Raw genomic sequence first — 46,593 nt, forward strand, 5'->3', positions numbered from 1 at the left:
GCGCGCTGTACGCCCCGCCGCCCTTCAGCCCCGCCTCCGCCTATCCGGACGGGGTCAACGTCGAGTTCGTCGTGGACCGAGGCCCGCGGCACGTCGCCCTGCGGGTGCACGAGCGCGGGTCCGGCGAGACCCGCTCGTGCGGCACGGGCGCGTGTGCCGTCGCCGTGGCGGCCGCGCGCCGGGACGGCGTCGACCCGGCGGTCACCGGGACGCCCGCCACGTACACCGTGGACGTGCCCGGCGGCCGCCTGGTGATCACCGAGCGGCCCGACGGCGAGATCGAGATGACCGGGCCCGCAGTGATCGTGGCCACAGGTGAGATCGATTCCGAGTGGCTGGAAACAGCCGCTCGCTGACGCGGCCACGGCTTGGCATCGGAGGCCTCGACGGCCCGACAGCGCACAGGAGCAGCCCCGGAGGACGGTCGCGGGTTCGAATCGACGACCGACTCCAGGTCAGGCGGCTCGAAACTGTAAACCCCTGATCCTTCGCTCGAATGGGTGATCCGTTTCACGCTCGGCGAGAGGCGGTCAGTCGGGCGTGATGGGCTCGGTAGCATCAAGCACCGGCCCGGACGGGGGACCGTTGACCAGTCCCCTGAGCCGTGTCCGCCCTGGGACACCCCGTCCGCCGGTCCACGCAGCCGGAGGTGCCCATGAGTGCGGAGGCCACGAACCCTGCGACCCCAGGCCCGGTAGTGCCTGCAGTGCCTGCAGCCCCCCGCAGGCGCAGTCGCCCCCGGATCGACCTGCGCCGCCTGGGCCGGGCCGCGTTGCTCGGCCCGGCCTCCCGCGGCCGGCTGCCCGACGCGATCGGCCATGTGGTCGAGGCCCACCGCGCCCACTACCCCGACGCCGACCTGCAACCGCTGCACCGCGCCTACGTGCTCGCCGAGTCCTCGCACCGCGGCCAGATGCGCAAGAGCGGCGAGCCCTACATCACCCACCCGCTCGCCGTGACGCTGATCCTCGCCGAACTCGGCGCAGAGACCACGACCTTGACGGCGTCTCTGCTCCACGACACCGTCGAGGACACCGATGTGACCCTCGATCAGGTCGGCGAGCAGTTCGGCGCCGAGGTGCGCTATATCGTCGACGGCGTCACGAAGTTGGAGAAGGTCGACTACGGGGCGGCCGCCGAACCCGAGACCTTCCGCAAGATGCTCGTCGCCACCGGCAACGACGTCCGCGTGATGTCGATCAAACTCGCCGACCGGCTGCACAACATGCGCACCCTCGGCGTGATGCGCCCCGAGAAGCAGGAACGCATCGCCAAGGTGACCCGGGACGTCCTCATCCCGCTCGCCGAACGCCTCGGCGTCCAGGCCCTCAAGACCGAACTGGAAGACCTCGTCTTCGCGATCCTGCACCCCGAGGAGTACGAGCACACGCGCGAGCTGATCGTCGACAACGCCTCCCGCGCGGACGACCCCCTCGCCGAGTTCTCCGACGCGATGCGCGTCGTCCTGCGCGACGCCGACATCCAGGCCGAAGTCCTCATCCGGCCACGGCACTTCGTCTCCGTGCACCGCGTCTCGCGCAAGCGCGGCCGGATGCGGGGCGCGGACTTCGGCCGCCTGCTGGTGCTCGTGAACGAGGACGCCGACTGTTACGCCGTCCTGGGCGAACTGCACACCTGTATGACGCCGGTGGTCTCGGAGTTCAAGGACTTCATCGCCGTCCCCAAGTTCAACCTGTACCAGTCGCTGCACACCGCCGTCGCCCGCGAGGACGGCCAGGTCGCCGAAGTCCTCATCCGCACGCACCAGATGCACAAGGTCGCCGAGGCCGGCGTCGTCGCACTGGGCAACCCGTACACGGGGACCGCGGAGGAGCAGAACCGACAGAGAGTCCCGGCCGACGAGGAACGCGTCGACCCCACCCGGCCCGGCTGGCTCTCCCGCCTGCTGGACTGGCAGGAAGGCGCTCCCGACCCCGACACCTTCTGGTCCACCCTGCGCGAGGACCTCGCCCAGGACCGCGAGATCACCGTCTTCCGCCCCGACGGCGGCACCCTCGGCCTGCCCGAGGGCGCCACCTGCGTGGACGCCGCCTACGAGCAGTACGGCGAGGACGCCCACGCCTGCATGGGCGCCCGCGTCAACGGCCGCCTGGCGACCCTCAGCACCGTCCTGCGGGACGGCGACACCGTTCAGCTCCTCATGGGCCAGGACCCCGCCTCGGAGCCCTCCAGGGAGTGGCTGGAGCACGCCCACACCCCCGCCGCCCGGATCGCCATCCAGCGATGGCTGGCGACGCACCCGACCCCGGCCGAGCCCGAGGGCTCCGCACCGGCGGCCGACCCCGCGGCCTCCGGTACCGCCAAGGCCGCCGAGACGACCGCACGGTCCGCTGCCGACGCGACCACGGCCGACGAGCCCGCCCCGCGGCCCGGCGCCGCGATCACCGTCGTCGACCGGCCCGAGGCGAGCGTCCGGCTCGCCGGATGCTGCACGCCCGTACCCCTCGACGAGGTCACCGGCTTCGCGGTGCGCGGGGGAGTGGTGACCGTGCACCGCGCCGAGTGCGCCGCCGTGGCGCGCATGGTGGACGCGGGGCGCGAGGAAGTCGAGGTGAGCTGGGGCGACACCACGGGATGCCGGGTCACCCTGGTCGCCGAATCGTTCGGCCGCCCCCATCTGCTCGCCGACCTCACCGAGGCCATGGCGCTGGAAGGCGCGGAGATCGTCTCCGCGACCGTCGAGCCCCCGACCCAGCAGCGGGTGCGCCACACGTACACCGTCCGGCTCCCCGACGCCGCCCACCTGCCCACCCTCATCCGGGCCATGCGGAACGTGCCCGGGGTCTACGACGTCGGCCGCGCGCAGCATCACGCGCCGGCCTCCACGGGGCCGGTCTAGGCCGGCCACACGCGTGTGCCCGAGCCGCGCAGGCGTCCCGCCCGGGCGTCACGCACACGCGCGTGAGCAACCCGTTCGGGTGGGCCGGTCGCGCGTCGCCCACGCGGCACATGCGCGCGCTGGTAGCGGTGGTGCATGCTGCTCACCCCCCACGTCCGGCTGAAGTCCGCGCTGCTCGCCTCGGCCGTCTCCGTCTGCCTCGTCGCGGCGAGCGCACCGGCGGTGCCGCTCGGCGTCGGCGACCGCCTCTTCCCGCATCTGGGCAACCCCGGGTACGACGTCGCGTCGTACGACCTGTCCTTCACCTATCCCGGCTCCAACAGCAAGCCCCTCCAGGCGGTCACCACCGTCAACGCCTGGACCACCACGGCCCTGGAGCGGATCAACCTGGACTTCGCCCACGGCAAGGTCGACTCCGTCGAGGTCGACGGCGAGCCCGCCGTCTTCACCAGCGCGGGCGACGATCTGGTGGTCACCCCGGAGGACTCGCTCACCCCGGGCAGCTGGGTGCGGATCACCGTGCGGCACACCAGCGATCCCGTGAGCACCGCCGACCGCGACGGCGGCTGGGTCAGGACCGCGGACGGTCTCGCCATGGCCAACCAGGCGGACGCCGCCCACCTGGTCTTTCCGTGCAACGACCATCCGTCCGACAAGGCGATGTTCACCATCCGGATCACCGCGCCCAACGACTACACGGCCGTCGCCAACGGGCTGCCGGCCGGCGTCGAACGGGTCGGCGACGCCACCACGTGGACGTACCGCACCCAGCACCCCATGGCCACCGAGCTCGCCCAGGTGTCCGTCGGCCGTTCCACCGTCGTGCACCGTGAAGGGCCGCACGCACTGCCCGTCCGGGACGTCGTGCCCACCAAGGACCGTGAACTCCTCGAACCGTGGCTGAAGAAGACCCCCGACCAGATCGCCTGGATGGAGGGCAAGGTCGGCCCCTACCCCTTCGAGACGTACGGCGTGCTCATGGCAGAGGCGTCCACCGGGTTCGAACTCGAGACGCAGACCCTCTCTCTCTTCGAGAGAGACCTCTTCACCGAGCCCGGCTACCCCAAGTGGTACGTCGAGTCGATCATGGTCCATGAGCTGGCCCACCAGTGGTTCGGCGACAGCGTCAGCCCGCGCACCTGGTCCGACCTGTGGCTCAACGAGGGACACGCCACCTGGTACGAGGCGCTCTATGCGGAGGAGAAGGCGGGCCGCACCCTGGAGGCGCGTATGAAGGCGGCGTACGGCGCCTCCGACCGCTGGCGCGCCGCGGGAGGCCCGCCGGCGCAGCCCAAGGCGCCCGCCCCCGGCCAGAAGATCAGCATCTTCCGGCCCAACGTCTACGACGGCGCGGCCCTCGTTCTGTACGCCCTGCGCGAGAAGATCGGCCGGCGAGCGTTCCAGCACCTGGAGCGGGCATGGGTGCACAACCACCGCGACTCCACGGCGTCCACGGCCGACTTCCAGAGCCTCGCCGAGGAGATCTCCGGCCGCGACCTGTCCGGGTTCCTCAAGGACTGGCTGTACGCCGAGAAGACCCCGCCCATGCCCGGTCACCCGGACTGGAAGTCGGTGGCGCCGACAGCCGGGAAGGGGCCCCAAGCCACCCCCCAGGCCGCGCCGCACACCGGACCGCACACCACGTCACACGCCGCGCCCAAGGCCCCGCCGGCCGCGAAATAAGACCGTGACGAGACGGGCCGTACCGTGCGACCATCGTGACGTCGGCGCGGCACGGGCCGCGGGAATCTCCCGGGGTGCTCGTGCGTTCTCCCTCATGAAGACAGCCGTGTCGGCATGCCCAACGACGTAAGGACCCAATGACCTCCTCTTCTTCCCCTTCCCAGGACACCAAGCGCATGGCGCACGCCTACCCCGAAGGTCTTCGGGCCGATGCCCTGATGGAAGAGGACGTCGCCTGGAGCCACGAGATCGACGGAGACCGGGACGGCGACCAGTTCGACCGCTCCGAGCGCGCGGCCCTGCGCCGCGTGGCCGGCCTCTCCACCGAACTCGAGGACGTCACCGAGGTCGAGTACCGCCAGCTCCGCCTGGAGCGGGTCGTGCTCGTCGGCGTCTGGACCACGGGGACCGCACAGGACGCGGACAACTCCCTCGCGGAGCTGGCCGCCCTCGCGGAGACCGCGGGCGCGCTCGTGCTCGACGGCGTCATCCAGCGCCGTGACAAGCCGGACGCGGCCACCTACATCGGCTCCGGCAAGGCCCTGGAGCTGCGGGACATCGTCGTCGAATCGGGCGCGGACACCGTCATCTGTGACGGTGAGCTCAGCCCCGGCCAGCTGATCCAGCTGGAGGACGTCGTCAAGGTCAAGGTCATCGACCGTACGGCCCTGATCCTCGACATCTTCGCCCAGCACGCCAAGTCCCGGGAGGGCAAGGCGCAGGTCGCGCTCGCGCAGATGCAGTACATGCTGCCGAGGCTGCGCGGCTGGGGTCAGTCGCTGTCCCGTCAGATGGGCGGCGGCAAGGGCGGCGGCCTCGCCACCCGTGGCCCCGGTGAGACCAAGATCGAGACGGACCGGCGACGGATCCGCGAGAAGATGGCGAAGATGCGCCGGGAGATCGCGGAGATGAAGACCGGCCGCGAGATCAAGCGCCAGGAGCGCAAGCGCCACAAGGTGCCGTCCGTCGCCATCGCGGGCTACACCAACGCCGGCAAGTCCTCGCTGCTCAACCGACTCACGGGCGCGGGCGTCCTGGTCGAGAACGCCCTGTTCGCGACCCTCGACCCGACCGTGCGCCGAGCGGAGACGCCCAGCGGCCGCCTGTACACGCTGGCGGACACCGTCGGCTTCGTCCGGCACCTGCCGCACCACCTGGTCGAGGCGTTCCGTTCCACCATGGAAGAGGTCGGCGAGTCCGACCTGATCCTGCACGTGGTGGACGGCTCGCACCCGAACCCGGAGGAGCAGCTGGCCGCCGTGCGCGAGGTGATCCGGGACGTCGGCGCCACCAAGGTGCCCGAGATCGTCGTGATCAACAAGGCGGACGCGGCCGACCCGCTGACGCTCCAGCGGCTGATGCGGATCGAGAAGCGCTCCATCGCGATCTCGGCCCGTACCGGCCTGGGCATCGAGGAACTGCTGGCGCTCATCGACGACGAGCTGCCGCGGCCCTCGGTCGAGATCGAGGCGCTCGTGCCGTACACCCACGGCAAGCTGGTCGCCCGTGCCCACTCCGACGGCGAGGTGATCTCCGAGGAGCACACCCCGGAGGGCACCCTGCTCAAGGCACGGGTGCACGAGGAGCTGGCGGCGGACCTCGCGCCGTACGTACCGGCACCGGCCGCCTAGGACCTGTCCGTCCTGGTCGTCCCGGCCCGCTGAACGCCCGAAGGCCCGCCCCTGCTTGCCGCAGGGGCGGGCCTTCGGCGTGTCCGGTTCACTGCCCGCCGTAGGTCTTGCTCATGTTCTGGTAGAGCGCCTCGGCCTCCTGGCCGAGCTGCGGCCCTGCCAGCCAGGTGTTGTCGACCGGGCCGATGGAGGTGTTGGAGACCAGCTTGGTCTCGCCGTCCACCACCCGGAACCAGCCGCCTCCGGAGGAACCGCCGGTCATCGTGCAGCCGATCCGGTACATCGTGGGCAGCGACGTGCTCAGCGAGAGCCGCCCCGGCCGGTCGATGCACTTGAACATCTTCAGCCCGTTGTAGGGCGCCGCCGCGGGGTAGCCCCAGGCGCCCATCGCGTCGACCTCGGTCGCGGACGGCGCGGAGAAGTCCACGTCCAGAGCTCCGCCGACCGTCTCCTCCAGCGACTTGGAGCCCGCTTCCGGCGTCACATGCAGCACGGCGTAGTCGTACGCGGCGCCCGCTCCGCCCGTCTCCGAGCCGCCGGCGATCCACTCCTTCGAGGTCGACGCCCAGTCGGCCCACCAGTTGCCGTAGGGGGCGATCTCCGACGCCTTGGCGTCGCCGAGCTGTGCCTCGGACTTGCCGAGGTCGTTGTAGGCCGGGACGAAGACGAGGTTGCGGTACCAGCCGCCGTCGCCACCGGCGTGCACACAATGGCCGGCCGTCCAGACGAGGTTGGACTTGCCGGGGTGGTTCACGTCCGTGACGACCGTTCCGGAGCAGACCATCGTGCCCTCGGGCGAGTCGAAGAAGACCTTGCCGACCGAGGCGGCGTTCTCATGGTACGGCGTCTTCTCGGCCGCCGCCTCGACGGGCGTCGGCTCCGGGTCGCTGACGCCCTGGTCGACGGCGGCGTCCTTCGTCGTGACCGTCTTGTCGGCCTCCTTCGCGGACTGCATCCGCTCCGGCTTCCACAGCCCCTCGATCACGGGGTTGACGAAGTCCTTGGCTTCACTGAGCCACTTGTCCTTGTCCCAGTCCTGCCAGCCGCCGTCGGCCCACTTGTCCACGTCGATGCCGTGCTTCTTGAGCTTGTCGGCGATCTCGGCAGGGACCTGGGCCTTGCCGTCACCGGAGGCGGTCGCGGACCGGGAGGCGGCGGCAGCCGCCGTGTCGTCGTCGGAGCCGTTGCAGGCGGTCGCCGTCAGGGCCAGGGCGGTGGCGAGCCCGGCCGCGAGCAGAGCGCGTGCGACGGGCGTACGTGTGGAACGCATGGTGCGATGTCCCCCGTTGGAGCGTGTGGATCGGTGGAGCGTGGGCACAGGCCATGACCTGGCAGGGGTCATGACCCGGGAATTCGGCCATGACCCCTGAATGTCATGCGCCTGACAGGCGAACCGTCGGGTTCGCGCGTTGATCGCCCACAGACAACACCCCACTATGCCCGTGGAATTCGGGACGAACGGCGGTGGGACGGTGAAGGTTCCCGTCAGACGTCCCACCGCGCGTACGCGGCCCAGATCCGGCTACTGACCGGCGAACTTGTCGCTCACCGAGTCGTAGACGCCCTTGGCCACCTCACCCAGCCGCGGTCCCGCCAGCCAGCCCGCATCCGCCGGGCCGATCGAGGTGTTGGACACCAGCGCCGGCTTTCCGTCCGACCCGTCGGCGACCCAGCCGCCGCCCGACGAACCGCCGGTCATCGTGCAGCCGATGCGGTACATCGTCGGGTCCGCGGAGCTCAGCGAGAACCGCCCCGGCCTGTCCTGGCACTGGTACAGCTTCTGGCCGTCGTACGGAGCCGCCGCCGGGTAGCCCGTCGCGGTGATGCTGCTCACCTTCGGCACCGCCGGGGCGTTGAAGTCCACCGGCAGCGCGGAACCGACCGTCTCCTCCAGAGATTTGCCCGAGCCGCCCTCCTCCGGCGTCACATGGATGACGGCGTAGTCGTACGAGGCGCCGGCGCCGCCGGTCGGCCCGCCCTGCGCGATCCACTGGTCCGAGGTCCGCGTCCAGTCGCCCCACCACACGCCGTACGGAGCCGCTTCCTCCTTGGTGGCGGTCTCCAGCTCCGCGGACGTCTTCCCGGAGTCGTTGTACGACGGCACGAACGCGATGTTGCGGTACCAGCCGCCGTTCTTGCCGGCGTGCACGCAGTGGCCCGCCGTCCACACCAGGTTGGACTTTCCGGGGTGGGCCGGGTCCTGGACGACCGTCGCCGAGCAGACCATCGTGCCCTCGGGGGCGTCGAAGAACACCTTGCCCGCCTCGGGGACGTTGGCGTGGTACGAGGGCGAGACCGCCTTCGCGTCCACCGCCTGCGGCGTCGCGTCGGTCACGCCCTGGTCACCGGAGAGGTCGTTCTCGTCGACCGCCCGGTCCGGGTCCTCGGCCTCCCGCATCCGGTCCGGGTCCCACAGGCCCTTGATGATCGGGTTGATGTAGTCCTGCGCCTCGCGCAGCCAGTCGTCCTTGTCCCAGTTCTTCCAGGCGCCGTTCTTCCACTTGTCGAGATCGATCCCGTGCTCTTTGAGCTTGTCCTTGATGTCGTCCGGGATCGTGATCGTGTTGTCGCCGGTCGATGCCGAGGCGCTGACCTGGCTGTCCGCGTTGGTGTCGCCCGAGTCACAGGCGGTCGCGGTGAGCGCGAGCACCGAGGCGAGGGCCACGACGCCCAGCACAGGGGAGGTTCTGCGGCGCGCGTTCCTCCCCCGTCGAGCGGTGAACGACGGCCGTATGGATCGCATGGTCTGACTCCCCCTGCTGTCAACGAACTTGAAACACCGGCCGTTCCCCAGAGCGGAACTCATGGTGATCTCATTCCGAGTTCAAGCGGGTCTCACGGCCATGTGCGATGCCACCACACGATATGCGGTCGCTGTGGGGGACTCCCGACGGAATGGCAACTGTTCGGTCACAGCAAGGATCTTGAAGCAACCCGTAACCAGGAAGGCCGTCCGGGGTTGATAGCGGTGGGGGGCCTGCTGTCTGCGCTCGGCCCCCTGAACTGCGGGAGGACAGGGAGCCGTGGCCGTCACCGAGCCAGTGCCCGAGGGCATCCTGAGACGTCAGTCGGCACGCGAGTCGGCGGCGCGCACCTATGCGCGCGCCCTGCCGATCGTCCCGGTACGGGCACGCGGGCTGACCATCGAGGGCGCGGACGGACGCCGCTATCTCGACTGTCTCTCGGGCGCCGGCACCCTTGCGCTCGGCCACAACCACCCCGTCGTGCTGGAGGCCATCCGCGGGGTTCTCGACTCGGGCGCGCCCCTGCACGTCCTCGATCTCGCGACCCCCGTCAAGGACGCCTTCATCACCGAGCTGTTCCGGACCCTGCCGCCCCGTCTCGCCGACCACGCGCGCGTGCAGTTCTGCGGACCGGCCGGCACGGACGCCGTGGAGGCCGCGCTCAAACTGGTCCGGGCCGCCACCGGCCGCACGGGCGTCCTGGCCTTCACCGGCGCCTACCACGGGATGACCGCCGGATCCCTCGAAGCCTCCGGGGGCGCCTACGACGTACGGGTGGCGCGCCTGCCCTATCCGCAGGACTACCGCTGTCCGTTCGGCGTCGGCGGGGCACGCGGCGCCGAACTCGCCGCCCGCTGGACCGAGTCCGTCCTCGACGACCCCAAGTCGGGCGTACGGCAACCCGCAGGAATGATCCTCGAACCCGTCCAGGGCGAGGGCGGTGTGATTCCCGCCCCTGACGCCTGGATGCGCCGCATGCGACAGATCACCGCGGACCGGTCGATCCCGCTGATCGCCGACGAGGTCCAGACGGGCGTCGGACGGACCGGCGCCTTCTGGGCGGTGGAGCACAGCGGGGTCACCCCGGACGTGATGGTCCTGTCCAAGGCCATCGGCGGCAGCCTGCCGCTCGCCGTCGTCGTCTACCGCGAAGACCTCGACGTCTGGCAACCCGGCGCCCACGCGGGCACGTTTCGCGGCAACCAGCTCGCCATGGCCGCCGGCACGGCCACCCTCGCCTACGTCCGCGAGCACCGCCTCGCCGAACGCGCGGCCGTCCTCGGAGCCCGCATGCTGGGCCGACTCCGGGACCTGGCCCGGGACTTCCCGTGCATCGGAGACGTGCGGGGGCGTGGGTTGATGATCGGGGTCGAGATGGTGGACCCCGAGGGGGCATGCGGGGCCGGCGAGACCGGCGGGATGGATGCCCCGCTGGTCGACGCCCACACCGATGCCGGACTCGATGCGACCGCCGACGATGACGACGATGACGGTGTCGCCGTCGGTGCCCGTGCCCGTGCCGCCAAGCACCGCACGGAGCCGCAGTCGGCCCCGGTGACCGCACCCTGCCCCGCCGCCCCCGCCCTGGCCGTCGCCGTCCAGCGAGAGTGCCTGCGGCGCGGCCTGATCGTCGAACTCGGCGGACGGCACGCCAGCGTCGTACGACTGCTTCCGCCCCTGACCATCACCGACGAGCAGGCCGCCGCAGTACTGGACCGACTGGCGGACGCCGTGGCGGCCGCGGCCGGCAACCACGTCCGCGGTCAGGGGCGCAGGGATCACCCCCGGCCGAACCCCCTGAACGAGCCGAGCAGGCCGGGCCGCCCGCCCGGGCGGGTTCCGCGGCAGGGCGGCCGCGCCGAACGGACGGGGTAGCGCGGGCAGCCGATGCCGCACCAGCACGACCACAGACCCGGTCGGCCCCACCACTTCACGAGGAACGACCTTGACCACCTCCCAGCAGCCCGCCGACACCGACACTGTTGCCCCCGCGTCCGTCGCAGCTCCCGCGTCGGCGTCCATCCCGGGTACGCCCGTGATCCAGGTTCCCGTGCCGCGTGGGCGAGCAGACGCCCCCGCCGCCGACCTCCTCGACCACCCCGATCCGCACACGGCCGCTCAGGCAGCGGCCGTGGAGAACCTGCTGCGCTGCTGGGTGCGCGAGGCCGGTCTGCCTGCACCGGGCGACGGCATCCTGCGCGTGCCGCTGCCCGCGAGCGGTGTCACTCTCCTCGCCCCCGTCCACTACTGGTCCTCGACGGGCTGGCATCGCTTCGGCCTCCCGCGCCTGGCCGACGCACCCCAGCAGTCCCCGCCCGCGGACGCCGTCACGGTCGCGGCCCTGCTGGCCCGTGAGACGCTCACCGCTGTCGACCCGGCATCCTGTCCCGCCCCCACCAGCGGCGAAGGCGGCGAAAGCGTCGACCTCGTCGCGCGCGTCGCGGACTCCGTCCGCCGGACCGCGGCCTTCATCAGCGAGCGCCGAGAGCACCCCGCCCCCGACGAACCCGACCTGTTCCTCGCCGCTGAGCAGGCACTCGTCCTCGGGCATCCGCTGCACCCGACCCCGAAGAGCCGCGAAGGACTCTCGGACGGCGAAGCCCGCCTGTACTCACCCGAGTCCCGTGGCTCCTTCCTCCTTCGCTGGCTCGCTGTCGCTCCTTCCGCGCTCGCCACCGACTCCGCCTGGACCGAACGCGGCCGTCCCGTGCCCGCCGCCCGGCTGACGGCCCGTCTCGCCGGGGACGGACTGCCACTGCCCGACGGTTTCACCGCCCTGCCGGTGCATCCCTGGCAACTGCGCGAGGCGCGGCACCGGCCCGAGGTCGAGGCGCTGTTCGACGCCGGACTGCTCCAGGACCTCGGAGCCCACGGCCCTCGGTGGCATCCCACCTCCTCCGTACGCACCGTCCACCGCTCCGCCGCCCCCGCGATGCTGAAACTGTCGCTGGGGCTGCGCATCACCAACTCCCGTCGCGAGAACCTCCGCAAGGAACTCCACCGGGGCGTCGAGGTACACCGCCTCCTGCGCGCGGGCCTGTCCAAGCGGTGGCAGGCAGCCCACCCCGGCTTCGACATCGTCCGGGATCCGGCCTGGCTCGCGGTCGACGGACCGGACGGCCTCCCGCTGCCGGGCCTCGACGTGATGATCCGGCACAACCCGTTCACCCCGGCGGACGACGTCTGCTGCATCGCCGGACTCGTGGCACCCCGGCCGCATGCCCGAGGGACCTCGGGCTCGGACGCCCCGACACCCTCGGCACACCCCTCAGCCGCGGACTCGGCACCCCCCGCCGCCCCGGACTCGGCGCCCGCGCACCGCTCCCGGCTGGCCTCGATCGTCGCGCGACTCGCCGTACGGACAGGCCGGCCGCTGGGGGCGGTCGCCGCCGAGTGGTTCCTGCGCTACCTGGAGCAGGTCGTCCGTCCCGTCCTGTGGCTCGACAGCGAGGCAGGGATCGCCCTGGAGGCGCACCAGCAGAACACGCTCGTCCTCCTGGACCCCGACGGCTGGCCCATGGGCGGCCGCTACCGCGACAACCAGGGCTACTACTTCCGCGAGTCCCGCCACGCGGAACTCCAGGCCCAGCTGCCGGGCATCGGCGAGCGGAGCGACACCTTCGTCTCCGACGAGGTCACCGACGAGCGCTTCGCCTACTACCTGGGGATCAACAACGTGCTCGGACTCATCGGCGTGTTCGGTTCCCAGCGGCTCGCCGACGAGCAACTGCTGCTCGCCGCCTTCCGTCGCTTTCTCGCCGACGCCGCCTCCGGCCCGGACCGGCTGCGCAGTTCGCTGCCCTCCCGCCTGCTCGACTCACCCGTCCTGCGCTGCAAGGCCAATCTGCTGACCCGGTTGCACGGCCTCGACGAACTCGTCGGCCCGGTGGACACACAGTCCGTCTATGTCACCATTCCCAACCCCCTTCGCCTCTGAGTCACCTGTCCCACCCGATCTGCCGAGAGGAGCCTGCCGTGCCTCCCGTCGAGGCTGACGCCGACACCCGTACGCCTACGCCCAGTGCCGTCCCCGGCCTGCTCGACCGCATCGGTGACTGGGGGCCCATCGCCACCTCGGCAGGCGCGTTCCGGCTCGTGCCCGTACGGATCGACAGGGATCTCCCGCTCGTCGGCCGGTGGATGAACGACCCGGCCGTCGCGGCGTTCTGGGAGCTGTCAGGACCCGAGCCGGTGACCGAGCGACACCTGCGCCGCAAACTGGCCGACGGGCGCAGCATTCCGTTCCTCGGCCTGCTGGAGGGCCGGCCCATGAGCTACTGGGAGGTCTACCGGGCGGACCTCGACCCGCTGGCACGCCACTATCCGGCCCGGCCGCACGACACCGGGATCCATCTCCTCATCGGTGGTGTCGCCGACCGTGGGCGAGGGCTCGGCGGGCCGCTGCTCAGAGGAGTCACCGAACTTCTCCTCGACAGAAGATCCGCGTGTGCCCGCGTCGTCGCCGAACCCGACCTTTGCAACATCCCGTCCATCGCCACCTTTCTGAGCGCCGGATTCCGGTTCTCCGCAGAACTCGCCCTGCCGGCCAAGCGGGCCGCCCTCATGGTCAGAGACCGAGTCCTGTCCGATATGTCGTGACGTCACGCAGTGGTGCCGTCACTTTTCGTAACGTCCGGCGTGCCGAGCCGGTTCCCGTTCGTGCCCTGCTCCACCACCCGACCGAGAAACCCCGCCGTCTTGATCCCTTCCCTCCCGTCAGCCTCGACCACCCGATTGTCAGTGCCGCGCCGTAGGGTGGTCGCGCTATGACGAAGCCCTCACTCCCTGAACTCCTGCACGCCGCCGTCACCGCCGTCGGCGGCACGGAGCGCCCCGGCCAGGTGACCATGGCCGAAGCCGTCGCCGAGGCGATCGACGACGGATCCCATCTGCTGGTCCAGGCCGGCACCGGCACCGGCAAGTCACTCGGCTACCTCGTGCCCGCGCTCGCGCACGGGGAGCGCGTCGTGGTGGCGACCGCCACGCTGGCCCTGCAGCGCCAGCTCGTCGAGCGGGACCTGCCGCGCACGGTCGAGGCGCTGCATCCGCTGCTGCGCCGCCGTCCGGAGTTCGCGATGCTCAAGGGCAGATCGAACTACCTGTGCCTGCACCGCCTGAACGAAGGCGTCCCGCAGGACGAGGAGGAGGGCCTCTTCGACCAGTTCGAGGCGGCCGCACCCACCAGCAAGCTGGGCCAGGACCTGCTGCGGCTGCGGGACTGGGCGGGCGACACCGAGTCCGGCGACCGCGACGACCTCACGCCGGGCGTCTCCGACCGGGCCTGGGCCCAGGTGTCGGTGTCCTCCCGGGAGTGCCTGGGCGCCACGAAGTGCGCCTACGGCGCCGAGTGCTTCGCGGAGATGGCCCGCGAGCGCGCCAAGCTGGCCGAGGTCGTCGTCACCAACCACGCGCTGCTCGCCATCGACGCCATCGAGGGCGCCCCGGTCCTGCCGCAGCACGAGGTGCTGATCGTCGACGAGGCGCACGAGCTGGTTTCGCGGGTCACCGGTGTCGCCACCGGCGAGCTCACCCCGGGCCAGGTCAACCGGGCCGTTCGCCGGTCGGCGAAGCTCGTCAACGAGAAGGCGGCCGACCAGCTGCAGACCGCCGCCGAGGGCTTCGAGCGGCTCATGGAGTTGGCGCTCCCCGGCCGTCTGGAGGAGGTCCCGGAGGACCTCGGCTACGCCCTCATGGCCCTGCGCGACGCCGCGCGGACGGTCATCTCGGCCATCGGCGCGACCCGCGACAAGTCGGTCCAGGACGAGGACGCGGTCCGTAAGCAGGCGCTGGCCTCGGTGGAGACGGTGCACGATGTCGCGGAGCGGATCACCAACGGATCCGAATGGGACGTCGTCTGGTACGAGCGGCACGACCGCTTCGGCGCCTCCCTGCGGGTCGCCCCCATGTCCGTGTCGGGCCTGCTGCGCGAGAAGCTCTTCGCGGACCGCTCCGTGACCCTGGCCTCGGCGACGCTGAAGCTGGGCGGGGACTTCAACGGGGTGGGCGCCTCGATGGGGCTGGCCCCGGAGGGCACCCAGGGCGAGGACGTCCCGCAGTGGAAGGGCCTCGACGTCGGCTCGCCGTTCGACTACCCCAGGCAGGGCATCCTCTACGTCGCCAAGCACCTCGCGCGCCCCGCGCGGGACGGCGACCGCGGCGACATGCTGGACGAACTGACCGAACTGATCCGGGCCGCCGGCGGCCGGACGCTCGGACTCTTCTCCTCCATGCGGGCCGCGCAGCTCGCCGCCGAGGAACTGCGCACACGCATCCCCGAGTTCCCGATCCTCCTCCAGGGCGAGGAGACCCTCGGCGAGCTGATCAAGAACTTCTCGGCGGATCCCCAGACCTGTCTGTTCGGCACGCTGTCGCTCTGGCAGGGCGTCGATGTCCCCGGCCCCAGCTGCCAGCTGGTCGTCATGGACAAGATCCCGTTCCCGCGGCCGGACGACCCCTTGATGAGCGCCCGCCAGAAGGCGGTGGAGGAGGCCGGCGGCAATGGCTTCATGGCCGTCGCGGCCACCCACGCGGCGCTGCTCATGGCCCAGGGCGCGGGCCGCCTCGTACGGGCGTCGGGGGACCGTGGCGTGGTCGCCGTTCTGGACCAGCGGCTCGCGACGGCCCGCTACGGCAGCTACCTGAAGGCCTCCCTGCCGGACTTCTGGTACACCACGGACCGCGATCAGGTCCGGAAGTCGCTCACGGCGATCGACGCGGCGGCCAAGCAGACCGAGGCGGCCAAGCAGACCGAGGCAGCCGAGCAGACCGAGGCAGCCGAGCAGGCAGTGGCGCAGTGAAGGCAGCGGAGCGGTGAGGGCAGCGGAGCGGTGAGGGCCGGGGGCCGTCCCGGAACTGGGACGGCCCCCGGCCCTCACGGACGCCCCTTGGGCGCTTTCGCAACCGTCGGGCACAGCACAGGGCCCCGGAACCGGCGCAGGGATCCCGGGGCCCAGTCAGGGGTGGACGGCGAAGGCCCGCCCGCCGCAGTGCTCAGATGCGGCGGAGTACGGCCACCACCTTGCCGAGGATGGTCGCGTCGTCGCCCGGGATCGGCTCGTAGGAGGCGTTGTGCGGCAGGAGCCACACATGGCCGTCCTCGCGCTTGAAGCGCTTGACGGTCGCCTCGCCGTCCAGCATCGCGGCCACGATGTCGCCGTTCTCGGCGACGGGCTGGCGGCGGACGGTGACCCAGTCGCCGTCGCAGATCGCGGCCTCGATCATCGAGTCGCCGACCACCTTCAGCACGAACAGCTCGCCGTCGCCCACCAGCTGCCTCGGCAGCGGGAAGACGTCCTCGACCGACTCCTCGGCGAGAATCGGGCCACCGGCGGCGATGCGGCCGACCAGCGGGACGTACGACGCGGCGGGCTTGCCGGCGGTGTCCGTGGGCTGCACGGAGGCGGCCTGGTCGGAACCGCGCACCTCGTACGCGCGCGGGCGGTGCGGATCTCGGCGCAGGAAGCCCTTCCGCTCCAGTGCCATCAGCTGGTGGGCGACCGAGGAGGTGCTGGACAGGCCGACCGCCTGACCGATCTCCCGCATGGACGGCGGGTAGCCGCGCCGCTGTACGGAGTCCCTGATGACCTCGATCACTCGGCGCTGCCGGTCGGTGAGTCCCGAACTGTCCGCGCGGATGCCTGGAGGTCGCCCAGGCAGAGAGCGCTTGTGCGCTTCGGGATTCATGGATTCGTTCATCGCATGCACCGGCTCGAGTCGGCCCTGGGAGCGGTCCTGGGCAGTGATGGTGGCACTGTCTGCGGTGGTGGTCACGTCGGCCCCTCTCGGTTGTCTCCCTGCTGGACAACGGTAGTTGCTTTCGAAAGGTTGCGCCAAACACACGTTCGAGTGAAAAAGCGTGGATAGCCTGACTTGATCATGTGTCTGGGTGTATGGCTAACGCGGTCCTTGGCAGGCAAAAGGGCTCATTGTGTACTCTGCACCGCCGGGGTCGACGACCTTGTAGAGGTGCGGCCCTTGTGAGGTGCGGCCTCAGTCTGCCATCCGGCCTTCCGTCGGCCGGGAACCGACCCCGCTCCGCGCGAGAGTCCCACCTCTCCTCCTTGTGGCGCCCACGGTATCGCCGTAACTGCCGCGGCGATACGGCCGTACGCGCGCGTGCAGGGGTGGATTTCGAGTGCTCGGTGTGACGGCGGGATCGCGTGGGGTGAGCCCGGTGAACGCGACACGCGATACAGCCTGGATGTATGGGCCAAGCCCCATATCTAGTGGTTGGATTGCATCAGCGGCCCAGAAGTTGTGGTCCCCGGTGTCTTCGGATGCTCATGGATCCCCTATGCTTGGGGCTGCTTCGAGGGGCCCATGAGGCCCGGCGAGGCCATTGAGTCTGCTGCGAGGAGGGTTGGAGTTCATGCACTGCCCCTTCTGCAGGCACCCCGACAGTCGTGTCGTCGACAGCCGTACGACGGATGACGGCACGTCGATCCGCAGGCGCCGCCAGTGCCCTGACTGCTCCCGTCGTTTCACGACCGTGGAGACGTGCTCGCTCATGGTGGTGAAGCGGTCCGGAGTCACCGAACCCTTCAGCCGTACCAAGGTCATCAACGGCGTGCGCAAGGCATGCCAGGGGCGGCCGGTGACGGAGGACGCGCTCGCCCAGCTCGGCCAGCGGGTCGAGGAGGCGGTGCGGGCCACCGGAAGCGCCGAGTTGACCACCCACGACGTGGGACTGGCCATACTCGGCCCGTTGCAAGAGCTCGACCTCGTCGCCTATCTGCGATTCGCCTCCGTCTACCGGGCGTTCGACTCGCTCGAGGACTTCGAGGCCGCCATCGCGGAACTGAGGGATCAGACGGGACACCCCGCCGCGGACGAAGACGACCGCGAGGACGACACAGGGGCTGTCGCGGGGAGCCAGGAGGACGGCGGCGGGACCCGGGGGACTGTGCAGGTCCCCGAGCCCGCCCACGCCGCCGACTGACCGACGGGCCGGAACCGGGACTTCACACTCCGGGACCGGCCGGGCGGCGGCGGACCAACACCTGCTGTGGGCGGTAGCGCGTGTATGCCCACAGCACAAGACAGAACACCGTGTCACGGGAACAGCGTGGCATTTCAGGGCGTTTTCGCCCGTAGAGGGAGGCGGCATGACAGAGACGGCGAGCGGTCCGGCACGAGGTTCCCGAGCTAAGGGCGCCAAGACCACCAAGGGCCTGCGTATCGAGCGCATCCACACCACCCCGGGCGTGCACCCGTACGACGAGGTGGTCTGGGAGCGCCGTGACGTCGTCATGACCAACTGGCGCGACGGCTCGGTCAATTTCGAGCAGCGTGGCGTCGAGTTCCCCGACTTCTGGTCGGTGAACGCGGTCAACATCGTCACCAGCAAGTACTTCCGCGGTGCCGTCGGCACCCCGCAGCGCGAGGTCAGCCTCCGGCAGCTGATCGACCGCATCGTGAAGACGTACCGGAAGGCCGGCGAGGACCACAAGTACTTCGTCTCGCCCGCCGACGCCGAGATCTTCGAGCACGAGCTGGCGTACGCCCTCCTGCACCAGATCTTCAGCTTCAACAGCCCCGTCTGGTTCAACGTGGGCACGCCGCAGCCCCAGCAGGTCTCCGCCTGCTTCATCCTTGCCGTCGACGACTCCATGGAGTCGATCCTCGACTGGTACAAGGAAGAGGGCATGATCTTCAAGGGCGGTTCTGGCGCGGGCCTGAACCTCTCCCGCATCCGCTCCTCCAAGGAGCTCCTCTCCTCCGGCGGCAACGCCTCCGGCCCGGTCTCCTTCATGCGTGGCGCCGACGCCTCCGCCGGCACCATCAAGTCCGGTGGCGCCACCCGCCGGGCGGCCAAGATGGTCGTCCTCGACGTGGATCACCCGGACATCGAGGACTTCATCGCGACCAAGGTGAAGGAAGAGGAGAAGATCCGCGCTCTGCGCGACGCGGGCTTCGACATGGACCTGGGCGGCGACGACATCACGTCCGTCCAGTACCAGAACGCCAACAACTCGGTCCGTGTGAACGACGAGTTCATGACGGCTGTCGAGCAGGGCGGCCAGTTCGGCCTCCGCGCGCGGATGACCGGCGAGATCATCGAGAAGGTCGACGCCAAGGCGCTGTTCCGCAAGCTTGCCGAGGCCGCGTGGGCCTGCGCCGACCCGGGCATCCAGTACGACGGTGTGATCAACAACTGGCACACCTGCCCCGAGTCCGGCCGGATCACCGCGTCGAACCCGTGCAGCGAGTACATGCACCTGGACAACACGTCCTGCAACCTCGCCTCGCTGAACCTGATGAAGTTCCTCAAGGACGACAGCAAGGGCAACCAGTCCTTCGAGGCCGATCGCTTCCAGCAGGTCGTCGAGCTCGTCATCACCGCGATGGACATCTCCATCTGCTTCGCGGACTTCCCGACCCAGAAGATCGGCGAGAACACGCGCGCGTTCCGCCAGCTCGGCATCGGCTACGCCAACCTCGGCGCCCTGCTGATGGCCACCGGTCACGCGTACGACTCCGACGGCGGCCGCTCCCTGGCCGGCGCCATCACCTCCCTGATGACGGGCACGGCCTACCGCCGCTCCGCCGAGCTGGCCTCGGTCGTCGGCACCTACGACGGCTACGCCCGCAACGCCGACGCCCACAACCGCGTCATGAAGCAGCACTCCGACGCCAACGGCACGGCCGTCCGCATGGACGACCTGGACAGCCCGGTCTGGGCCGCGGCGACCGAGGCCTGGCAGGACGTGCTGCGCGTCGGCGAGAAGAACGGTTTCCGTAACTCCCAGGCGTCCGTGCTCGCCCCGACCGGCACCATCGGTCTGGCGATGTCCTGCGACACCACCGGCGTCGAGCCCGACCTCGCCCTGGTCAAGTTCAAGAAGCTGGTCGGCGGCGGCTCGATGCAGATCGTCAACGGCACCGTGCCGCAGGCCCTGCGCCGCCTGGGCTACCAGGAGGAGCAGATCGAGGCGATCGTCGCCCACATCGCCGAGAACGGCAATGTGATCGACGCGCCGAGCCTCAAGCACGAGCACTACGAGGTCTTCGACTGCGCCATGGGCGAGCGCGCCATCTCCCCGATGGGCCACGTCCGCATGATGGCCGCGATCCAGCCCTGGATCTCCGGCGCCATCTCCAAGACGGTCAACATGCCGGAGACGGCGACCGTCGAGGAGGTCGAGGAGATCTACTTCGAGGCCTGGAAGCTCGGCGTCAAGGCGCTCGCGATCTACCGCGACAACTGCAAGGTCGGCCAGCCCCTCTCCGCGAAGACCAAGGAGAAGGAGAAGGTCGGGGTCACCGCGAAGGCCGAGGACACGATCCGCACCGCGGTCGAGAAGGTCATCGAGTACCGCCCGGTCCGCAAGCGCCTGCCCAAGGGCCGTCCCGGCATCACGACCTCGTTCACGGTCGGCGGCGCCGAGGGCTACATGACCGCCAACTCCTACCCGGACGACGGTCTCGGCGAGGTCTTCCTGAAGATGTCCAAGCAGGGTTCGACCCTCGCCGGCATGATGGACGCCTTCTCCATCGCGGTCTCCGTCGGCCTCCAGTACGGCGTGCCGCTGGAGACGTACGTCTCGAAGTTCACGAACATGCGCTTCGAGCCGGCCGGCATGACCGACGACCCGGACGTGCGGATGGCGCAGTCGATCGTCGACTACATCTTCCGTCGCCTGGCGCTCGACTTCCTGCCCTTCGAGACGCGCTCCGCGCTCGGCATCCACTCCGCCGAGGAGCGTCAGCGCCACCTGGAGACCGGCTCGTACGAGCCGAACCTCGAGGAGGAGGACGTGGACGTCGAGGGGCTCGCCCAGTCCGCCCCGCGCCAGACGGACCTGAAGGCCGTCGCCACCCCGAAGGCCGACGTCGAGGTGGCCAAGCCCGCCTTGCAGCAGGCCCACACCAGCGCCGAGCTGGTGGAGATGCAGCTGGGCATCCAGGCCGACGCCCCGCTGTGCTTCTCCTGCGGTACGAAGATGCAGCGGGCCGGTTCCTGCTACATCTGCGAGGGCTGCGGGTCGACCAGCGGCTGCAGCTGATGTCTCGCCTCTGCTGGGTGTGACCTAGCTGATCAGGGCGGTGGAGCCGGTACTCGGCTCCACCGCCCTCGGCGTTCTGCGGCTCCGGGCCGCCGCGCCACGGTCAGGACCGGCGCAGTCGGCCCATGATCCGCGTGAACGTCGCCGGGTCGTCCTCGAAGCCCTGGACGCCGGAGTGGAACGACCACCCGTCCGACGGCTCGCGCACGAACTCCCCGACCGTCGCCGCGGTCGCACCGAGAACCTCGCCGAACTCGTCCTCGTCCAGGACGGTGTAGCCCTCCCGTATCCGGAAAGCGGGGTTGAGCACGCTGACGAAGGTCCGGTGCTCCGCGTTCTGCTGGATGACGACACCGACGATCACGCGCGCGTACCGCGCGTCCAGGCGGTCGAGTTCCAGCGTCATCACCTCGTCCCAGCCGAACCCCTTGCCGTCCTTGCTGTCCCGGTTGAGATAGATCGTGCCGTCAGGGGAGCGACTGTCGAAGTGCACCACATAGGCAGGGGCGCCCTTCGGATCGCTCGCCAGATAGGTCGCGGCCACAATGTCCAGATCGGTGGGCGGCTGTCCCGTAGGACTCGGGTCCCACTTCAGCGCCATCTCGATCTTGCGGATTCCCTTGTTGAGCCCGCTCACCGGACTTCCCCTCCCCGTTTCCCCGTCTGCTGTCGCCCCGAACTGGCCGACCGTCAGGGCTGGTTGCCCATCCTGCCACGCGCGCGTGCACTGTCGCAGGACCGCTCTGTGCCCGAGAGTGACCAACGCCACGCCTGCTGGCCGTACCATGGCGCGGTGCTGGTCAAGTGGATTCGCTGCACCGTGGTGGACCGCCGCGGTTTCGAACGGGGACAGCGAAAGTGGGCGGGGCTTCTGGGGGAGCCGGGGTTTCGGGGACAGGGCGGGGGCTGGAGCAGGGGGCGCCCCGCGGTCGCGCATGTCTTCGCCTTCTGGGAGAGCCGGGCCTTCTACGACTCCTTCATGGCGCGCTCCCACGACCGGCTGGCGGCGGCGCAGTCGGGCACCTTCAAGGACGCCCAGGTGCGTCTGTTCGACTACCGCTTCGACGTGAAGACCGGCTTCGAGCCCCGCTTCACCGACTCCGACCTGCTGCGGGTGGCCCTGTGCCGGGTGCACGAGGAACGTGCCGAGCACTTCACCCTGATGCAGGAGAAGGTGTGGAACCCGGCCATGGCCGGCTCGCCCGGCATGATCCGCGGGATGTTCGCCGAGGCGCCCGGGAACGAGTTCATGGTCCTGTCGATGTGGCGCTCGGAGGCCGAACACGGCAAGTACCGGACCGAGCGCGTGGAGCGGCTGGCGCTTCGCGCCCAGACCGAGGCGGACATCTCCGCCCTCACCGGCGACATCGTCGAACTCGAGTCGACCTGGACGGTTTGAAATCCGGACGCACCCCGGAGCGCGATGATCGTGTGCTGTTTTGGGCCTTCTGATGCGGGATCTGTGTGACCTGCGCCGTATGGAGGCCCCACGAGTGCTCGATCGGCCGCCATCCGATCTAGGGTTTTGGCATGGCACGACCACGGCGCATCGTCCTTGTCCGCCACGGGGAGTCAACGGGCAATGTTGATGACACCGTCTACGAGCGTGAACCCGATCATGCCCTTGCCCTGACCGACCGAGGATGGCGGCAGGCCGAGGAAACGGGAAAGAACCTGCGGGAGGTGTTCGGCCGAGAGCGGGTCAGCGTGTACGTCTCCCCCTATCGGCGGACGCATGAGACCCTCCGCGCCTTCCACCTCGACCCCGATCTCATACGGGTACGCGAGGAGCCCCGGCTGCGTGAGCAGGACTGGGGAAACTGGCAGGACCGCGACGACGTACGGCTGCAGAAGACCTACCGGGACGCCTACGGGCACTTCTTCTACCGCTTCGCGCAGGGCGAGAGCGGAGCCGACGTCTACGACCGGGTCGGCGGCTTCCTGGAGAGCCTGTTCCGCAGCTTCGAGGCCCCCGACCACCCGCCGAACGTACTCCTCGTGACCCACGGCCTGGCGATGCGCCTGTTCTGTATGCGCTGGTTCCATTGGACGGTCGCCGAATTCGAGTCCCTCGCGAACCCGGGGAACGCCGAGATGCGCATGCTCGTTCTCGGGGACGACGGCAGGTACACCCTTGACCGGCCCTTCAACCGCTGGCGAGATCCGGAGCCGTACGGGATCACCGGTTAGAGTGGGAGATCGATGACCGTTGACACCTCTCCCGACGGGCGCCTGGAACGCGCCCTTGCCAGCCTGCGCGGCCTTGCCGTGGGTGATGCGCTGGGCTCCCAGTTCTTCGTGCCGGCGAACTACCCGCTGCTGCAGCGCCGCGAGCTGCCTCCCGGCCCATGGCAGTGGACCGACGACACCGAGATGGCCTGCTCCGTCGTGGCCGTCCTGGCCACGCACGACCGCATCGACCAGGACGCCCTGGCCCACTCCTTCGCGGAGCACCACGACTTCGACCGCGGGTACGGCCCTGCGGTCAACCGGCTGCTGAGGCTGGTCCGGGAGGGCGCCGACTGGCGTGAGCTGTCGGCCGCCCTCTTCAACGGGCAGGGGTCCTGGGGCAACGGCGCCGCGATGCGGATCGCCCCCCTGGGCGCCTGGTACGCGCACGATCCCGAGCAGGCGACCCACCAGGCGGAGATCTCCGCCTACCCCACACATCAGCACCGTGAGGCCGTGGTCGGGGCCATGGCCGTCGCCGCGGCCGCCTCGCTGGCAGGCGCCCCGGAGGGGCCGCCGAGCGCCGAGGCGCTGCTGGACGGTGTCATCGCCCTGGTCCCGAAGAGCGCCGTCGGCGCCGGCCTGCGCCGCGCCAGGGACATGCTCGACTACGCCGACGCGGCCACCGTCGCGGCGGTGCTGGGCTGCGGACGGCGTACCTCGGCCCACGACACCGTCCCCTTCGCGATCTGGTCGGCCGCTCGGGCCCTCACCGACTACGAGACGGCGTTCTGGACGACCGCGCAGGTCGGCGGGGACGTGGACACGACCTGCGCCATCGTGGGCGGGGTGCTGGCGGCAGGCAAGGCCGGAGCGCCTCCGCGGGCGTGGGCGCGGCAGGTCGAAGCGCTGCCGGGCTGGATGCCCGCTTCCGTCTGATACACCGCTTGCGCCCTCCGGTGGGAACTCACGGTGTTCGATGGGAACTCTGCGTGACCGAGCGCGCGTTCTCCTGGCAACCGCTGTGTGACGTATGCGTACACATGGGCGAGTGGGTGGAGCAGCGGGTGGCTGCGGGAGCGGCGTAGGGGGTGGGCGTGCGGTTCGTACCTTTCGTGATCATGCTGTTGGTGCCGGGCGGCAGGGCGGGCCGATCGGGGAGCGGCGGGCGTGCCTTCGCCCTGTCTGGCGGCGCCGCTCCGAGATCGGCCCATGGACCCGGGCTGTCAGCCGACCGCGGGGCCCGCCGTACCGGAGAGCGCCTCCAGGTCGCTCTTGCGGACGCGGATCACGAGCCAGGCCGTCACCAGAGCGAGTGCGGCCATCGCGGCGGCCGGGATGAAGGCCGTCGAGATACCGTGGGCGAGTACCTCGTGTCCCCAGGGCGCGGGCAGCTGGTGCGTCTTGGCGAACTCGGCCTTCTGCTCCGCGGATCCCTCGGCGAGGAACTTCGGCAGCTGCTTCTCCGCCTCGTCCTTGCTCGCCGTACCGAAGACGGTCGTCAGGATGGACAGTCCGAGCGAACCCCCCACCTGTTGCGTGGCGTTGAGCAGGCCGGACGCGGCGCCCGCTTCATGTGGGGCGACGCCCGAGACCGCGGTGACCGTCACCGTCACGAAGTTCAACCCCATGCCGAAGCCGAAGACCAGCATCGGTCCGAGCACCCCGCCGGCGTAGGAGCTGTCCGGGCTGATGAAGGCCTGCCACGTGAGGCCGATGGCGACCAGAGTGGATCCGGTGAGCATGAACGGCTTGGGGCCCAGCACCGGCAGGAAACGCTGGGACAGACCCGCGCCGGTCGCGATGGCGACCGTGACGGGAAGGAAGGCGAGACCGGCCTTGATCGGGCTGTAGCCCAGCACGTTCTGCACGAAGAGCACGATGTAGAAGAACATGCCGAACATGGCCGCAGCGAGGCTCAGCATGATCACGTACGTACCGGAGCGGTTGCGGTCGGCGAACATCTTCAGCGGGGTGATCGGCTCTTTCGCCCGCATCTCCGTGAAGACGAAGGCGATCAGCAAGGCCACCGCGGCACCGAAGGCGCCGAGGGTCAGGCCGTCCCGCCAACCTGCCTCCGCGGCGCGGATGAAGGCATACACCAGGGAGGCCATGCCTGCCGTCGAGGTCAGTGCGCCGGCGATGTCGAAGCGTCCTGGGTGGCGTTCGGACTCGCTGATGTACAGCGGCGCGAGGGCGGCGATGAGTATGCCGATGGGCACGTTGACGAACAGCACCCACCGCCAGTCGAGCCACTCGGTGAGCATGCCGCCCGCGAGCAGGCCGATGGCGCCGCCGCCCGCGGAGACCGCGGCGAAGACGCCGAAGGCCCGGTTCCGCTCCGGCCCTTCGGGGAACGTCGTCGTGATGAGCGCCAGGGAGGTGGGCGAGGCGACGGCGCCTCCCACGCCCTGCAGGACACGCGCGGCCAGCAGCTGCCAGGGTTCCTGGGCCAGTCCGCCGAGCAGCGAGGCGAAGGTGAAGAGCAGGATGCCGGCCATGAACACCCGGCGTCGCCCGAGGATGTCCCCGGCTCGGGCGCCGAGCAGCAGCAGCCCGCCGAAGGTGAGTGTGTAGGCGCTGACCACCCAGGTGAGATCGGTGGTGCTGAAGTTGAGCGCGCCTTGAATGTGCGGGAGGGCGATGTTCACAATCGTCGCATCGAGTACCACCATGAGTTGGCAGGCAGCGATGACGGTGAGTGCGATGCCGGGGTGTCCCTCCCGGCGGGCGGCGCCCGGCTTCTGGTTCTGAATCAACTGAGAGGTTGTCACTATGAGTCCCCCACAAGAGCGTTAGTGAACGCTTGCGTTCACTGGCCCGTCAACGGTAGTGAGTTCTCCGTAGTGAACGCAAGCGTTCACTTGTGGCGTCGCCTCTCGGCGTGTCCCCCGCCGCAGTCCTACGGAGCCTTGCTCCGCCCCGCAATCCCCGCTCCTTCTGCTCGCTGGAGACACTCGGATGGTTACTTCGCGCTGGACGGCCGCCCCCGCTCGGGCGACCTCCCCCCGCCGGCGCGGCGCCGTGCTCGAACGTGCGATTCTCGACGCCGCACTGGAGCAGCTGGGCACCGTCGGCTGGAACGGCCTCACGATGGAGGGCGTCGCGGCCGGCGCCCAGACCGGCAAGGCCGCCGTCTACCGTCGCTGGCCCTCCAAGGAGGACCTGGTCGCGGACGCGCTGCGGGCCGGACTGCCCAGACTGGATGCCGCGGCCGATCTGGGGAGCGTGCGTGAGGATCTGGCGGCACTGTGCCGCGATGCGCGCGACGCGATGTTCTCCCGCCCTGGTTTCGCGTTGCGCTCGGTGATTCACGAATGCGATCCGTCCCAGGCGGAGCGCTTCCAGACCCTGATCTTGGAGGGTGTGGTCGAGCCGACCGTCAAGCTCCTTCATGAGGTCATCAGCCGCGGAATCAAGAGGGGTGAGGTGCGACCCGACGCGGCGAACGGATACGTCTTCGATGTCATCCCGGCCATGATGATGTATCGATCAAAGATGTGCGCATGCGAATGGAATGATCGAGAGCTCGATGAGATGATCGACCGGCTCATGCTGCCGTTGCTGCGGCCGGACGCCCCCTGACCGCGGTTTCGACGCCGTCGCTCTCGAGCCCTGAGGGGCCGGTGCGGACCGGGGTGTCGCGAGGTGATCCGGGCGGCGTAATCTAAGGACGCCATGCCGTACGAACCACCCACTCACACCGTCGAGCGCTCTCTGCGCGCCACCACCGGAGCCAAGGTCATTGCCGGTGTCGACGAGGTGGGCCGCGGTGCGTGGGCCGGACCTGTCACCGTCTGCGCGGCGGTCACCGGACTCCGCCGACCCCCCGCCGGTCTCACCGATTCCAAGCTGCTCACGATCAAGCGGCGCACCGAGCTGGCCGAGGTGCTGCTGACGTGGGTGACCTCCTACGCCCTCGGGCACGCCTCCCCGGAGGAGATCGACGATCTGGGGATGACCGCCGCGCTGCGGCTCGCCGCCGGGCGGGCCCTGGAAGCGCTTCCGATCCGCCCGGACGCGGTGATCCTCGACGGGAAACACGACTATCTCGGCGACCCGTGGCAGGTTCGCACGGTGATCAAGGGAGACCAGTCGTGCGTGGCCGTCGCGGCGGCCTCGGTGATCGCCAAGGTCCAGCGCGACAAAATGATGGCCGAACTGGGTATCGACCATGCAGACTTCGGTTTTGCGGACAATGCCGGGTATCCGTCGCCCGTGCACAAGGCCGCACTGGAGGAGCGGGGCCCCACCCCGTACCACCGGTTGTCGTGGGCGTATCTTGATGCGCTGCCCCAGTGGCGGCATCTCAAGAAGGCCCGCAGCTGGGCGAACGGAAGCGTTCCGGAGATCGAAGGTCAGCTCGGCTTCGACTTCTGACGATTCCGGCCGCACCGTGTGCCACCCGCTGGCGCGTGTCGCACCAACGATTGATAAGAAACAGCCCATGCCTCTCATTCCCGAGGAGCCTCAGATTCACGAGAGTGCCCAGGGTCCCCGCGCCACTCCGGCCAGCGGCCGCACAGCGCCGACCCCTCGACCTGTACCCGGACCCCGTCCCGCGGCTCCGTCGCGTCCCGGTCGTCCCGGACCCCTTCGGCCCACGCCGCCGGCGCAACGCACACCGCGTGACGTGGCCGCCAAGCCCGGGCCCTCGGCCCCGGCCGCTCCTGTCGCCGCCGCGCCCGCGTCGGTGACTCCTCAGGTCCAGTTGATCCCGGCCTCGGCCGAGGGCGCGCTGGACGCCGCCGAGGAGGCCGTGGACCTCCTCCTGGAATCGGGCCGCGCCCCAGGGGACGTGCTGGTGATCACCACCGGCGAACAGCATCCCTGGGCCGCCCACGAACTGTCCTTCGGCGAAGCGCCCTACTGGGCGCAGCACGACGCGGGGGACGACGTCTTCTACGCCGATGCCGCCGTAGCGGGCCGAGCGGGTGTGCGTCCGGTCGTCGTGGTCGCCGTCAACGGCGGGCCCGACACTGCGGCCGTGACCACTCTGCCGCTGGCCCGCGCTCGGGCCGCTGCCCTGCTGATCGTCTGCGGTGACCCGCAGCAGATCAACGCGGCGCTCGGCGCGGGCGTCTGAGCCGGTTCCGGCAGGCCGCGAGGCGTCGGGACCATGGAGGCGTCGCTGCCGCGGCGCCTCTGTGGTGTGCCCGCACGACGTCTTCCGGTGCGCGGATGCGCGTGCGCGGCACGTTGGAGGCCTCGGCGCACGCGTCTCGTTGCGCCCGGGCCGCTGACGTCTGATCCGGCCCGGCCCTGCCCGGCGTTGTCCGACGGGGTCAGCTCCGAGGAGGATCTGGTCCTCGGCGGCTGCCGGGACCGCTCGACGGCACAGGCGAGCAGCCATGGCGCCCGCGTCGTTGCGGGCGCCGACGCCGATGAGTCGGGTACGAGGCGTTACACCGGGCGCCCTTCAGCGAGCGGCCGCGCGGCGCAGTACCTCTGAGGCGGAGCCGCCGGTGCGTGGCAGCGGAGGCGGGGCCTCGGACAGGGCGAACGGTTCCGGAGCCGAGTGCGAGTTGGGGCGACGGCCTCCCCGGCCCTCCCCGAGGACCTGCCAGCCGTCCTGGGTCAGAGTGATGTACGCACCGCAGCGCAACCCGTGCAGCGTGCAGGCGTCACGCAGGCCCCACATCCACGCCCCGTCCTCCTCGGTCCAGTTCGCGTCGCCCTCGCGGCAGTAGAGCAGCACGGCGGTGCGCACGGGTGTACGGCGTCTCAGGTCGTGCGGGACGACCCGGCGCAGTTGGGCGAGCAGGGCGTTGCGGAACATCCAGCCGTCGGTCGATGTCTGGCGTCGGGTGAACGAGGCGCTGGCCCGCACCCGTTCGTCCGGGTCGAGCACGGCCACGATCGCGGTGGCCGGCCGTGGTCGGTGCCGCGAGTGCAGCCCGCTGACGACTTCCCGTGGGTTGCGCAGCAGCGGGATGCCGGCCGCGGCCCATTCGGCAGGCTCGAGCAAGCGGTTGGCGGAGGTGGCGGACGTGGACGTCGACAACGATGCCGCCGAGGACGGAGCGAATCCGAAGGTCACGATCCTCCCTTCGGCTACGGCCCACACTGCGGGCGGGTCGGATTCGGGAGAGCGCACACCGCAGCAGAGCCCTACCGGACTACGGACGAGCCGTGCGGGGAGCAGACCTCAATTCTTCCTGTCGAACTTGGATGCGGCAACGAGCAAATGGGGCCACCGACCGTTATGTGGAGGTGAATGGCTTATATCCCTACCCAGTGATTCGTGGAACGACGCCTGCGTCCACCGTTCAAGACGTGTTCGTGCCGTGTTCGTGCCCCTGAGGCAGGAGGTTCGACGGAACACCGCTGTCGAGGCACCGCCGACCGGGTCGCCGCCGGGCCGCGAGTCGGCCGCGCCGCAACGCCCTGGCCGCGACGGCCGAGCCCGGGGCGGGCTTCGTCGGCCGCCCCTGAGGTCAGCCTTGCACGGCCAGGACCAAGGGCAACACCCCCTGCGCGCCGGCGCGGCGGAGCATCCGGGCCGCGACCGCGAGGGTCCAACCGGTCTCCGTGTAGTCGTCCACGAGCAGGACAGTGCCCCGGGCCTCGGCGAGCGCGGCGGCGAGCGCGGGAGGCACCTCCAACAGGCCGTGGAGTGCCTTCAGGCGTTGGGCGCTGTTGCTGCGGGAGATCGGCGAGGCGTCGGCGGTGTACTCCACCGACCCCAGGAGCGGCAGCCGGCCGACCTCCGCGATGCGCGCGCCCAGCGAGTGGATCAGCCGTGGTCGCGTGCGTGAGGCGACGGTGACCACACCGACCGGGCGCGCCGTGGCGTCGGCCGCTCCGGAGGCCCAACCGCCCGGACCCTTCGCCCAGTCGGCCAACACGCCCACCACGGCCTTGGCGACATCGTCCGGAACCGGTCCGTCGGAAGCCTGGGCGGTGAGCATCGGACGGAGCCGGTTGCCCCAGCCGATGTCCGAGAGACGCCCCAGGGCGCGCCCGTTCGCAGCCTGTTCGCCCGCGGGAATGCGCCCCTTGAGCTCCATGCCGATCGCCGGGAGACCGGTCGGCCACATCCGGCGGGGCTCCACCTCGACTCCCGCACGGCCCAGGTCGACGCGTGCGGCGTCCAGCGCGGCCGTGGACGTCTCGGCGGCGTAGCGCGCTCCCGCGCAGTTGTCGCAGCGGCCACAGGGCTTGGCGCCGTCGTCGTCGAGCTGGCGCTGGAGGAACTCCATCCGGCAGTCCGTCGTCGACGCGTACTCCCGCATGGCCTGCTGTTCGGCCTTGCGCTGTCGCGCGACCCACTCGTACCGCTCGGTCTCGTACGTCCACGGCTGTCCGGTCGCGAGCCAGCCGCCCTTGACCCGTTTGACCGCCCCGTCCACGTCGAGGACTTTGAGCATGGTCTCCAGGCGGGAGCGGCGCAGCTCCACCAAAGGCTCCAGGGCGGGCAGCGACACGGGCCGCTCCGCGCGCGCGAGGACGTCCAGCGTGCGGCGCACCAGCTCCTCCGGCGGGAAGGCGAGCGACGCGAAGTACTCCCAGATCGCCTCGTCCTCCCTCCCTGGCAGCAGGAGCACCTCCGCGTGCTTGACGCCGCGTCCCGCGCGGCCCACCTGCTGGTAGTACGCGATGGGGGACGAAGGCGAGCCGAGGTGGACGACGAAACCGAGGTCGGGCTTGTCGAAGCCCATGCCGAGCGCTGAGGTGGCGACCAGCGCCTTCACCTTGTTGGCCAGCAGATCCTCCTCCGCCTGCTGCCGGTCGGCGTTCTCCGTGCGACCCGTGTACGAGGTGACGATGTGGCCGCGCTGCCGGAGGAAGGCGGCGACCTCCTCCGCGGCGGCCACGGTGAGCGTGTAGACGATTCCGGAGCCGGGGAGTTCGTCGAGGTGTTCGGCCAGCCAGGCCATCCGGTGTGCGGCGTCGGGCAGTCGCAGCACGTTCAGGCTGAGACTCTCGCGGTCCAACGCACCGCGCAGCACCAGGGCGTCCGATGTGCCGCCGGTGCCGAGCTGTTCGGCGACGTCGGCGGTCACGCGCGCATTGGCGGTCGCGGTCGTCGCGAGCACCGGAACACCCGGCGGGAGATCGGCGAGCATGGTCCGCAGCCGACGGTAGTCCGGCCGGAAGTCATGGCCCCAGTCGGAGATGCAGTGGGCCTCGTCGACCACGAGCAGCCCGGTCGCCGCGGCCAGTTCGGGCAGTACCTGGTCCCGGAAGTCCGGGTTGTTGAGCCGCTCCGGACTGACCAGCAGGACGTCGACCGAGCCGGCGGCGATCTCGCCCCGCACGGTCTCCCACTCCTCGGTGTTCGAGGAGTTGATGGTTCGTGCATGGATACCGGCCCGGGCGGCGGCCTCGACCTGGTTGCGCATCAGGGCGAGCAGCGGAGAGACGATCACCGTGGGGCCGGAACCACGTGCTCGGAGCAGGGAGGTCGCCACGAAGTAGACGGCGGACTTGCCCCATCCCGTCCGCTGGACGACGAGGGCCCGGCGCCGGTCGGCGACCAGCGCCTCGATCGCCCGCCACTGGTCCTCGCGCAGCCGGGCCCCGCCCGAGGCGTCGCCGACGAGGCGGGCGAGGACGGTGTCGGCGTCGGCCCGGAGATCCGCGTTGCTCGTGTGCTCCATGTCCCCCATACAACAGGACGGCGCTGACAATCCGGTCCCGGCCGGTGCGGGAGCAGGGCGCTCGGCGGGCTCCGAGGCCGACGATCCTGTATGTCTGACATGTCCCTGATCTGACTTATCCACAGGCTCAGCGGGATTTCGTGATCCGCGAGATCGTCTGCGCATGACGAATCACGGCGAAACCACTGGATCCTCCGAAAACAGCGACATCACCGGACGTGACGGATGTGACGGACGCGGCGAGCGTGGCGAACACGACGGACGGGGCGAACGCGACGGACGGGGTCGATGGGCCGGGCAGGCCGGACAGGCCGGCCACAACGGATGGGGCGGAGGCGTGCCGTACGACGGGCCCCCGCCAGGTGACGGACAGACGGCGGCGAGTGGGCAGCCGGACGCGAGTGGGCAGACCCTGGCGAGCGGCCACGCGGCGTATGTCAGTCACACGATGTACGACGGAAACGCCGAGTACGGCGCAAGCCCCGCCGCCCACCAGGTCACCCTGCGATCCCCGGCCGAGCTGGCCGACGCGTTGCCCTATCTGCTCGGGTACCGGCCGGAGGACAGCATCGTCCTGGTCGCTCTGCACGACCAGGGCGGACGCGGCCGGTTCGGTGGCCGTGCCCGCCTGGGCATTCCCGCGAACCCGGACGACTGGGGAGCCGTCGCCCACCAATTGGCGCAGGGGCTCGTGAAGGGCAGCGAGCGCCGGGGCAACCGTCCCGCACAGATGGTCGCCTACCTCTGCCAGGAGCCGACGAAGGGCGAGACGGGCCGTCAGGTCATGGAACGACTGCTGCCGCTTGCCCACTGGCTACGTCTCGAGTGCGGTCGCCTCGACATCCCCGTGATCGAGGCGCTCTGCATCTCGGACGGCCGTTTCTGGTCGTACTGCTGCGGGGGCGAGGGCTGCTGCCCGGTCGAGGGCGTCCCGATGGGTCTGCCGGGGACTTCCGTGCTGGCGGCCGCCGCGACCTACGCGGGGATCCAGGTCCGAGGCACTCTGCGCGAGCTACGGGCCCGACTGCTGCCGCTCGAGACCGGTGCCGCGCTGGATCAGGAAGTCGCCCTGGACGCTGTCGGCATGGCGCTCATCCCCAGGATTCTCGATGAGACGAGTCGCGCGGCGGTGGCCGACGAGACGCTCGAACTGGCCGGACGGGTCAGGCGACGGTTCGCCGAAGCGCCCCTCGTGTCGGGCGCTCTCCTTGCGGACCACCGAGATGACGAACTGCTCGGATTCGACGAGGCCGCGGCGCTGATCCTCGGCCTTCAGGACCGTGTGACACGCGACTGGGCGGCGCAGTGGATGGAGGGCGACGAGGCCGCTCCCGCCCTGCGGCTGTGGCGGGCTCTGGCCCGCCGCTGCGTGGGACCGTACGCCGAGTATGCGGCGGCGCCCCTCACTCTCGCGGGCTGGGTCGCCTGGTCCAGCGGTGACGAACTCGAGGCGAGGGAAGCCCTGGCCATGGCCCTGGGCGCGGACCCGGAATATCTGTTCGCCCGCCTCCTGCACCAGGCCTGCAACGAAGGCCTCGACCCCGAGTCGGTACGCCGCTGTCTGCGCACCGAGCGCGAGGGGCGCGAGGGGCGGGAGGAGCGCGACAGTCACGCTGCAGCGGAGGGGGCGGGCCGTCCGGGCGAAGGGAATCGCCCCGGCGAACCTGACGACCCTGACGACGTGGACGGCTGCCTCGAAGCCGAGGCGCTGGACCACCCTGGTCAAGCGAAGGACGTCGCGGACTCCGGGCCGCACGGCCCCGCCGCAGGCGCGTCAGGATCGGTGTCGACGCCCGCGCTCACGGCCGCCCGAAGGCGCCGCCGCTCTCGTCCCGGCGCTGCCGGGACCGGCCACCCGCCGACTGCGGGAGGAGCGGGAGGAGAGGGAGCTCACACGGCGAGGGCGCACACCACCCATCCCGCCGGGCCGAGCCGAGGAGGCTCCCGTCCGGGCCCGGCCGGAAAGGCATCCGCACGACGTCGTGGCGACTGTCCGGAAGAAGCGCGGCCGGACGGCGACGACACCGTCGGGAAGGCGTGACGCACACCGTCGGGAAGGCGTGACGCCCTGCCGACGCGCCCTGACGAGGTCCATGCCGAACGACGACCGTGGCCAGGGACAGCCGGTGCAGGGGCGCGTTGCCGACGGCACCCTGAGGCCTCCTGCCGTGGGTGTCTTCCGACGGCCGCGGCTGGGCGAACACCGCCACGCCCGGCGCGGTGAGCCCCGGCGGTCGGCCGTGCCCGGAGGGTGGCTCGGCGAGCCCCGTTCGGCCGCCATTCGGTGGGGGCTGCGGCCGGGGGCGTGACCTGGGGGAGCCCCGCCCCGTTCACCTGAGTGGCGGAACGCCTGCATGGGTCGTGCCGCCGCAGCGCACCCGCCCTGCCGGAGCCTTCCACCAGGCCTCGACCATGCCCGAGGCGTACAGAGAGCAGAAGAAGTCACCGCATGCATCAGCCGACTCAGCCCTCCTCCGCCGACGAACGCTCGAGCCTCGACAACCCGGTGCCGACCCCCGGCACACGCGCCGACCAGGGCATCCGCAGCACGTCCCCGTTCCGGTCCGCAGGCGCGTCACGTCGCCCTTCTCCGCCCGCTTCGTCCAGAGTCGCCGCGCCGCCGCCCGGGTCACCGGCCCCGCCTCGCTCCGTCGGTCTGCCCCCTGCCCACACGGCGATGATCTGCGTCGCCCTGCCGGGCCTCGCCATCTCCACCGAACAGGGGCAGCTGACCGGACGGGGGCTGGAGGGGTTCTACCGTGCGGGTCGGCGCATCCTGTCCCGTTGCCAGGTGCGGGTGGCAGGACGCGAACCGCTGGTCGTCCAGGCCCGCATGACGTCGGCCGACCGGGCCCGATTCGTCGGCACCCTCCGTGTCACTCCGCACGGCGGCCCGGACCCGGACGTCGTCGTCGAGCGGACCCGCTCCGCCGACGGCACGGAGCGGATCACACTGCACAGCGCCGCGGCCCGGCCACTGCGCCTCCCGGTGGAGGTGGCCCTCGGCACCGATCTGGCGGACCTGGGTGCCATCGCGTCCGGCACCGTGGGCCCCGAACTGCCCGCCAGCGTCCACGACTCCGGTCTGCGCTGGTCCTGCCCCGCCGGGACGTCCTGTGTCACAGCCGACCCGCCGCCCGCCGACGCGATCGCCTCCGCGGGCCTGCTGCGCTGGGACTTCGACGTGCCTCCCGGCGGCAGCGTCCGCGTGGAGCTGAGAGTGCGCCTGGAAGGTGCGGGCCCGGTCCGAGCCGTGGGCCGCGCGGCCACGAGCCCGCTCGCTCCGGCGCACGCCACGGGCGACGACGCGCGCGTCCAGGCGCTTCTCGCGACCAGCGTCGAGGATCTGCAGGCACTGCTGGTGCGAGACCCCACGCACCCGGCCGACACCCACCTGGCGGCGGGGGCGCCGTGGCGCTGCGGCCTGGCCCCGGCCGAGGCGCTTGCCGCGGCCCGCATGACGCTGCCGCTCGGGACCCGTCTCGCCTCAGGCACCTTGCGCATCCTCGCCCGCACCCAGGTCACGGGCAGCGGACCCCGATGCGGCATGATCCCCGGCCCCCGGCGGGACACGGGCGCGCACCTGCCGCCGGGCTGTACGGGTACCGAGGCCACGCTGCTCTTCCCGGTACTCCTCGCGGAGGCCCGCCGATGGGGTCTGCCCGACCAGGAGACGGAGGAACTGTTGCCGGCGGCCGAGCGCTGCCTCACCTGGCTGCGCACCGCGGTCGGCGACGGGCCCTACCTGAGCGACCCCCAGCCCAACGGGCCCGTCCGCTGCGAGACACAGGCCCACGCCCACCGGGCGGCCCTGCTCGGCGCCGATCTGCTCGACGCCTGCTCCAGACCCGGCGGCGACGGGCTGCGGCAGTGGGCTCGGGCAACGCGTGCCGTTTTCCGGCGGGACTTCTGGATCGACGACCTGGGCGGCGGCCGACCCGCCGCCGCTCTCGCCCCGGACGGGCGGCCGCTGTCCCACCTCTGCGCAACGACCGTCCACCTCCTCGACACCGGCTTGCTCGGCGGTGGCGCCCATGCCGCCGGGCTGCTGGACAAGGTGCAGACCGAACAGCTCGCCCGGCTGCTCGGCAGCCCCGTCATGGACTCGGGCTGGGGACTTCGCGGCCTCGGCGCGAAGGAGGTCGGCTACAACCCCTTCGGCCACCGCAGCGGTGCCGTGCGGGTCCACGAAACGGCGATCGCCGTCGCGGGACTGGCCGCGGCGGGCTACGAGAAGGAGAGCGCGGCGCTGCTGCGCGGTGTGCTGGCGGCGGCCGAAGCCTTCGGTCAGCGCCTCCCGGAGATGTACGCGGGGGAGCAGCGCGGCGACGGGAGCGCACCCCTTCCCCATCCGGCCGCCTGTCGTCCCGCGGCCACCGCGGCGGCGGCCGGGGTCCTGCTGCTGACCGCTCTCGTCGGCATCCGGCCCGACGCCCCGGCCGGAACCGTCACCCTGCGCCCGGTCCACAGCGCACCCCAGGGAGAGATCGGCCTGACCGGGCTGCGGGTCGCGGGCGCTCCCTTCTCCGTACGGGTCAGTCGGCTCGGACTCGCGATGGTGGAGGAAGCGGCCGACGGGCTCCAACTGGGCGTGTGACCTCGTGTGACGCAGTGCCGGAAGGCGTCGGGGCGGACGACGGCAGGTGTGCGGAACCGAAGTGGATCAGCCGCCGAAGCGGTCGACGAAGGGAGTGTTTATCGTCAGGAAGACGACTATGATCGCCGCATGCCCTACGACCCGTCAGCCTTTCCGCCCTTCGCCGTCACCGTGGACCTGGTCGTGCTGACCGTGCGCCGCCATGCCCTGTGTGCGCTGGCGGTGCGCAGAGGCGAGGCGCCGTTCCAGGGGCGGTGGGCGCTCCCGGGCGGCTTCGTGCGGGCCGACGAGGACCTCACGCAGGCGGCGGCGCGCGAACTGGCCGAGGAGACCGGACTGCGCGCCCACGATCCCGTGGCCCCTGCCTCGGCCCCGGCCCCGGACAACGGCGCCCACTTGGAGCAGCTCGCCACGTACGGCGATCCCAAGCGCGATCCCCGGATGCGCGTCGTCAGCGTCGCCCACCTGGCGCTCGCCCCGGACCTGCCGGCGCCGCGAGCGGGCGGCGACGCCAGCAACGCGCGCTGGGCGCCGGTCGAGGAACTGCTGCAGCACGGCGGCTACGGCCGGGACGGCGAACCGGTGGCACCGCTCGCTTTCGACCACGCCCAGATCCTCGCGGACGGCGTGGAGCGAGCCCGCTCCAAGATCGAGTACTCGTCCCTCGCGACGGCGTTCTGCCCCACCGAGTTCACGGTCGGCGAACTGCGCCGCGTCTACGAGGCGGTATGGGGCGTGGCGCTCGACCCGCGCAACTTCCACCGCAAGGTGACGGGCACGCCCGGCTTTCTGGTCCCCACCGGCGGCACCACCACTCGGCAGGGCGGCCGGCCGGCCCAGCTGTTCCGGGCGGGCGGCGCGACCTTGCTCAACCCGCCGATGCTGCGGCCCGAGATCTGACACCGGCCCGCCGCTGCCGCTGATATGCACGGGCAGTGGCCCTGGCGGATGGGCCAGATCGACCACGCTCGCACGCCTGGCCGTGCGGTGTCCGGAAAAACAGGATATAGCGCGCTATGTTCCTGCAGGTGATCCAGGCCTTCGGACTGACCAGCAACTCCCGCAAGGCGCTTCCGCCCGCCGTCGACGATGTCTCCTTCGAGGCGCGCGCGGGCCGCGTCACCGTCCTGCTCGGAGCGCCGGGCGCGGGCAAGACCACAGCGCTGAGACTGATGCTCGAACTCCAACAGGGCCGCGGCCTCGCCTACTTCAGAGGTCGCCCCCTGCACCGCATCGCCCATCCCTCGCGCGAGGTCGGCGTCCTTCTGGGCGACGTGCCGGGGCACCCGGCCCGCACGGCCCGCGGCCACCTGCGCATGCTGTGCGCGGCCGCCGGCGTGCCGGTCCGGCGGGCCGACGAAGTACTTGAAGTGGTCGGGCTGGTCAGCCTGGGCGACGAACGCCTGAGCACCCTCTCCCGAGGCATGGACCGACGCCTCGGCCTGGCCTGTGCTCTTCTCGCGGACCCGCACACCCTCGTCCTCGACGATCCGGCCGACGGGCTCTCGGGGCGCGAGAACCGCTGGCTGTACGGCATGCTGCGCGCCCACGCGGACCAGGGCGGCACGGTCCTGATGACCACGGCCGATCCCAAGGAGGCCGCCCGCACCGCCGACCACGTCCTCACCCTGGAGCAGGGCAGACTCGTCGCCGACCAGAGGGCCGCCGACTTCGCCCGCACCCGGCTGCGCCCCCGGGTGGCCGTCCGCAGCCCCCACGCCGTCCGACTGGCCGCCCTGCTCACCAAGGAGGCCCGAGCCGCACAACGCTCCGTCGAGGTCGTGCAGGAGGACGGCAACCGGCTCTCCGTGTACGGCAGTAGCTGCGCCCACGTCGGCGAGACGGCGTTCCGGCACAGCATCCTCGTCCACCAACTCGCCGACGAGACCGGAGACATGGGACCGGGTGCGGGAGCGGGAGCAGAGACGCGGCGTCGGACACGCGCCGAAGCCGCCCCGGACCCCTCGGGCGAAGCAGGGCCGGACCCCTCGGGTGCGGCGACGGTCGCCGTCGGCGTACCCGAGGCGAGCGTCGAACGCGCGAAGGGCTCCGATGACGCACGTATGGAAATCAGCGCTCGGGAGGCCGACGCAGCTGTCGCGCCGCGCAGCCCCGACGACGCCCCATCGCTTTCCCCGGCGACGCCCCAGGCGGCCGATGCGCGTCCTTCCGACGGCCCCAGGGCCGCCGATGGGGACGCCCGCTCCGCTGCCGCCGCACCGGCCGGTGGCGGCGCTGCATCGGACCCCCCACGCGTGACCGCGGCCCTCACCGTGGAGGAACGCCGCTCCACCACCGAGTCGGCCGCCGTACCCTCCGCCCGGCACGCCCCCCGTCGCTCCGCTGCCCGCAACTTCGACACCCTGCCGGCCCTGCCACCCCCCATCGCCGTCCGCTCCGCCCCCAGCCCGCTGCGCCCCCTCCGCTACGAACTCCGCCGGGCCGCCGGGATCAGCACCGGGTTCGTCGCCGGTGCCGTCGTGCTGCTCGTCTCCGCCCTCACCGCCGTACTCCTTGCCCGCATGGGCCACACCTCACAGGCGCGGCTGTTGGCGGCGTGGCCCGTGGAGCTGCCGCTGCCGCCCGCGGCGCTCGGCGCGGGACTGCTCGGCGCGTTGGCCTTCGGGGACGAGTTCCGCCACCCTGCCCTGGCGGCGGACCGCGGCACCGTGCCCCGGCGGCTGGGGGTGCTCGTCGCCAAACTTTTCGTCGCCGCTCTCACCGCCTTGATGCTGGCCTTCCTTACGGTGGGCTGCGACGCCGAAATGCTCTATCTCGTCTACGGACGGGAGCTCGCGCAAGTTCCCGCGGACTGGCTTTCCATGAGTGCGAGTTGGCTGGGTCTCGTGGTCGGCTGTGCCTGGGCCGGCGTGCTGGCCGCAGGCGTGTTCCGGTCCACCACGGCAGGGCTGGCGGCGGTGGTCGCCGTGCCCGTCGTCGTCGTACCCGGCGTGCAGAAGGCATTGGAGAGCACGTCAGTGCGGGCCGCGGCCGGATTCTCGATGCGGCTCCGCGAGACGCTCCTGGTGCAGTGGCCCTTCGGGGGAGAGCGCTATCTGGTCGGCGCGACGCGTGTGATCGCCCATCCCGTCGGCGGGGCAATGGCGTTGTCCCTGGCGGCTCTGCTGTGCGCGTACCTGCTCACGACCCTGCGAAGCAGGGTTCGATGACGACCGTCCAGGACCCTTCCCGCCTCGGCATGTGCACAACTCCCCGGAGAAAGCCCATTTCTTTCCGATAAGGCGTCAATTGCGACGGGGTGAGCGATCACCCTTTCGTGTGCTTTTCACCAAAGACCTCAAGGGAGTTGGAGGCAGCGCCGACAAAGGATCCGTGAGTACCCTTGCGCACACCATGATGACCGCCGCCCGCTCCGCCGACTCCGGTCTGGCCGGCCCGGGCGAACTCGATCGCTATCCCTACGCCGAGGCCCCGGCGGCCGACCGCGTAGGAGCCCCCGTCTGGGAGGCCGCGGACCCGGAGCTGGGCCGCGTGGGCCGCCGTGCCGCAGGCAGCCGTGGACGCGGACTGCACGGCCAACTCGTCCAGCAACTGGGTCAGATGATCGTCTCGGGCGACCTCGGCGCCGACCGGCCACTGGTTCCCGAGGAGATCGGCCAGCGGTTCGAGGTGTCCCGCACCGTCGTCCGTGAGTCGCTGCGTGTCCTCGAGGCCAAGGGCCTGGTCAGCGCCCGGCCGAACGTCGGCACACGCGTGCGTCCCGTGAGCGACTGGAACCTGCTCGACCCGGACATCATCGAGTGGCGGGCCTTCGGTCCCCAGCGTGACGATCAGCGGCGCGAGCTGAGCGAGCTGCGCTGGACGATCGAGCCGCTCGCCGCCCGCCTCGCCGCCGGGCACGGGCGGGCCGACGTCCAGCAGCGACTGTCCGACATGGTGGAGATCATGGCGCACGCCATGGGGCAGGGTGACGCGCTCACCTACTCCCGCGCCGATGCCGAGTTCCACTCGCTGCTGATCCAGCTCGCGGGCAACCGCATGCTGGAGCACCTTTCCGGGATCGTGTCGTCCGCCCTGCAGGTCTCAGGCGGCCCGGTCACGGGCTGTGACCGGCCGAACGACGCGGCGCTGGGGCATCACGGCAGGATCGTCGACGCCCTCGCCGCGGGCGACGGCACGGCGGCCGAGACGGCCATGCGGCAGCTGCTCATGGTGCATCCCGAGGTCGAGCGCGTCGTGCCGGCGCCGCGCGAACACTGACCGCACCTCGTGGGGGGACGGTCCGGGGATGCCTTCCCCCTCCCGCGCCGTTCTCGGCCGTTTCGCCCGCACTCCCGTCGGACCCCGCAGCACCCGTCCCGGGTCTGCGGGGTCCGACGGTCGACGTGGCGGGATTCGGTCGCGAAGGTCCGGGTAGGTGTCACGGGTGACCTCATATGCTCGTGTCTGACCGTTTTTGGGCGCTTACGGGGTGTGACTCGGGCCACGAAGATTGGGCGTAACGCTTGTGGAAACAACGCGATGACCTAAGAGGCAACAGCCGCAGAGGGAATACGGACGCCGTTCAAGGCGCTGTGCATCCTCCCGGCCCCCGCCCGCGCCGTCGGCCCACCCCGAGGCCGGTGGTCGGCTCTCGTCCGCTTGGACGGGGCCGGAAGCCGTTTTCCAACGTTCCGAGAGGTTGTTCGTGTCGGCCAGCACATCCCGTACGCTCCCGCCGGAGATCGCCGAGTCCGTCTCTGTCATGGCGCTCATTGAGCGGGGAAAGGCTGAGGGGCAGATCGCCGGCGACGATGTGCGTCGGGCCTTCGAAGCTGACCAGATTCCGGCCACTCAGTGGAAGAACGTACTGCGCAGCCTCAACCAGATCCTCGAGGAAGAGGGTGTGACGCTGATGGTCAGTGCCGCGGAGCCCAAGCGCACCCGAAAGAGCGTCGCAGCGAAGAGTCCGGCCAAGCGCACCGCCACCAAGACGGTCGCGGCGAAGACGGTGACGACGAGGAAGGCCACCGCCAGTACCACGGCCGCCCCTGCCGTACCCGCTGTGGACGACCCCGCAGACGAAGCCGCCCCCGCCAAGAAGGCGGTCGCCAAGAAGACGACGACCGCCAAGAAGGCGGTCGCGAAGAAGACCGTCGCCACCAAGAAGACGGTGGCGGCCAAGAAGACCACCGCCAAGAAGGACGACGCCGAGCTGGTCGAGGAAGAGGCCCTCGAGGACGCTCCCAAGGGCGACGAGCCCGAGGGCACCGAGAGCGCCGGCTTCGTGCTGTCCGACGAGGACGAGGACGACGCGCCCGCGCAGCAGGTCGCCGCTGCCGGCGCCACCGCGGACCCGGTCAAGGACTACCTCAAGCAGATCGGCAAGGTCCCGCTGCTCAACGCCGAGCAGGAGGTCGAGCTCGCCAAGCGCATCGAGGCCGGTCTGTTCGCCGAGGACAAGCTGGCCAACGCCGACAAGCTCGCGCCGAAGCTCAAGCGCGAGCTGGAGATCATCGCCGAGGACGGTCGCCGCGCCAAGAACCACCTCCTGGAGGCCAACCTCCGTCTGGTGGTCTCCCTGGCCAAGCGCTACACCGGCCGCGGCATGCTCTTCCTGGACCTCATCCAGGAGGGCAACCTCGGTCTGATCCGCGCGGTCGAGAAGTTCGACTACACCAAGGGCTACAAGTTCTCCACGTACGCCACCTGGTGGATCCGTCAGGCGATCACCCGCGCGATGGCCGACCAGGCCCGCACCATCCGTATCCCGGTGCACATGGTCGAGGTCATCAACAAGCTCGCGCGCGTGCAGCGCCAGATGCTCCAGGACCTGGGCCGCGAGCCCACCCCGGAGGAGCTGGCCAAGGAACTCGACATGACCCCGGAGAAGGTCATCGAGGTCCAGAAGTACGGCCGCGAGCCCATCTCGCTGCACACCCCTCTGGGCGAGGACGGCGACAGCGAGTTCGGTGACCTCATCGAGGACTCCGAGGCCGTCGTCCCGGCCGACGCGGTCAGCTTCACGCTCCTCCAGGAGCAGCTGCACTCCGTCCTCGACACCCTGTCCGAGCGCGAGGCGGGCGTCGTCTCGATGCGCTTCGGTCTCACCGACGGTCAGCCGAAGACCCTCGACGAGATCGGCAAGGTGTACGGCGTGACGCGCGAGCGCATCCGCCAGATCGAGTCCAAGACCATGTCGAAGCTGCGCCACCCGTCCCGTTCGCAGGTGCTGCGCGACTACCTCGACTAGGTCGTAGTCGTACGACGCCGAAGGCCCGGCTCCCCGAGGGGAACCGGGCCTTCGGCGTGGGCGCGCGGGTGCGGGGCATCGGACGCTGAATCACTCTGGGTGTTCATCGACCTCTCCAGAGTGAGGAGCGCGCATGCGTCGTCCCCTTGTCCGGGCCTTGTCCCGGCCGTTGATCCTGGTGGCCGCGTTGGTGGCCATACCGTTGGCCTCCGCCGCCCCGGCGGCCTCCGACGGCGTCGTCGTGGGCGGTTTCCCGGTCGACGTCTCCCAGAGCCCGTGGGCGGTCGCGCTGTCCAGCCGTGACCGGTTCGGAGGTATGCGCTCGGGGCAGTTCTGCGGAGGCGTGGCGGTCGGCCCGTCCACCGTGCTCACGGCGGCCCACTGCCTGGGCGAGGACGTCCTGGGAGGGCCGCCGGGGCAGGTGGGCGACCTGAAGGTCGTCGCGGGCCGCACGGACCTGTACTCGGACGCGGGCCAGGAAGTCTCCGTGCGCAGTGTCTGGGTGAACCCGGGCTACGACAGTGCCAGCAATGCCGGGGACTTCGCCGTACTCACCCTGGCGGGGTCGCTCCCGGCGGCGGCGGTCATCGGCATGGCCGCGGAGGGAGATGCGGCCTACGAGCCCGGCGCGGACGCCGTCGTCTACGGCTGGGGGGACATCACAGGCTTCGGCGCGTACGCCCACAGCCTGAGGGCGGCTCGCGTCCATGTACTGGCCGACGCGCTCTGCGAGCAGGCCTATCCCGCTTCGGCCGACGGCATGTACGTCGCACGGAGCATGGTGTGCGCCGGAGAGGTACGGGGCGGCCGTGACGCCTGCCAGGGGGACAGCGGGGGACCGCTGGTCGCGCAGGGTCGGCTCATCGGTCTCGTGTCGTGGGGCAGCGGCTGTGGGCGGCCGGGGAGCCCGGGTGTCTACACGCGGGTGTCCGACGCCGTACGGACGCTGAAGTGGGACGTCGCCACCCGAGGGTCCCGCCAGGCCCCTGGTGGGGCCTGAGCGGGTCTTCCCTCGGCGAGGCTGACGCCGTCAATCGGGCCTTAGAGCCCGCAAGAGCGGGCGGCCGCCCCTTGGAAGCAGGGACGGCCGCCCGTGTACCGGCCTGTGCCGGTTCTGGCTCGTCGTAGACGCGTCGGATCAGCGCTCTTCTTCGGACGAGGACGCCGGCACGGTCGTCAGCCGCTCCGTCTCGTCCTGTATCTCAGCGGCGATCTTCTTGAGTTCCGGCTCGAACTTGCGGCCGTGGTGGGCGCAGAAGAGCAGTTCTCCGCCGCTGAGCAGGACGACGCGCACGTACGCCTGGGCGCCGCAGCGGTCGCAGCGGTCAGCGGCCGTCAGCGGGCTCGCGGGGGTCAGAACAGTAGTCACGTCGCCTCTTCTCTAGCTCGACGAGCTGTCGTACCAGGGTCAACATCCAACCAGCCCCAAAACGTTCCCGCTCGTGGCTTCTCCTCGAAAAAATCTTTCCCGAGGTGGCCGTCTGCTGCCGGTTTGGCGGCGAATGTGCCGTATTGCGTGGTCTATGGCTTACGGTTTCGCGCTGTCGGTCATGGTTCGATCCTCCCGGCTGGATTGCCGGTTTGTTCATGAGGACGTGCCCGGAGCCTAAATGGTTCATGCCTCGAAGGGAACGTGATATGTACTTCACTCCATCGAGGGATCGAACATGCATGCGACGCTCGACTAGGGTGAGTTCAGACGAGGGTGGCGTTACAACGGCTCTACCAGGCCTCGGTACCCTCTTGGCGGCAACCCAAGCCGCGCCCTTACCCAGAAGGGCCCCAACTGAAATTCAGCGAGGAGCGAACCGCGTGACCGCCGAAACGTCCGTGCCGTCCACAGCGCTGCTGGCAGGAGCAGACCGGGACGGTTCCAACTACACCGCGCGGCACCTGCTCGTCCTCGAGGGCCTCGAGGCCGTGCGGAAGCGCCCGGGTATGTACATCGGCTCGACCGACAGCCGTGGTCTGATGCACTGCCTGTGGGAGATCATCGACAACTCAGTCGACGAGGCCCTGGGCGGTTATTGCGACCACATCGAGGTGATCCTCCACGACGACGCCTCGGTCGAGGTCCGTGACAACGGCCGTGGCATCCCCGTCGACGTCGAGCCCAAGACCGGACTGTCCGGCGTCGAGGTCGTCATGACCAAACTGCACGCCGGCGGCAAGTTCGGCGGCGGGTCCTACGCCGCCTCCGGCGGTCTGCACGGCGTCGGCGCCTCCGTGGTCAACGCCCTGTCCGCCCGACTCGACGTCGAAGTGGACCGAAGCGGCAACACGCACGCGATCAGCTTCCGGCGAGGAGTCCCGGGCGCCTTCGCTGCGGACGGCCCCGACGCCAAGTTCGAGACGGGCGGCCTGCGCAAGATCAAGAGGATCGCCAGGAACCGCACCGGCACGCGCGTGCGGTACTGGGCCGATCGCCAGATCTTCCTCAAGGACGCCAAGCTCTCCCTGGAGCACCTCCACCAGCGCGCCCGCCAGACCGCGTTCCTGGTGCCCGGCCTGACCATCGTCGTCCGTGACGAGTACGGTCTCGGCGAGGGCGGCAGCAAGGGCGAGGAGTCCTTCCGCTTCGACGGCGGCATCAGCGAGTTCTGCGAGTACCTGGCCACCGACAAGCCCGTCTGCGACGTCCTCCGCTTCACCGGGCAGGGCACGTTCAAGGAGACGGTCCCGGTCCTGGACGACCACGGGCAGATGACCCCGACCGAGGTCACCCGTGAGCTCGGCGTCGACGTGGCGATGCGCTGGGGCACCGGCTACGACACGACCCTCCGGTCGTTCGTCAACATCATCGCCACGCCCAAGGGCGGCACGCACGTCGCGGGCTATGAGCAGGCGGTCGCCAAGACGATGAACGAGGTGCTGCGCGCCAAGAAGATGCTGCGCGTCGCCGAGGACGACATCGTCAAGGACGACGCCCTGGAGGGCCTGACCGCCGTCGTCACCGTCCGGCTGGCCGAGCCCCAGTTCGAGGGCCAGACCAAGGAGGTCCTCGGCACCTCGGCGGCCCGGCGCATCGTGAACACCGTGATCTCCAAGGAGCTCAAGGTGTTCCTGACCTCCACCAAGCGCGATGACGCGGCTCAGGCGCGGGTCGTCATGGAGAAGGCGGTCGCCGCCGCACGCACGCGTATCGCGGCCCGGCAGCACAAGGACGCGCAGCGCCGCAAGACGGCACTGGAGTCCTCCTCCCTGCCCGCGAAGCTGGCCGACTGCCGCAGCGACGACGTCGAGCGCAGCGAGCTGTTCATCGTCGAGGGAGACTCGGCGCTCGGCACGGCGAAGCTCGCCCGGAACTCCGAGTTCCAGGCACTGCTGCCGATCCGGGGCAAGATCCTCAACGTCCAGAAGTCGTCCGTGACCGACATGCTCAAGAACGCCGAGTGCGGCGCGATCATCCAGGTCATAGGAGCCGGCTCGGGCCGGACCTTCGACATCGACGCGGCCCGCTACGGCAAGATCATCATGATGACCGACGCCGATGTGGACGGCTCCCACATCCGCACGCTGCTCCTGACGCTGTTCCATCGCTACATGCGGCCCATGGTCGAGGCCGGCCGGGTGTTCGCCGCGGTGCCGCCGCTGCACCGCATCGAGCTCGTCCAGCCCAAGAAGGGCCAGGACAAGTACGTGTACACGTACTCGGACCGCGAGCTGCGCGACAGGCTCATGGAGTTCAAGAGCAAGGGCATCCGGCACAAGGACTCGATCCAGCGCTACAAGGGTCTCGGCGAGATGGACGCCGACCAGCTGGCCGAGACGACGATGGACCCGCGCCATCGCACCCTGCGTCGCATCAACCTCTCCGACCTGGACTCCGCCGAGCAGGTCTTCGATCTGCTGATGGGCAACGACGTGGCGCCGCGCAAGGAGTTCATCTCCAGCTCGGCGGCGACGCTGGACCGGTCCCGCATCGACGCGTAGCCGCTGCGCTCGGCCTGGGCAGGACGTCCGGGCCGAGGCTGGCGCCGGATCCGTAGGGTTCGGTGAGCGTGTCGGTTCGGTGGAGGGGCCGGGACGGCGGAATGGCCTGGGTGCGCAATGGCCTGGGTGACGGATGGGCCGGTCGACCCCGAGGTCGGGTCGTTACGTCTCCGGC

32 protein-coding genes (1 of these 32 cut by a window edge) are annotated in these 46,593 nt (G+C 70.6%); 24 read left to right on the forward strand and 8 right to left on the reverse strand.

All coding sequences use genetic code 11. The annotated features are described in order from the left end of the window. From dapF to hflX, 4 genes are all read left to right on the forward strand, one after another. On the forward strand, positions 1 to 356 hold the 3' end of the coding sequence (gene dapF / locus ACWD4O_RS00240) for a diaminopimelate epimerase (protein WP_451275880.1). The gene continues 514 nt to the left of window position 1, outside the view; only the last 356 of its 870 coding nucleotides appear in the window; its start codon lies off the left edge, out of view; its stop codon occupies positions 354 to 356. A 299-nt stretch (positions 357 to 655) separates the two neighbouring features. Then, entirely contained in the window at positions 656 to 2,860 is a 2,205-nt protein-coding gene (locus ACWD4O_RS00245; RefSeq protein ID WP_451275882.1) for a RelA/SpoT family protein, read from the forward strand. 135 nt (positions 2,861 to 2,995) lie between these two features. Next, positions 2,996 to 4,543 carry a M1 family metallopeptidase gene (locus ACWD4O_RS00250; protein ID WP_451275884.1) on the forward strand — a complete coding sequence of 516 codons (1,548 nt, stop codon included), beginning with the start codon at positions 2,996 to 2,998 and terminating at the stop codon, positions 4,541 to 4,543. A gap of 137 nt (positions 4,544 to 4,680) precedes the next feature. Further along, on the forward strand, positions 4,681 to 6,174 hold the full coding sequence (gene hflX, locus ACWD4O_RS00255; protein WP_451275886.1) for a GTPase HflX: 1,494 nt from the start codon (positions 4,681 to 4,683) through the stop codon (positions 6,172 to 6,174). An 88-nt stretch (positions 6,175 to 6,262) separates the two neighbouring features. Here hflX and ACWD4O_RS00260 read toward each other — a convergent pair whose 3' ends face one another. Both ACWD4O_RS00260 and ACWD4O_RS00265 read right to left on the reverse strand, forming a co-directional pair. Continuing rightward, positions 6,263 to 7,444: a trypsin-like serine peptidase gene (locus tag ACWD4O_RS00260; RefSeq protein ID WP_451275888.1), complete on the reverse strand. Its 1,182-nt coding sequence runs from the start codon at positions 7,442 to 7,444 to the stop codon at positions 6,263 to 6,265. Positions 7,445 to 7,696: 252 nt separating this feature from the next. Then, on the reverse strand, positions 7,697 to 8,917 hold the full coding sequence (locus ACWD4O_RS00265; RefSeq protein WP_451275890.1) for a trypsin-like serine peptidase: 1,221 nt from the start codon (positions 8,915 to 8,917) through the stop codon (positions 7,697 to 7,699). Between the two features lie 280 nt (positions 8,918 to 9,197). Here ACWD4O_RS00265 and ACWD4O_RS00270 point away from each other — a divergent pair, with 280 nt between their 5' ends. From ACWD4O_RS00270 to ACWD4O_RS00285, 4 genes are all read left to right on the forward strand, one after another. Next, on the forward strand, positions 9,198 to 10,793 hold the full coding sequence (locus ACWD4O_RS00270; protein WP_451275892.1) for a diaminobutyrate--2-oxoglutarate transaminase family protein: 1,596 nt from the start codon (positions 9,198 to 9,200) through the stop codon (positions 10,791 to 10,793). A gap of 70 nt (positions 10,794 to 10,863) precedes the next feature. Beyond that, positions 10,864 to 12,855, forward strand: a complete 1,992-nt coding sequence (locus tag ACWD4O_RS00275; protein ID WP_451275894.1) for an IucA/IucC family protein — start codon at positions 10,864 to 10,866, stop codon at positions 12,853 to 12,855. Continuing rightward, positions 12,750 to 13,517 carry a GNAT family N-acetyltransferase gene (locus ACWD4O_RS00280; protein WP_451276700.1) on the forward strand — a complete coding sequence of 256 codons (768 nt, stop codon included), beginning with the start codon at positions 12,750 to 12,752 and terminating at the stop codon, positions 13,515 to 13,517. Before ACWD4O_RS00275 ends, ACWD4O_RS00280 begins: the two co-directional genes overlap by 106 nt. 167 nt (positions 13,518 to 13,684) lie before the next feature. Continuing rightward, the gene (locus ACWD4O_RS00285) at positions 13,685 to 15,715 is read left to right on the forward strand and encodes an ATP-dependent DNA helicase (protein WP_451275896.1); all 2,031 of its coding nucleotides are present in this window, start codon (positions 13,685 to 13,687) and stop codon (positions 15,713 to 15,715) included. Between the two features lie 193 nt (positions 15,716 to 15,908). Here ACWD4O_RS00285 and lexA read toward each other — a convergent pair whose 3' ends face one another. Further along, positions 15,909 to 16,688: a transcriptional repressor LexA gene (lexA, locus tag ACWD4O_RS00290; protein WP_451275898.1), complete on the reverse strand. Its 780-nt coding sequence runs from the start codon at positions 16,686 to 16,688 to the stop codon at positions 15,909 to 15,911. 598 nt (positions 16,689 to 17,286) lie between these two features. Between lexA and nrdR the strand changes: the two genes are divergently transcribed. Next, on the forward strand, positions 17,287 to 17,856 hold the full coding sequence (gene nrdR / locus ACWD4O_RS00295) for a transcriptional regulator NrdR (protein WP_450945491.1): 570 nt from the start codon (positions 17,287 to 17,289) through the stop codon (positions 17,854 to 17,856). A gap of 166 nt (positions 17,857 to 18,022) precedes the next feature. Beyond that, on the forward strand, positions 18,023 to 20,923 hold the full coding sequence (locus ACWD4O_RS00300) for a vitamin B12-dependent ribonucleotide reductase (protein ID WP_451275900.1): 2,901 nt from the start codon (positions 18,023 to 18,025) through the stop codon (positions 20,921 to 20,923). 103 nt (positions 20,924 to 21,026) lie between these two features. On the opposite strand, the gene ACWD4O_RS00305 is transcribed toward ACWD4O_RS00300, so the two are convergent. Next, a complete protein-coding gene (locus ACWD4O_RS00305; RefSeq protein ID WP_451275902.1) occupies positions 21,027 to 21,560 on the reverse strand; it encodes a TerD family protein in 534 nt (177 codons plus the stop codon). Positions 21,561 to 21,716: 156 nt separating this feature from the next. Between ACWD4O_RS00305 and ACWD4O_RS00310 the strand changes: the two genes are divergently transcribed. The 3 genes from ACWD4O_RS00310 (at position 21,717) to ACWD4O_RS00320 (ending at position 24,031) form a co-directional block, all read left to right on the forward strand. Continuing rightward, positions 21,717 to 22,322: a YdbC family protein gene (locus ACWD4O_RS00310; protein ID WP_451275904.1), complete on the forward strand. Its 606-nt coding sequence runs from the start codon at positions 21,717 to 21,719 to the stop codon at positions 22,320 to 22,322. Positions 22,323 to 22,453: 131 nt separating this feature from the next. Then, positions 22,454 to 23,113, forward strand: coding sequence for a histidine phosphatase family protein (locus ACWD4O_RS00315; protein WP_358804475.1), 660 nt, complete (start codon positions 22,454 to 22,456; stop codon positions 23,111 to 23,113). A gap of 12 nt (positions 23,114 to 23,125) precedes the next feature. Continuing rightward, a complete protein-coding gene (locus ACWD4O_RS00320) occupies positions 23,126 to 24,031 on the forward strand; it encodes an ADP-ribosylglycohydrolase family protein (RefSeq protein WP_451275906.1) in 906 nt (301 codons plus the stop codon). A gap of 287 nt (positions 24,032 to 24,318) precedes the next feature. Here ACWD4O_RS00320 and ACWD4O_RS00325 read toward each other — a convergent pair whose 3' ends face one another. Then, a complete protein-coding gene (locus ACWD4O_RS00325; protein WP_451275908.1) occupies positions 24,319 to 25,866 on the reverse strand; it encodes an MFS transporter in 1,548 nt (515 codons plus the stop codon). Between the two features lie 187 nt (positions 25,867 to 26,053). Between ACWD4O_RS00325 and ACWD4O_RS00330 the strand changes: the two genes are divergently transcribed. The 3 genes from ACWD4O_RS00330 (at position 26,054) to ACWD4O_RS00340 (ending at position 28,178) form a co-directional block, all read left to right on the forward strand. Beyond that, a complete protein-coding gene (locus ACWD4O_RS00330; RefSeq protein ID WP_451275910.1) occupies positions 26,054 to 26,677 on the forward strand; it encodes a TetR/AcrR family transcriptional regulator in 624 nt (207 codons plus the stop codon). Between the two features lie 93 nt (positions 26,678 to 26,770). Next, the gene (locus tag ACWD4O_RS00335; protein WP_358804472.1) at positions 26,771 to 27,472 is read left to right on the forward strand and encodes a ribonuclease HII; all 702 of its coding nucleotides are present in this window, start codon (positions 26,771 to 26,773) and stop codon (positions 27,470 to 27,472) included. A gap of 67 nt (positions 27,473 to 27,539) precedes the next feature. Next, complete coding sequence (locus ACWD4O_RS00340) at positions 27,540 to 28,178, forward strand: hypothetical protein (protein ID WP_450945482.1); 639 nt, start codon at positions 27,540 to 27,542, stop codon at positions 28,176 to 28,178. A 333-nt stretch (positions 28,179 to 28,511) separates the two neighbouring features. On the opposite strand, the gene ACWD4O_RS00345 is transcribed toward ACWD4O_RS00340, so the two are convergent. Further along, a complete protein-coding gene (locus tag ACWD4O_RS00345) occupies positions 28,512 to 29,132 on the reverse strand; it encodes a hypothetical protein (RefSeq protein WP_450945481.1) in 621 nt (206 codons plus the stop codon). A gap of 397 nt (positions 29,133 to 29,529) precedes the next feature. Further along, a complete protein-coding gene (locus ACWD4O_RS00350) occupies positions 29,530 to 31,695 on the reverse strand; it encodes a RecQ family ATP-dependent DNA helicase (protein WP_451275913.1) in 2,166 nt (721 codons plus the stop codon). A gap of 163 nt (positions 31,696 to 31,858) precedes the next feature. On the opposite strand from ACWD4O_RS00350, the gene ACWD4O_RS00355 reads away from it, so the two are divergent. From ACWD4O_RS00355 to ACWD4O_RS00385, 7 genes are all read left to right on the forward strand, one after another. Continuing rightward, entirely contained in the window at positions 31,859 to 33,736 is a 1,878-nt protein-coding gene (locus ACWD4O_RS00355; RefSeq protein WP_451275915.1) for a DUF4192 domain-containing protein, read from the forward strand. 636 nt (positions 33,737 to 34,372) lie between these two features. Beyond that, a complete protein-coding gene (locus ACWD4O_RS00360; protein WP_451276702.1) occupies positions 34,373 to 36,292 on the forward strand; it encodes a glycogen debranching N-terminal domain-containing protein in 1,920 nt (639 codons plus the stop codon). A gap of 129 nt (positions 36,293 to 36,421) precedes the next feature. Next, positions 36,422 to 37,192, forward strand: coding sequence for an NUDIX hydrolase (locus ACWD4O_RS00365; RefSeq protein ID WP_450945478.1), 771 nt, complete (start codon positions 36,422 to 36,424; stop codon positions 37,190 to 37,192). Positions 37,193 to 37,320: 128 nt separating this feature from the next. After that, on the forward strand, positions 37,321 to 39,462 hold the full coding sequence (locus ACWD4O_RS00370) for an ATP-binding cassette domain-containing protein (RefSeq protein ID WP_451276704.1): 2,142 nt from the start codon (positions 37,321 to 37,323) through the stop codon (positions 39,460 to 39,462). Between the two features lie 163 nt (positions 39,463 to 39,625). Then, positions 39,626 to 40,513: a FadR/GntR family transcriptional regulator gene (locus ACWD4O_RS00375; RefSeq protein ID WP_451275918.1), complete on the forward strand. Its 888-nt coding sequence runs from the start codon at positions 39,626 to 39,628 to the stop codon at positions 40,511 to 40,513. A gap of 427 nt (positions 40,514 to 40,940) precedes the next feature. Further along, positions 40,941 to 42,485 carry an RNA polymerase sigma factor gene (locus ACWD4O_RS00380; protein ID WP_451275919.1) on the forward strand — a complete coding sequence of 515 codons (1,545 nt, stop codon included), beginning with the start codon at positions 40,941 to 40,943 and terminating at the stop codon, positions 42,483 to 42,485. 133 nt (positions 42,486 to 42,618) lie between these two features. Continuing rightward, complete coding sequence (locus ACWD4O_RS00385) at positions 42,619 to 43,485, forward strand: serine protease (protein ID WP_451275921.1); 867 nt, start codon at positions 42,619 to 42,621, stop codon at positions 43,483 to 43,485. A gap of 138 nt (positions 43,486 to 43,623) precedes the next feature. Here ACWD4O_RS00385 and ACWD4O_RS00390 read toward each other — a convergent pair whose 3' ends face one another. After that, positions 43,624 to 43,854 carry a DUF7455 domain-containing protein gene (locus ACWD4O_RS00390; protein ID WP_328479314.1) on the reverse strand — a complete coding sequence of 77 codons (231 nt, stop codon included), beginning with the start codon at positions 43,852 to 43,854 and terminating at the stop codon, positions 43,624 to 43,626. A 443-nt stretch (positions 43,855 to 44,297) separates the two neighbouring features. On the opposite strand from ACWD4O_RS00390, the gene ACWD4O_RS00395 reads away from it, so the two are divergent. Next, entirely contained in the window at positions 44,298 to 46,418 is a 2,121-nt protein-coding gene (locus ACWD4O_RS00395) for a DNA gyrase/topoisomerase IV subunit B (RefSeq protein WP_451275924.1), read from the forward strand. The last annotated feature ends 175 nt before the right edge of the window (positions 46,419 to 46,593 follow it).

This window comes from Streptomyces sp. NPDC002623 (assembly GCF_053592635.1).

Excerpts from the sequence above, each read along its gene's own strand:
- ACWD4O_RS00245 (WP_451275882.1), top strand. The coding sequence starts at position 656 with ATGAGTGCGGAGGCCACGAACCCTGCGACCCCAGGCCCGGTAGTGCCT.
- ACWD4O_RS00250 (WP_451275884.1), top strand. The coding sequence starts at position 2,996 with ATGCTGCTCACCCCCCACGTCCGGCTGAAGTCCGCGCTGCTCGCCTCG.
- hflX (WP_451275886.1), top strand. The coding sequence starts at position 4,681 with ATGACCTCCTCTTCTTCCCCTTCCCAGGACACCAAGCGCATGGCGCAC.
- ACWD4O_RS00260 (WP_451275888.1), bottom strand. The coding sequence starts at position 7,444 with ATGCGTTCCACACGTACGCCCGTCGCACGCGCTCTGCTCGCGGCCGGG.
- ACWD4O_RS00265 (WP_451275890.1), bottom strand. The coding sequence starts at position 8,917 with ATGCGATCCATACGGCCGTCGTTCACCGCTCGACGGGGGAGGAACGCG.
- ACWD4O_RS00285 (WP_451275896.1), top strand. The coding sequence starts at position 13,685 with ATGACGAAGCCCTCACTCCCTGAACTCCTGCACGCCGCCGTCACCGCC.
- nrdR (WP_450945491.1), top strand. The coding sequence starts at position 17,287 with ATGCACTGCCCCTTCTGCAGGCACCCCGACAGTCGTGTCGTCGACAGC.
- ACWD4O_RS00300 (WP_451275900.1), top strand. The coding sequence starts at position 18,023 with ATGACAGAGACGGCGAGCGGTCCGGCACGAGGTTCCCGAGCTAAGGGC.
- ACWD4O_RS00315 (WP_358804475.1), top strand. The coding sequence starts at position 22,454 with ATGGCACGACCACGGCGCATCGTCCTTGTCCGCCACGGGGAGTCAACG.
- ACWD4O_RS00320 (WP_451275906.1), top strand. The coding sequence starts at position 23,126 with ATGACCGTTGACACCTCTCCCGACGGGCGCCTGGAACGCGCCCTTGCC.
- ACWD4O_RS00330 (WP_451275910.1), top strand. The coding sequence starts at position 26,054 with ATGGTTACTTCGCGCTGGACGGCCGCCCCCGCTCGGGCGACCTCCCCC.
- ACWD4O_RS00335 (WP_358804472.1), top strand. The coding sequence starts at position 26,771 with ATGCCGTACGAACCACCCACTCACACCGTCGAGCGCTCTCTGCGCGCC.
- ACWD4O_RS00340 (WP_450945482.1), top strand. The coding sequence starts at position 27,540 with ATGCCTCTCATTCCCGAGGAGCCTCAGATTCACGAGAGTGCCCAGGGT.
- ACWD4O_RS00350 (WP_451275913.1), bottom strand. The coding sequence starts at position 31,695 with ATGGAGCACACGAGCAACGCGGATCTCCGGGCCGACGCCGACACCGTC.
- ACWD4O_RS00355 (WP_451275915.1), top strand. The coding sequence starts at position 31,859 with ATGACGAATCACGGCGAAACCACTGGATCCTCCGAAAACAGCGACATC.
- ACWD4O_RS00360 (WP_451276702.1), top strand. The coding sequence starts at position 34,373 with ATGATCTGCGTCGCCCTGCCGGGCCTCGCCATCTCCACCGAACAGGGG.
- ACWD4O_RS00365 (WP_450945478.1), top strand. The coding sequence starts at position 36,422 with ATGCCCTACGACCCGTCAGCCTTTCCGCCCTTCGCCGTCACCGTGGAC.
- ACWD4O_RS00385 (WP_451275921.1), top strand. The coding sequence starts at position 42,619 with ATGCGTCGTCCCCTTGTCCGGGCCTTGTCCCGGCCGTTGATCCTGGTG.